54 protein-coding genes and 2 pseudogenes (2 of these 56 running past the window's edge) are annotated in these 56,320 nt (G+C 65.8%); 26 read left to right on the top strand and 30 right to left on the bottom strand.

Annotated features, from left to right (window positions below; all coding sequences use genetic code 11):
• The 4 genes from ugpC to P9228_RS27645 form a co-directional block, all read left to right on the top strand.
• A protein-coding gene (gene ugpC / locus P9228_RS27660; protein ID WP_278056633.1) for a sn-glycerol-3-phosphate ABC transporter ATP-binding protein UgpC crosses the window boundary here: on the top strand, positions 1-155 show its 3' end. It extends 925 nt beyond the left edge of the window; only the last 155 of its 1,080 coding nucleotides appear in the window; its start codon lies off the left edge, out of view; its stop codon occupies positions 153-155.
• Between the two features lie 36 nt (positions 156-191).
• Positions 192-1,517: an ABC transporter substrate-binding protein gene (locus tag P9228_RS27655; RefSeq protein WP_095801402.1), complete on the top strand. Its 1,326-nt coding sequence runs from the start codon at positions 192-194 to the stop codon at positions 1,515-1,517.
• 107 nt (positions 1,518-1,624) lie between these two features.
• The gene (locus tag P9228_RS27650) at positions 1,625-2,563 is read left to right on the top strand and encodes a sugar ABC transporter permease (protein WP_095801403.1); all 939 of its coding nucleotides are present in this window, start codon (positions 1,625-1,627) and stop codon (positions 2,561-2,563) included.
• 1 nt (position 2,564) lies between these two features.
• Positions 2,565-3,458, top strand: a complete 894-nt coding sequence (locus tag P9228_RS27645) for a carbohydrate ABC transporter permease (protein ID WP_067001185.1) — start codon at positions 2,565-2,567, stop codon at positions 3,456-3,458.
• A gap of 32 nt (positions 3,459-3,490) precedes the next feature.
• Here P9228_RS27645 and P9228_RS27640 read toward each other — a convergent pair whose 3' ends face one another.
• Positions 3,491-3,910: a VOC family protein gene (locus P9228_RS27640; RefSeq protein ID WP_095824539.1), complete on the bottom strand. Its 420-nt coding sequence runs from the start codon at positions 3,908-3,910 to the stop codon at positions 3,491-3,493.
• Positions 3,911-4,236: 326 nt separating this feature from the next.
• Here P9228_RS27640 and P9228_RS27635 point away from each other — a divergent pair, with 326 nt between their 5' ends.
• Together P9228_RS27635 and P9228_RS27630 are read left to right on the top strand one after the other, a co-directional pair.
• Entirely contained in the window at positions 4,237-5,448 is a 1,212-nt protein-coding gene (locus P9228_RS27635; protein WP_278056628.1) for an MFS transporter, read from the top strand.
• A gap of 267 nt (positions 5,449-5,715) precedes the next feature.
• Entirely contained in the window at positions 5,716-6,351 is a 636-nt protein-coding gene (locus P9228_RS27630) for an ankyrin repeat domain-containing protein (protein WP_278056626.1), read from the top strand.
• A 42-nt stretch (positions 6,352-6,393) separates the two neighbouring features.
• Here P9228_RS27630 and P9228_RS27625 read toward each other — a convergent pair whose 3' ends face one another.
• The gene (locus tag P9228_RS27625) at positions 6,394-8,703 is read right to left on the bottom strand and encodes a cation:proton antiporter (RefSeq protein ID WP_278056625.1); all 2,310 of its coding nucleotides are present in this window, start codon (positions 8,701-8,703) and stop codon (positions 6,394-6,396) included.
• A gap of 391 nt (positions 8,704-9,094) precedes the next feature.
• On the opposite strand from P9228_RS27625, the gene P9228_RS27620 reads away from it, so the two are divergent.
• Entirely contained in the window at positions 9,095-9,283 is a 189-nt protein-coding gene (locus P9228_RS27620; protein ID WP_067322650.1) for a hypothetical protein, read from the top strand.
• Between the two features lie 33 nt (positions 9,284-9,316).
• Here the strand turns inward: P9228_RS27620 and P9228_RS27615 are convergent, their stop codons facing one another.
• Positions 9,317-10,210: a LysR substrate-binding domain-containing protein gene (locus P9228_RS27615; protein ID WP_164747298.1), complete on the bottom strand. Its 894-nt coding sequence runs from the start codon at positions 10,208-10,210 to the stop codon at positions 9,317-9,319.
• 109 nt (positions 10,211-10,319) lie between these two features.
• Here P9228_RS27615 and P9228_RS27610 point away from each other — a divergent pair, with 109 nt between their 5' ends.
• The 4 genes from P9228_RS27610 to P9228_RS27595 all read left to right on the top strand — a co-directional run bounded on the left by P9228_RS27610 (position 10,320) and on the right by P9228_RS27595 (position 14,268).
• On the top strand, positions 10,320-11,843 hold the full coding sequence (locus tag P9228_RS27610; RefSeq protein WP_278056624.1) for a sulfatase-like hydrolase/transferase: 1,524 nt from the start codon (positions 10,320-10,322) through the stop codon (positions 11,841-11,843).
• Between the two features lie 17 nt (positions 11,844-11,860).
• Positions 11,861-13,282: an ABC transporter substrate-binding protein gene (locus P9228_RS27605; RefSeq protein ID WP_278056622.1), complete on the top strand. Its 1,422-nt coding sequence runs from the start codon at positions 11,861-11,863 to the stop codon at positions 13,280-13,282.
• Complete coding sequence (locus P9228_RS27600) at positions 13,279-13,425, top strand: hypothetical protein (RefSeq protein WP_278056621.1); 147 nt, start codon at positions 13,279-13,281, stop codon at positions 13,423-13,425. Before P9228_RS27605 ends, P9228_RS27600 begins: the two co-directional genes overlap by 4 nt.
• 111 nt (positions 13,426-13,536) lie before the next feature.
• Positions 13,537-14,268: a DUF2270 domain-containing protein gene (locus tag P9228_RS27595; RefSeq protein ID WP_082980653.1), complete on the top strand. Its 732-nt coding sequence runs from the start codon at positions 13,537-13,539 to the stop codon at positions 14,266-14,268.
• Positions 14,269-14,319: 51 nt separating this feature from the next.
• Here the strand turns inward: P9228_RS27595 and P9228_RS27590 are convergent, their stop codons facing one another.
• From P9228_RS27590 to P9228_RS27580, 3 genes are all read right to left on the bottom strand, one after another.
• Positions 14,320-15,699, bottom strand: a complete 1,380-nt coding sequence (locus tag P9228_RS27590) for an amidase family protein (protein ID WP_278056619.1) — start codon at positions 15,697-15,699, stop codon at positions 14,320-14,322.
• A gap of 126 nt (positions 15,700-15,825) precedes the next feature.
• Positions 15,826-16,428, bottom strand: coding sequence for a sulfotransferase family protein (locus tag P9228_RS27585; protein WP_095801413.1), 603 nt, complete (start codon positions 16,426-16,428; stop codon positions 15,826-15,828).
• A gap of 46 nt (positions 16,429-16,474) precedes the next feature.
• Positions 16,475-17,371, bottom strand: coding sequence for a VOC family protein (locus tag P9228_RS27580; protein WP_278056617.1), 897 nt, complete (start codon positions 17,369-17,371; stop codon positions 16,475-16,477).
• A 130-nt stretch (positions 17,372-17,501) separates the two neighbouring features.
• Between P9228_RS27580 and P9228_RS27575 the strand changes: the two genes are divergently transcribed.
• Positions 17,502-17,801, top strand: a complete 300-nt coding sequence (locus P9228_RS27575; RefSeq protein WP_067322438.1) for a hypothetical protein — start codon at positions 17,502-17,504, stop codon at positions 17,799-17,801.
• A gap of 189 nt (positions 17,802-17,990) precedes the next feature.
• Here the strand turns inward: P9228_RS27575 and P9228_RS27570 are convergent, their stop codons facing one another.
• The 6 genes from P9228_RS27570 to ampC all read right to left on the bottom strand — a co-directional run bounded on the left by P9228_RS27570 (position 17,991) and on the right by ampC (position 24,249).
• Positions 17,991-18,305: a MocE family 2Fe-2S type ferredoxin gene (locus P9228_RS27570; RefSeq protein ID WP_067322435.1), complete on the bottom strand. Its 315-nt coding sequence runs from the start codon at positions 18,303-18,305 to the stop codon at positions 17,991-17,993.
• An 84-nt stretch (positions 18,306-18,389) separates the two neighbouring features.
• On the bottom strand, positions 18,390-19,352 hold the full coding sequence (locus P9228_RS27565; RefSeq protein WP_278056615.1) for a substrate-binding domain-containing protein: 963 nt from the start codon (positions 19,350-19,352) through the stop codon (positions 18,390-18,392).
• Positions 19,353-19,466: 114 nt separating this feature from the next.
• Positions 19,467-20,474, bottom strand: coding sequence for a sterol desaturase family protein (locus P9228_RS27560; RefSeq protein ID WP_067322428.1), 1,008 nt, complete (start codon positions 20,472-20,474; stop codon positions 19,467-19,469).
• Positions 20,475-20,482: 8 nt separating this feature from the next.
• Complete coding sequence (locus P9228_RS27555; RefSeq protein WP_067322425.1) at positions 20,483-21,274, bottom strand: 3-methyl-2-oxobutanoate hydroxymethyltransferase; 792 nt, start codon at positions 21,272-21,274, stop codon at positions 20,483-20,485.
• 279 nt (positions 21,275-21,553) lie between these two features.
• A complete protein-coding gene (locus P9228_RS27550; protein WP_278056640.1) occupies positions 21,554-22,558 on the bottom strand; it encodes a LacI family DNA-binding transcriptional regulator in 1,005 nt (334 codons plus the stop codon).
• A 530-nt stretch (positions 22,559-23,088) separates the two neighbouring features.
• On the bottom strand, positions 23,089-24,249 hold the full coding sequence (gene ampC, locus P9228_RS27545; protein WP_278056613.1) for a class C beta-lactamase: 1,161 nt from the start codon (positions 24,247-24,249) through the stop codon (positions 23,089-23,091).
• A gap of 102 nt (positions 24,250-24,351) precedes the next feature.
• Between ampC and P9228_RS27540 the strand changes: the two genes are divergently transcribed.
• Entirely contained in the window at positions 24,352-25,176 is an 825-nt protein-coding gene (locus tag P9228_RS27540; protein ID WP_278056612.1) for a LysR family transcriptional regulator, read from the top strand.
• 7 nt (positions 25,177-25,183) lie between these two features.
• On the opposite strand, the gene P9228_RS27535 is transcribed toward P9228_RS27540, so the two are convergent.
• The gene (locus P9228_RS27535) at positions 25,184-25,810 is read right to left on the bottom strand and encodes a TetR/AcrR family transcriptional regulator (protein WP_095824675.1); all 627 of its coding nucleotides are present in this window, start codon (positions 25,808-25,810) and stop codon (positions 25,184-25,186) included.
• Between the two features lie 460 nt (positions 25,811-26,270).
• On the opposite strand from P9228_RS27535, the gene P9228_RS27530 reads away from it, so the two are divergent.
• The 3 genes and pseudogenes from P9228_RS27530 to P9228_RS27520 all read left to right on the top strand — a co-directional run bounded on the left by P9228_RS27530 (position 26,271) and on the right by P9228_RS27520 (position 30,004).
• Positions 26,271-26,738 (top strand): (2Fe-2S)-binding protein, encoded by a 468-nt coding sequence (locus tag P9228_RS27530; RefSeq protein WP_245322377.1) that lies wholly within the window; start codon positions 26,271-26,273, stop codon positions 26,736-26,738.
• Positions 26,735-27,577: pseudogene (locus P9228_RS27525) on the top strand (xanthine dehydrogenase family protein subunit M); the annotation flags it as partial. The gene P9228_RS27530 and the pseudogene P9228_RS27525, both read left to right, overlap by 4 nt.
• 138 nt (positions 27,578-27,715) lie before the next feature.
• A complete protein-coding gene (locus tag P9228_RS27520; protein WP_278056639.1) occupies positions 27,716-30,004 on the top strand; it encodes a xanthine dehydrogenase family protein molybdopterin-binding subunit in 2,289 nt (762 codons plus the stop codon).
• A 33-nt stretch (positions 30,005-30,037) separates the two neighbouring features.
• Here the strand turns inward: P9228_RS27520 and P9228_RS27515 are convergent, their stop codons facing one another.
• Together P9228_RS27515 and P9228_RS27510 are read right to left on the bottom strand one after the other, a co-directional pair.
• Complete coding sequence (locus tag P9228_RS27515) at positions 30,038-30,802, bottom strand: slipin family protein (protein ID WP_095801424.1); 765 nt, start codon at positions 30,800-30,802, stop codon at positions 30,038-30,040.
• The gene (locus P9228_RS27510; RefSeq protein WP_095824557.1) at positions 30,799-32,181 is read right to left on the bottom strand and encodes a nodulation protein NfeD; all 1,383 of its coding nucleotides are present in this window, start codon (positions 32,179-32,181) and stop codon (positions 30,799-30,801) included. Before P9228_RS27510 ends, P9228_RS27515 begins: the two co-directional genes overlap by 4 nt.
• Positions 32,182-32,366: 185 nt before the next feature.
• Between P9228_RS27510 and P9228_RS27505 the strand changes: the two genes are divergently transcribed.
• The 5 genes from P9228_RS27505 (at position 32,367) to P9228_RS27485 (ending at position 36,621) form a co-directional block, all read left to right on the top strand.
• Positions 32,367-32,603 carry a DUF1127 domain-containing protein gene (locus tag P9228_RS27505; protein ID WP_164746786.1) on the top strand — a complete coding sequence of 79 codons (237 nt, stop codon included), beginning with the start codon at positions 32,367-32,369 and terminating at the stop codon, positions 32,601-32,603.
• 261 nt (positions 32,604-32,864) lie between these two features.
• Entirely contained in the window at positions 32,865-33,443 is a 579-nt protein-coding gene (locus tag P9228_RS27500) for an OsmC family protein (protein ID WP_095801426.1), read from the top strand.
• Between the two features lie 167 nt (positions 33,444-33,610).
• Entirely contained in the window at positions 33,611-34,837 is a 1,227-nt protein-coding gene (locus tag P9228_RS27495) for an NAD(P)/FAD-dependent oxidoreductase (protein ID WP_278056607.1), read from the top strand.
• Positions 34,838-34,861: 24 nt separating this feature from the next.
• A complete protein-coding gene (locus P9228_RS27490) occupies positions 34,862-36,157 on the top strand; it encodes an NAD(P)/FAD-dependent oxidoreductase (protein WP_278056605.1) in 1,296 nt (431 codons plus the stop codon).
• Positions 36,154-36,621 carry a MaoC family dehydratase gene (locus tag P9228_RS27485; RefSeq protein ID WP_278056604.1) on the top strand — a complete coding sequence of 156 codons (468 nt, stop codon included), beginning with the start codon at positions 36,154-36,156 and terminating at the stop codon, positions 36,619-36,621. The genes P9228_RS27490 and P9228_RS27485 overlap by 4 nt, the downstream gene beginning before the upstream one ends.
• 52 nt (positions 36,622-36,673) lie before the next feature.
• On the opposite strand, the gene P9228_RS27480 is transcribed toward P9228_RS27485, so the two are convergent.
• Both P9228_RS27480 and P9228_RS27475 read right to left on the bottom strand, forming a co-directional pair.
• Positions 36,674-36,985, bottom strand: coding sequence for a hypothetical protein (locus P9228_RS27480; RefSeq protein WP_066999469.1), 312 nt, complete (start codon positions 36,983-36,985; stop codon positions 36,674-36,676).
• Positions 36,986-37,088: 103 nt separating this feature from the next.
• Entirely contained in the window at positions 37,089-37,280 is a 192-nt protein-coding gene (locus tag P9228_RS27475; RefSeq protein WP_067322383.1) for a hypothetical protein, read from the bottom strand.
• Positions 37,281-37,572: 292 nt separating this feature from the next.
• Here P9228_RS27475 and P9228_RS27470 point away from each other — a divergent pair, with 292 nt between their 5' ends.
• Positions 37,573-37,974 carry a low affinity iron permease family protein gene (locus P9228_RS27470; protein ID WP_278056602.1) on the top strand — a complete coding sequence of 134 codons (402 nt, stop codon included), beginning with the start codon at positions 37,573-37,575 and terminating at the stop codon, positions 37,972-37,974.
• A 95-nt stretch (positions 37,975-38,069) separates the two neighbouring features.
• On the opposite strand, the gene P9228_RS27465 is transcribed toward P9228_RS27470, so the two are convergent.
• Entirely contained in the window at positions 38,070-39,647 is a 1,578-nt protein-coding gene (locus P9228_RS27465) for an alpha/beta hydrolase (RefSeq protein ID WP_278056601.1), read from the bottom strand.
• Between the two features lie 310 nt (positions 39,648-39,957).
• A complete protein-coding gene (locus P9228_RS27460) occupies positions 39,958-41,391 on the bottom strand; it encodes an MFS transporter (protein WP_278056600.1) in 1,434 nt (477 codons plus the stop codon).
• A 134-nt stretch (positions 41,392-41,525) separates the two neighbouring features.
• On the opposite strand from P9228_RS27460, the gene P9228_RS27455 reads away from it, so the two are divergent.
• Positions 41,526-42,419 (top strand): LysR family transcriptional regulator, encoded by an 894-nt coding sequence (locus P9228_RS27455; protein ID WP_278056599.1) that lies wholly within the window; start codon positions 41,526-41,528, stop codon positions 42,417-42,419.
• 821 nt (positions 42,420-43,240) lie between these two features.
• Here P9228_RS27455 and P9228_RS27450 read toward each other — a convergent pair.
• From P9228_RS27450 to P9228_RS27425, 6 genes are all read right to left on the bottom strand, one after another.
• On the bottom strand, positions 43,241-43,378 hold the full coding sequence (locus P9228_RS27450) for a hypothetical protein (RefSeq protein WP_179293624.1): 138 nt from the start codon (positions 43,376-43,378) through the stop codon (positions 43,241-43,243).
• A 308-nt stretch (positions 43,379-43,686) separates the two neighbouring features.
• The gene (locus tag P9228_RS27445) at positions 43,687-43,779 is read right to left on the bottom strand and encodes a hypothetical protein (protein ID WP_082953785.1); all 93 of its coding nucleotides are present in this window, start codon (positions 43,777-43,779) and stop codon (positions 43,687-43,689) included.
• Between the two features lie 102 nt (positions 43,780-43,881).
• Positions 43,882-43,974 (bottom strand): hypothetical protein, encoded by a 93-nt coding sequence (locus P9228_RS27440; protein ID WP_082953784.1) that lies wholly within the window; start codon positions 43,972-43,974, stop codon positions 43,882-43,884.
• 157 nt (positions 43,975-44,131) lie between these two features.
• On the bottom strand, positions 44,132-45,064 hold the full coding sequence (locus tag P9228_RS27435; RefSeq protein WP_278056597.1) for a hypothetical protein: 933 nt from the start codon (positions 45,062-45,064) through the stop codon (positions 44,132-44,134).
• Between the two features lie 401 nt (positions 45,065-45,465).
• A complete protein-coding gene (locus P9228_RS27430) occupies positions 45,466-47,541 on the bottom strand; it encodes an AI-2E family transporter (RefSeq protein ID WP_278056595.1) in 2,076 nt (691 codons plus the stop codon).
• Between the two features lie 178 nt (positions 47,542-47,719).
• Positions 47,720-48,262, bottom strand: a complete 543-nt coding sequence (locus tag P9228_RS27425; protein WP_066999535.1) for a hypothetical protein — start codon at positions 48,260-48,262, stop codon at positions 47,720-47,722.
• A gap of 361 nt (positions 48,263-48,623) precedes the next feature.
• Between P9228_RS27425 and P9228_RS27420 the strand changes: the two genes are divergently transcribed.
• The gene (locus P9228_RS27420; RefSeq protein WP_278056594.1) at positions 48,624-50,636 is read left to right on the top strand and encodes an acyltransferase family protein; all 2,013 of its coding nucleotides are present in this window, start codon (positions 48,624-48,626) and stop codon (positions 50,634-50,636) included.
• 256 nt (positions 50,637-50,892) lie between these two features.
• Here P9228_RS27420 and P9228_RS27415 read toward each other — a convergent pair.
• Positions 50,893-51,245 (bottom strand): annotated as a pseudogene (locus P9228_RS27415) (cupin domain-containing protein).
• 284 nt (positions 51,246-51,529) lie between these two features.
• Between P9228_RS27415 and P9228_RS27410 the strand changes: the two are divergent.
• Positions 51,530-51,847 (top strand): hypothetical protein, encoded by a 318-nt coding sequence (locus P9228_RS27410; protein ID WP_066999538.1) that lies wholly within the window; start codon positions 51,530-51,532, stop codon positions 51,845-51,847.
• 119 nt (positions 51,848-51,966) lie between these two features.
• Entirely contained in the window at positions 51,967-53,235 is a 1,269-nt protein-coding gene (locus P9228_RS27405) for a DUF763 domain-containing protein (RefSeq protein ID WP_278056592.1), read from the top strand.
• 882 nt (positions 53,236-54,117) lie between these two features.
• On the opposite strand, the gene P9228_RS27400 is transcribed toward P9228_RS27405, so the two are convergent.
• The 4 genes from P9228_RS27400 to P9228_RS27385 all read right to left on the bottom strand — a co-directional run.
• Positions 54,118-54,717, bottom strand: coding sequence for a DUF6456 domain-containing protein (locus tag P9228_RS27400; RefSeq protein ID WP_278056590.1), 600 nt, complete (start codon positions 54,715-54,717; stop codon positions 54,118-54,120).
• Positions 54,718-54,846: 129 nt separating this feature from the next.
• Complete coding sequence (locus P9228_RS27395) at positions 54,847-55,644, bottom strand: GcrA cell cycle regulator (protein ID WP_278056589.1); 798 nt, start codon at positions 55,642-55,644, stop codon at positions 54,847-54,849.
• 103 nt (positions 55,645-55,747) lie between these two features.
• Positions 55,748-56,059, bottom strand: coding sequence for a hypothetical protein (locus P9228_RS27390; protein WP_278056587.1), 312 nt, complete (start codon positions 56,057-56,059; stop codon positions 55,748-55,750).
• Positions 56,056-56,320, bottom strand: the 3' portion of a protein-coding gene (locus P9228_RS27385; RefSeq protein ID WP_278056585.1) for a hypothetical protein. The gene runs 119 nt beyond the window's last position; 265 of the gene's 384 nt are visible here — the last part of the coding sequence; the start codon falls outside the window, past its right edge — the gene reads right to left on this strand; it ends in the stop codon at positions 56,056-56,058. The genes P9228_RS27390 and P9228_RS27385 overlap by 4 nt, the downstream gene beginning before the upstream one ends.

Here is a 56,320-nt window from a genome sequence, read left to right as displayed (position 1 = left end):
TCATCGGCCGGACGGCGGGCGGAGAGGATATCGTCGCCAATTTCCGCGAACGCCATTCCTTCGCGCCGGGAGAAACCATCCGGCTGTCGGTCGAACCCGGACCCATTCATCTGTTTCACGGCAAAACGGGCCAGCGGATCGAAGCGGCGCCATAGACCACGCAACGAGGAAACCCACAGGAGGAGACGAGCATGAAGTTCACCAGACGCGACGTGATCCGCACGACCGCCGGCGCGGCCGCCGGAGCCTTGGGCAGCCGCTTCGTCGGCTCGAGCGCCTTCGCCCAGGAGGGCCTCACCTACAAGCCGGAGGAAGGCGCCAAGCTCCGGCTGCTGCGCTGGTCGCCTTTCGTGCAGGGCGACGAGGACCAATGGCTGAAGAATACCAAGCGGTTCACCGAGGCGACGGGCGTGGAGGTGCGCGTCGACAAGGAGAGCTGGGAAGACATCCGGCCCAAGGCGGCCGTCGCCGCCAATGTCGGCTCCGGTCCCGACCTGATGTTCGTCTGGTTCGACGACCCGCACCAATATCCCGACAAGCTGCTCGACGTGACCGAACTCGGCGACCATCTCGGCAAGAAATATGGCGGCTGGCACGACGGCCCGAAGCAGTATGCGACGCGCGAGGGCAAGTTCCTCGGCCTGCCGCTCGCCACCATCGGCAACGCCATCGTCTATCGCGAAAGCTGGGTGAAGGAGGCCGGCTTCTCGGAATTCCCGAAGGACACGGCGGGTTTCCTCGAGCTGTGCAAGGCGCTCAAGGCAAAGGGCCATCCCGCCGGGTTCACCCATGGCCACGGCGTCGGCGACGGCAACAACTATGCGCATTGGCTGCTATGGAGCCATGGCGGCCAAATGGTCGACGAAGCCGGCAAGGTGACGATCAACAGCCCCGAGACGCTGAAGGCGATCCAGTATGCGCAGGAGCTCTACAAGACCTTCATCCCCGGCACGGAAAGCTGGCTCGACGTCAACAACAACCGCGCCTTCCTGGCCGGCGAAATAAGCGTGATCGCCAACGGCATCTCGGCCTACAACACCGCCAAGGTCAACAAGGACAATGACCCGAAGCTGGCCGAGATAGCCAAGGACATCCGCACCACCAATCTGCCGATCGGTCCGGTCGGGAAATCGGTCGAGCTGTTCCAGGTGACCACGGCCGTCATCTTCAACTACACGCCCTACCCCAACGCGGCCAAAGCCTATCTGCAGTTCATGTTCGAGGACCCGCAGATGTCGGACTGGATCACGTCGTCGGCCGGCTATTGCTGCCAGACGCTGAAGGCTTTCGACAACAATCCGGTGTGGAAGGCCGACCCGAACAATGCCGCTTACGCGAAAGCCTCGGCGACGCTGCGACCCAACGGCTATGCCGGGCCGCTCGGCTATGCCTCGGCCGCGACCATGGCCGATTATGTGCTGGTCGACATGTTCGCCAAGGCGGTGACGGGACAGGCGACGCCGCAAGAGGCGATGGAAGAGGCCGAAAAGCGCGCCAACCGCTATTATCGCGTCTGATCCTGCCGGGCACCTGAAGCAAGGGTGGCCGCGTCGGGATCTTCCGGGGCACGGAAGGACCACGCGGCCACCACCACTCCACCGCATGTTGCGAGGAATCCGCGCCCATGGCCGTGTCATCCGTTGCCGTTCAGCGGCGTCCGTCGATGCTTTCGCGACTTGCCGAGAGCCGGAACACTCTTGGTCTCGGCTTCATGCTGCCGGCGGCGGCGCTGCTCCTGGTCTTTCTCACCTATCCGCTGGGACTCGGCGTCTGGCTTGGCTTCACCGACACACGCATCGGCCGGCCCGGCATCTATATCGGTGTCGAGAACTATGAATATCTCTGGAGCGACAGCGTGTTCTGGCTGTCGGTCTTCAACACCGTGCTCTACACGGTCAGCGCTTCGATCCTGAAATTCGTGCTCGGCCTCTGGCTGGCTCTCATCCTCAACGAGAAGCTGCCCTTCAAGTCGTTCTTCCGCGCGGTGGTGCTGCTGCCCTGGGTGGTGCCTACGGTGCTGTCGGCCATCGCCTTCTGGTGGATCTACGATTCGCAGTTCTCGATCCTGTCCTGGGCGCTGCAGCAGATGGGGCTGATCGACCACCGCATCAACTTCCTTGGCGATCCGACCAACGCGCGCGCTTCCGTCATCGCGGCCAATGTCTGGCGCGGCATCCCGTTCGTCGCCATCACGCTGCTTGCCGGCCTGCAGACCATCCCGCAGTCGCTCTATGAAGCCGCCACGCTGGACGGCGCCAGCCGCTGGCAGTTGTTTCGCCATGTGACGCTGCCGCTTTTGACGCCCATCATCGCCATCACCATGACCTTCTCGGTGCTCTTCACCTTCACCGATTTCCAGCTGATCTATGTGCTGACCCGCGGCGGGCCGGTGAACGCCACCCACCTGATGGCGACCTTGTCCTTCCAGCGCGGCATTGCCGGCGGCCAGCTCGGCGAAGGCGCGGCAATCGCGGTCGCCATGATCCCCTTCCTGCTGGCGGCGATCCTGTTCAGCTATTTCGGCCTGCAACGGCGCAGGTGGCAGCAAGGCGGCGGAGACTGATATGGCCGCGATCAGAGAAGTCGAGCGCCTGGACACCGACGAAGGCGGCATGGGCTACCTGCAGAGCCTGCCGCGCCGGGTGGTCACGGTCTATCTGCCGCTGCTGGTGTTTCTCATCGTGCTGCTGTTTCCATTCTATTGGATGACGATCACGGCGGTTAAGCCCAATGTCGAGATGACCGATTATGTGAACTACAATCCGTTCTGGGTCGTGCATCCGACGCTGGAGCACATACGCTATTTGCTCCTGGAAACCTCCTACCCCGGCTGGCTGCTCAACACGGTGATCATATCGACGGCGGCCACCTTCCTGTCGCTGGCGGCTGCGGTGCTCGCCGCCTACGCGATCGAGCGGCTGCGGTTCTCCGGCGCCCGCCAAGTCGGCCTTGCCGTCTTCCTCGCCTATCTGGTGCCGCCCTCGATCCTGTTCATCCCGCTGTCGGTGATGGTGTTCAACCTCGGTCTCTACGACACGCCCTTCGCGCTGATCCTCACCTACCCGACCTTCCTGATCCCGTTCTGCACCTGGCTGTTGATGGGCTACTTCCGTTCGATCCCCTTCGAATTGGAGGAATGCGCGCTTATCGACGGCGCCACCCGCTGGCAGATCCTGACCAAGATCGTGCTGCCGCTGTCGGTGCCGGGCCTGATCTCTGCCGGCATCTTCGCCTTCACGCTCTCCTGGAACGAATTCATCTACGCGCTGACCTTCATCCAGTCGTCGGAGAAGAAGACGGTTCCGGTCGGCGTGCTCACCGAGCTCGTCCGCTCGGACGTCTATGAATGGGGAGCGCTGATGGCAGGCGCGCTGATCGGCTCGCTGCCGGTGGTGGTGCTTTATTCGTTCTTCGTCGAGCACTACGTCTCATCGATGACGGGCGCGGTAAAGGAATAGCGTCCGCATGCATAACGGCGCCCGCCGCCGCGCTAAAAACTGATCTCCACGGCCGCCCCGCTGCGCTTCGCCTCGCCATGAAACACCGCCTCGATGTTGCTGCCGTCGGGGTCGAGCAGGAAGGCGGCATAGTAGCCGGGGTGGTAGGGGCGCTCGCCCGGCGCGCCGTTGTCCTTGCCGCCGGCGGCAAGGCCCGCCTGGTAGAAGGCGTCGACCATGGCGCGGTCCTTGGCCTGGAAGGCGAGATGGTGACGGCCGGTGAGCACGCCCTGGGCCGCGCGGCTATCGGCGCTGGAAACGAACAGTTCGTCCGCCCAGAAATAATCCTCGGCCTCGCCGCCGATCGGGACGCCCAGCACCTCGAGCACCGCGCCGTAGAAACGCCGGCTCGCCTTGACGTCGCGCACCACCAGATGAAGGTGGTCGATGAGCCGGCCGCGATAGAGTTGCATGGCGTGTTGCCTCCTCCCGATTGCTGCGGCTCAATCTAGAAGGGCCTGGTACATGGTCAATGTGGGTGCGGAAGACTGCTGACAGTTAAAGACGGTCGGCGCGAGGCACCGCCTCTGTCCTATCGGACAGTCCCGCAGGACAGAGGGGGTGTGAAGGAACGCCAGCATAAGGCGATCGGCCAACATCCCCCAAAAATCCGGATAAAAAATGCAACCAGATTGTAGGATCGGTGTCCGCAGCGGCGTCCTTCGGACGCAAGCGGCGCGATGGACCTGGAAAAACCGTGCCGCATCAAACAGGATGCCTTAGGGCACGGGAGAAAATCATGAATCCTTCCTATCGTTGGGTCATCGTCGCGGCCGGCGCGCTGATGACCTGTGTGGCGCTCGGCGCGATGTTCTCGCTGGCGATCTTTCTCGAGCCGATGTCGATCGACACCGGCTGGTCGCGCGCCGGCATTTCCAGCGCCATGACGCTGAATTTTCTGGTGATGGGCGTCGGCGGCTTCGCCTGGGGCGCGATCTATGACCGCGTCGGTGCCCGCCCCGTCGTGCTTGCCGGCGCGGTGCTGCTCGGGCTGGCGCTGGTGGTGGCGAGCCGAGCCAGCTCGCTGCTGATCTTCCAGCTCAGCTACGGCGTGATCGTCGGGCTGGCGGCCAGCGCGTTCTTCGCGCCTATGATCGCGCTCACCACCGCCTGGTTCGACACCAACCGCAGCCTTGCCGTGTCGCTGGTTTCGGCCGGCATGGGAGTGGCGCCGATGAGCATCTCGCCCTTCGCGCGCTGGCTGATCTCGGCCTATGACTGGCGAACCGCCATGTTCGACATCGGCGTCATGGCCTGGGTGCTCCTGCTGCCCGCCGTCTTCCTGGTACGCCAGCCGCAGGTGGCCGGCGCGGCGGCCGACAGCGGCATGCCGGCGCGTGCCGCCGACGACCCCGGCATGAGCGTCGGCCAGGCGCTGCGCTCGCCGCAGTTCCTGGTGCTGGGCATGACCTTCTTCGCCTGCTGCGCGGCGCATTCGGGGCCGATCTTCCACATGGTCAGCTATGCGATGGCCTGCGGCGTTGCGCCGATGGCTGCCGTCTCGATCTATAGCGTCGAGGGCCTTGCCGGCCTTGGCGGACGCCTGCTCTACGGCGTGCTCGGCGACCGGCTGGGGGTCAAGCCGGTGCTGATCACCGGCCTTGCCATCCAGGCCGCCGTGATCGCCGCCTATCTCGCGGTCGGCCGGCTCGAGCAGTTCTACGTGCTGGCCGTCATCTTCGGCGCCACCTACGGCGGCGTCATGCCGCTCTATGCGGTGCTGGCACGCGAATATTTCGGGCCGCGCATCATCGGCACGGTGTTCGGCGCCGCCACCATGCTCTCCAGCCTCGGCATGTCGTTCGGCCCGCTCGCCGGCGGCATGATCTACGACGCCTATGCCAGCTATTCCTGGCTGTTCATCGGCTCGGCGCTGGTCGGCCTGGGCGCCGCCGGCATCGCGATCGCCTTCCCGCCGCAGCCGAGCCGGCAGCGGCTGCAGATGGCATAGCGAGATGAATCTCCCTCCTCGAGGGGGAGATGCCGCCGAAGGCGACAGAGGGTCGCGGCGCATCAAGCGCCGACGCCCCTCTCCGTCGCATGGGGCGCCGGCGATCCATGCTCGGACCTGCCCTGCCGGCATCTCCCCTCGAGTTGCCCGCACCGCCGACGCGAAATCCATTGCCCGACGACGGCGAGTGTGAAACTCTCCGCGAGAGAAAGACGCTGCATCTGAATGCCGGCCGGGCCGGCGCCATCCGCGGTCGGGGATATTGCAGTGGACACAGGCCTGGAAGCCGCAGAAGCAAGGAATTGGTCCCGCCTGCTGGTCGCGGCCGAGAGCGGCGATGCCGAAGCCTCGCGCGCGGAGCTCGCGGCGGGCGCGGATATCAACCAGACCGATGAAGACGGCTGGTCAAGCCTGCATCTTGCGTCGCATAACGGCCGCACCGCCGTGGTCGAAACCTTGATCGGCCACCCGGCGGTCGACGTGAACTGCAGAAACAAATGGAAGAGCACGCCATTGAGCCTGGCTGCGGCCAGGGGTCACCTCGCCTGTATCCGGGCGCTGATGAAGCATCCGCAGATCGATATCGACGCCCGCGCCGACTATTACGGCAGGACGCCGCTCATCGAAGCCGCAAGGAACGGGCATCTCGCTATCGTCAAGCTGCTGGTCGAGCATGGCGCCGACGTCAATCTCGCCGACAAGACGGGACGCAACAGCGCGCTCATCGAGGCGATCAAGGGACGCCACTTCGAAGTCGCGCAATATCTGCTGGAATCCCGCAAGGTGAACTTCCTCAACAAGGACATGCGGCTCAATGCGCTGATCTGGGCCGGCAGCACGCGCAACGCCGAGCTCATCGGCAAGCTGGACGCCGCGATCCATCGCTTTTTCGAAGGCAAGTGAAGCGCGCCCTCAGCTGTTGGAACCGTCAGGCCGAAGCTGCCCTCAGCCCGTGCCCGTTCCCGAACGCAGCGCCTCCCTGCCCTCGTCGTCGCGGCGCAGCCGCGCGTCGGAGATCAGCATCACCGGGCATGGGCAGCGCTGCAGCACGCCGCTCGTCGTCTCGCCGAAGATGAGCTCCTCGCCGGGCCGCCGCGCCACGCCCATGACGATCAGCGCCACGTTCCTGCCCGCCTGACGGGCAATGGCATCGGCGGCGGCGGCCCTCGAGCGGATGGCAGTCTCGATCTCGACGCCATAACGGTCGGCAAGCGCGACAATGTCCTTCAGCACAGCCTCCCTGCGGCGATGCGAGACGGTGTCGCGCGGTTCGTCGCGACCCGGACGCGCGACATAGAGGACCTTGACCGGCGCGCCGGTGACGGAGGCGACGGCAAGCGCGAGTTCCGCGCCGCGGCGCGCATTCGCCGTGCCGTTGACCGGCACCAGGATCCTGCCGGATCCCGGCCCAAGGCGCGGCATCTGCCGGCCGGCGCCGGCCGGCTTCAGCACCAGGCAGAGCGGGCCCTCGAAGGCGCCCGCGACCTCGTTCAGCCGGCGCGAGAAGCCGCCCTTCGCCGTCACCGCTCGGCCGAGGCCGATGAGCAGCATGCCGTAGCCCTTGCGCGCCTCCTTGGCGACCGCCTCGGCGGAGAGCGGAGCGTCATGCAGGCGGCGTGTGAGGGGGACTTCGTGCGCAGGCTCCTCGTCGGCTTCCTTCGCCGCCTCGCGGCCCTGCTCAGCGCCCTTCTCGATCTCGTCCAGATGCGCCGCCTCGACGGGGTCGGCTTCGCTTTCGCCGCTTGTACGGAGCACGGTCGTCGGCTTGCCGGCTCCGATGACACCGGCGAGGTAGGCGGCGAAGCGGCCGACGACGCCCTCGTCGACCACCACCAGCAGCCGCTCCAGATTGGTGATGAAGCCGCGCTGGTCGACCTCCTCGCGCTCCAGCCTTTTCTTTTCCGCCTCCCCCATCGGCAGCCGCCCCAGCGCCCAGCGCAGCGTCGGCGGCATGGCCAAGGTGGTGATGACGGCCATGGTGACGATCATGGTGAAAAGCGTGTGCGAGATCACGCCGATCGACAGACCGATCGAGGCGACGATGACCTCGGTCGAGCCTCGCGCATTCATGCCGCAGCCGACGGCAATGCCCTCGCTGCGGCTCATGCCCGCGACCTCCGCGCCGATGAAGGCGCCGCCGAACTTGCCGAGGCTGGCGATCGCCACCAGCGCCACGGTGAGCAGTGCAAGCTCGGGATCGACGAGCACTGTCAGGTCGGCTGAGAGACCGGCGACGCCGAAGAAGACCGGCATGAAGAGTGCCGTGATCACGCCGCGCAATTGCCCCTCGATGTGACGCGACAGGATCGGCGACTCGCCGACCAATATGCCGGCGACGAAGGCACCAAGCACCGTATGCACGCCGATCAAGTCGGTAACCAGCGCCATGCCGCCCATGATGGCGAGGATGACGGTGACCACTGCGTATTCCGAGCGGAAGGTGTCGTTGGTCCAGCGGATGGCATCGAAGACGATGCGGCGGCCGAGCGTGAAGGAAAAGGCCATGAAGGCGGCGACGCCGGCGAGCGTGAAGGCGAGGCTGGCGAGCTCGATGCGGCCATGCGTGGCGATGCCGATGGTGATGGCGATGATCACCCAGCCGATCGTGTCCTCGATGATGGCCGAGGAGACGATGATCTGGCCGAGGTCGCGGCGCATGAAGTTCATCTCGCGCACCACCATGGCGACGATCTTGACCGAAGAGATCGAAAGCGCGGTGCCCAGAAACAGGCCGGAGACGATGCGCTCGCTGCCGGTGGCAAGCAGCGAGGCCGGCATGAACTGCGCGGCCACGAAGCCGAGCGCGAAAGGCACGGCGACGCCGGTGGCGGAGATGGAAAAGCAGGCGCGGCCGACGCGGCGCACCAGCCTCAGGTCCGTCTCCATGCCGGTCAGCAGCAGAAGCATCAGCACGCCGAACTGGGCGATGGCGTTGATCATCGACTTCTGCGCGGCATCGCCGGCAAAGACCAGCCGCTCGGCCGCGGGCCATAGCCAGCCGAGCAGCGAGGGCCCGAGCAGGATGCCGCCGATCAGCTGTCCCATCACCGCCGGCTGGCCGAGGCGCTCCAGCAATTCGCCGATGCCTCGGCCGACGACGAGCAGCAAGATGACTTCGAGAACGAAGATGCCTTCGCTCGACATGCCGGTTTTTTCGGCGGCGAAGGCGGCGGCCGGCATCGATGCAAGCGCCGCCGCGGCAAGCGCGAGAGAAACCGGCCGGCGCCGGTTGGGCATGAAGGACAATTGCCGCACCCCTCGATTATCCTCGCCACAACGGTTTCGCACATGCATCGGTTGCACGGCGGTGGAACTGCCACTCTCTCCCGTTGTGGGGGCGATGTCCGGCAGGACGGGGGGGGCGCCGTGGAGGACCAACGTCGATTCAACCTATCTCCAAAGCAGGCCACTTTTAACCGTGATGGAGGTGCCTGCAAGGGCTGGGATGCCGGCGGGACAGCGCCTCCTCTACCCTGCCGGACATCTCCTTCACAACGCGAGAGAGTGGCAACTCCGGCGCCGGCCGCCTCTCTCAAGCAGCTTCGACGTCGCGTACAATTCGATTCAAATGCTGCCGCCCATCTTTGCTTGTCGGTAAAGCGACTCACGCATGGTCGCTGCACGGCGGGGCAATAAGGAGAAGCTAATGAAAAGCGACTTTGCCGCCGCCCACCTGCACCTCGACAGGGCCTGCCATTATCTGCGCGGCGACGACGAGACCAGCCGCACGGCGCTTGCGGCGCTCGACCTTGTGATCGAGGCGGTCGCGACCGCCCTCTATGCCCGGCCCGAGGCCGAAGTGGTGCCGTTTCCGATATCAGCCGCTCAGCGATAGGAAGCATCCATGACCGGCGGCCGGCAATGATGATTAACGGCCGATCAGATCGGTCATCGCCTCGATGACCTTGCCGGCCGCCGCCCCCGTCGCCGACCGATCATTGACGATGATCGAGATGCGAAACGGAATGTCGAACTCGATTGGCCTGAGTGCCAGTCCGAACTCGGAATAGAAGCCCGCAGTGAACGGATCGACCACAGCCAGCGAGCGGCCGCCCCTGACCAGCGCGCAAGCCAAGAATGACTGGAAGATGTCGGCGACGGTGTTGGCCGCGGTCACTTCGAGCAGCCTCGCGCCGTCGCGGCTGCGGCGGAAATAGAGCTCGCCCAGCGACACGAACGGATAGCGGGAAAAATCCTCCAACCGGACGCGCTCGCTCTCGGCAAGCGGATGCCTCTGGTCCATGACACAAACGCTATTGCGCTCGAAAGTGGCGACGCATTTGGCATCCAGGAAGGAAACGCCCGCGTCCACCAGGCCGACGTCGGTCAGGCGCGAGGCGACGGAGGAGACGATCTCCGTCGAGCTCCGCACCGCGATGGTGGTCCTGGCCTCTGGAAAGCGCGTCCGAAGCCGCTGGATCGCTTCCGGCACGATGTTGAAGGACATCGCCGCCAGCGTGCCGATGCGCACGACGCCGCGCTTCAGTTCCCTGATCTCCTGCGCCGCCATGATCAGATTGCGCGCGCCATGAAACGTCTTGCCGACCTCGCCGTAGAACAGCAGGCCCTGCTCGGTCGGAACCAGCCGACCGTGCGATCGATCGAACAGGCTGAGGCCGGTGTCGATCTCCAGCTCCTGCAGCAGCCGGCTGACGCTCGGCTGCGAGACGTTGAGCGCGATCGCAGCGCCCGACACGGAGCCGGCCACCATCGTTGCCTCGAAGGCCTCCAGTTGACGAACGCTGAGCCCGGAAAAACGCATCTCTTCCTCCCGGTATAGGATTAGCACATACCGGACCAAAATCTTGATCTTTGATTTCGCTGCGTTTCGGGCCCTAGCTGCAAGCTTGGCAGAAACGGACGGAGCCGTCGTGAAGCGAGCCAATGTCATCTTCATCTGTGCCGACCAGATGCGCTACGACGCGCTCTCGGTCACCGGCAACCGCGTCGCCCATACCGCAAACATCGACCGCATCGCCGCGCGCGGCGCAACCTTCCATCGGCATTTCACGCCTAACCAGATTTGCTCGCCAAGCCGAGCGACCATGGCAACAGGGCTCTATCCACGCCATCACGGATTGTGGCGCAACGGCGTGGCGCTCGACGATCGGCTCCCTAATCTGTGGCAGGCGCTGTCGCTTGCCGGATACGCCACAAAAGGCGTCGGAAAGCTGCACTTTCAGCCACTGCTCGCGCCCGTCGAACGCGGCATGCCGGAATCGCTTGCCTATTGGGAAAGGCCGGGCTGCGAGGACTGGCACGGTCCCTATTTCGGCTTCGATGCCGTCGACCTCGTCATGGGCGAAGCCAACGAAGCCACTCGCGCCGGCCACTACGCCGCCTGGCTCAAGCGCAACCACCCCGAAGTGGTGGACCTCTACGAGCCCGACGCCAGTCCCGACAGCCGGGCGCAGGATCTGAACGAAGTCTGGAAAAGCGCGGTGCCGCCCGAGTTGCACTACACCAGTTGGATCGCGGATCGGGCGATCGACTTCATCGAGCGCCAGGGCAAGCAGGCAGAGCCGTTCGGCTTGTTCGTCTCGTTTCCGGACCCGCACCACCCCTTCGCCCCGCCCCTGCCCTATTGCGACCTATTCCGACCGGAGCTGATGCCCACGCCGACCATCCGGGCGGGCGAGCTGGAGCGGATGCCGGCCTATCTCGGCGAAGGCGACGATCCGACCAAAGTGCCCTACATCGCCTCCGGCGAGCAGCCGCGCGAGCAGGGCTTCCTCCTGCGCACCGACGATATCTCCGACGAAACGCTGGCCATCGCAATCGCCCACACGCATGGCATGATCCAGATGATCGACGATGCCGTCGGGCGGCTGCTCGTCGCACTGGACGACGTTGGCGTGCTCGACGACAGCTTCGTGCTGTTTACCGCCGATCATGGCGAGTTGCTCGGCGACCACGGGCTGCTGCGCAAGGGGCCACCGCCCTACCGACAACTGCTGCAGGTCCCGCTGGTTCTTAGCGGTCCAGGCATCCGCGCCGGAACAAGCCTCGATGCGCTGACCAGCCACCTCGACCTGTTCGCGACCATCGCATCGCTGCTCGGCCTGCCGGCGCCCGCGACCGACGGCACCGATCTCAAGCCGCTGATCGACGGCCGGGTCGCCGACGTCCGCGACTTCCTTCTCGGTGAATATCATCCGCGACGTGACCCCTGCCTCTACAACCAGTCGATCATCTCCAAGGAGTGGCGGTTCACCCGCTATCCCAACCAGCCGGCCTGGGGGGAGTTGTTCGATCTTCGCGAAGACCCCTGGGAGCACTGGAACCTGTTTCCCGAGCGAGCACTCGGCGCGCAGGCGCGCGCGCTGAGCGCGGTTCTCGACCGGCGCCTGCCGCCACAGCCGCTGATGGTCAACGAAGTCCTTGGCGCCTATTGAACCAATGGGAGAATGACATGAACGACAGAAGCGTCTTCTCTAGCCTGGACAGCATGAACCGCCGCAGCTTCATCAAGACGGCCGCTGCGGCTGCCTTCGCCACGGCGGCGTTTCCACATAGCGGCCTTGCCGAGGCGCCGCGCAAAGGCGGCGCGCTGCGCCTTGGCCTCAACGGCGGCAGCTCCGCCGACACGCTGGACCCGACGCAGCTGATCGGCACTTTTTCCATCAACGTGTCGCGCCAGGTCTACAACACGCTGGTGGAGATCGGCGATGACGGCAAGCCGGCGCCGGAGCTCGCGGCAAGCTGGGACGCCAGCGACGGCAACATGCGCTGGATCCTCAATCTCAGGCCGGGCGTGCAGTTTCACAACGGCAAGACGTTCGACGCCGACGACGTCAAATACTCGCTGGGCCTGCATATCGGCGACAAGACCAAGTCGAAGGCCAAAGGGCTGGTCGCCGACGTCGCGGAAGTGCGGGCCATCTCGCCGACGCAAGTCGAGATCCTGCTCAAATCGCCAAATCCCGACATGGATTATGTGCTGTCGGATCTGCATTTCGCCATGGTGCCCGCAGGCTTCGCCGACTGGTCGAAAGCGATCGGCACCGGTCCGTTCAAGCTCACCGCCTTCCAGCCCGGCGTGCACGCCACCGCCGCCCGCAACGAGACCTACTGGCGCAGCGATCGCGGCCATGTCGACACGGTCGAGACGGTCGTGATCAACGACGCCGCGGCACGCGTCTCGGCTCTTCAAGGCGGCTCGGTGCACATCGTCAACGGCATCGACTACAAGATCGCACCGCTGCTCAAGAAGGACCCCCGCGCCTATCTGCTGGTCACCGAAGGCAAGCAGCATTTCTCGCTGCCGATGGACGCCACGAAGGAGCCGTTCAACAGCCCCGATGTCGTGCTGGCGCTGAAGCACGCGCTCGACCGTGAGCAGATGGTGAAGCTGCTGATGGCCGGCTTCGGACGGGTCGGCAACGACCATCCGATCGCTGCCAGCGATCCGAGCTTCAATCCTAACATCGCGCAGCGCGCCTACGATCCGGACAAGGCCCGTTTTCACCTCAAGAAAGCCGGCAAGAGCGATCTTACCCTCAAGCTGCACGCCGCCCCCGTGGCGTTCGAGCAGGCGGTCAACACGGCCGAGCTTTTCGCGCAATCGGCCAAGCCCGCCGGCATCACCATCAATGTCAAGCGCGAGCCCGATGACGGCTACTGGAGCGACGTGTGGCTGAAGAAGCCATGGGTGGCTTCCTTCTGGGCCGGGCGGCCATCGGCGAGCATGATGTTTTCCTCCGTCTACGCCTCGGGCGCGCCGTGGAACGAAACGCATTGGAAGAACGACAGCTTCGACAGACGGCTGACGGAGTCGCGCTCATTGGCCGATCCGGCGAACGCCGCGACGTCTATTTCGAGCTGCAGCAGATGATCCATGACGAGTGCCCGACCATCATCCCGGCCTTCGCCAGTTGGATCGACGCGGCGCGCCTGGAGGTGAAGGGATTCGTTCCCAACCCCAACTTCCTGCTCAGCGATCATCGCGTGGCCGAACGGGTCTGGCTGAGCGCATAAGAGCTTCCGCCGGAGAGCGTCAGCAGGAACATTTCTGCCGGCCCCACATTGTGCTATATGGGGTGTGGCCGGCTCAACGGCCGGCCACGGCGGGAGGCACGTGGCAAGGGGATGTCGCAGGTCCAGACCGTAAAGCCAGCCGAAGCAGCGGCGCCGCCTAGAGGCTCCGATGCGTTCGCGCTGAAGCTCACTTCCTCCGAATTCGCAACCACCATGTCGCATTTCCACCGTGCGGAAATCGGGCGCATGGCGGGCTGGCGCGACCGGCTCGACCGCACCAGCAATTGGGCGATCACCGTGGTGGCGGCGATGCTGTCCGTATCGCTGTCGACGCCCTCGGCGCATCACGGCGTGCTGCTCTTCGCCATGCTGCTCATCACGCTGCTTCTATGGATCGAAGCGCGGCGCTACCGGTTCTTCGACGTCTATCGGGCGCGGGTGCGTCAGTTCGAGCGCTATTACTTCGCGCAGATTTTTTCGCCGCAGCCGGACTTCGCCTCCAACTGGCTGGCCATCCTCGGCGAAGGCCTGCGCTCGCCGCGCTTCCTCATCTCGCAGCGCGCGGCACTGGTCCGGAGGCTGCGCCGAAACTACGTCTTCATGTATACGATCTTGATGCTTGCCTGGGTCTTGAAGATCACCACGCCCAGCCTGCAGCGCGAAGGCTCGCCGATCGGCTTCAGCGCCTCGCTGCTCGACACCTTTCGCGTGGCGACGCTCGGTCCCATCCCCGGCGTCGTGGTGGTCTGCGGCGTCGTCGTATTCTATCTCGCGATGCTTGCCGCCGCCTTCCTGATGCGCGCCGACGACGGCGAACTGTCGTTCGGCGACGTGCATGTTTGAGCCTGGGGCGGCGGCCCTTGGTCTTTCAGGCAGCCCGCCGTTTCCACGCGCTCACAATCCCGGTGGCCTGACGAAACCGTCGGTGAGACGCGCCAGCGCTTTCGCCACGGCCAGCAGCTTCATGTCCGAATGGCGGCGGCCGACCAGCTGGGCGCCGATCGGCAGCCCCTCCCGGTCGACACCGATTGGAATGACGGCGGCCGGATGCCCGGTCAGGTTGAAGCGGCAGGCGTGGCTGAGCCCGCTCCAGTAGGGCGTCTCGATGCCGTCGACGGGGATCGGCGCACCCATTTCGCGGTGGCGGAAGGCCGTGCACATCATCGCCGGACAGACTAGCACGTCCCACCCGTCGAAGAACCGCTCCCAGGCAGCGATGAATTCGTCGCGCTGGTTGAGCGCCTCGAGATAGGCGGCCAGCGAGGGCGAGGTTTCGCGCGGCTGCCGGAAGACCTGCGAATACCAGGTGATGAGATCGGAAAACAGCGCCCGCTCGGCCGCGAAATCGTGCTGCGGCAATGCCTGCCCTACCCGCGCGCCGCCGACCTCGATGGCGCCCGCGAAGCCTGCGATCGCGTCGGCGATGTCGAGCGCGGTCGGCACTCCGGGAAATTCGGGCGCGAAGGCAACCCTGAGCGTCCCAAGCGGCGGCTCCGGCGCCTCGTCCGTCGCCACCGGCGGCACTTCGGTGTCGAGACCGTCGGCCCCGGCGATGATGCGGTGGGCCAGGATGAGATCGTCGACGTCGCGGGCCAAAGGCCCGATGTCGAACAGCAGGCGGAAGCTGCGCGGCAGGTCGGGCGGATCGGCGTAGCTGCCGGTGATCGGCACCGTCGCCTGCGTCGGCTTGAAGCCAAAAACGCCGCACAGATGCGCCGGCATCCGGATCGAGCCGCCGGCATCGCTGCCGATCTCGAGCGGCACCAGCCCGGCGGCGACCGCGGCCGCCGCGCCGCCGCTGGAGCCGCCGGGTGTGCGGGTAACGTCCCACGGATTGACGGTTCGGCCGAAGATCGGATTGTCGGTCTGCAGGTCGCGCAGCCTGGGCGGCACGTTGGTCTTGCCGATGATGAGGGCGCCGGCCTTGCGCAGCCGCGCGGCAATCGTGCTGTCCGTCGCCGGCACATGATCGGCAAAGGCTTCCAAACCGACGGTGGTGCGCATGCCGGCGGTGGCATGGCCGTCCTTCAGCGTGATCGGCACACCGTTGAGCGGACCGACGGCCTCGCCGCGCGCGACCGCCATATCCGCGGCCTGCGCTCCGGCGCGGGCCGCCTCCTCGTCGAGGGTGACGATGGCGTTGAGCAGCGGGTTGACGACAGCGATGCGGGCAAGCTGCGCCTCCATCGCCTCGACAGCGCCGACCTTCTCCTCGCGGATCGCCGCCGCCAGTTGCGAGGCGGTCAGGAAGGTGGTGTCCAAATGGCTCGTCATGGTGGTGTTCCTTCCTGCGGAACGGAAATAGGGAAGTAGGGAAGTAGGGAGGTAGGGAAGATCAGACTTCGTGAACTCCGCACATCGGATGCCAGTACCTTTTTCCCCTATTCCCCTCCCTTCCCTTCAATTCAACGAAAGCGCCGTCCGGAACTCCTTCGTGGTGTTGCGATTGGGATAGGGCTCGTCCGGCACCGGAACGCCGAGATGGGCGCAGAGCGGCGCCCAGCCGTCGCCCAGCTTGTGAACTAGCAGGCGCTCGGCCGGCACCGTCTTCAGCACCGCTTCGATATTGGCCTCATAGACGGCAATCGCATGCGCGCGGTCCTGCGGGCGGCCGCCGAAAACCTGCTTCGTGACAAGGGCGACGCCCAACGACTCCTGATCCTGGCTGTCAATGACGGCCGGCAGGATGGTTTTTGCGAAACTCTCCCACCAGCTTTCCGGCGAGCGCCAGGTGAGGATGACGCGCGCTTGCGGAAAGACTTCGATCAGCTCGCGCCAGTAATGCACCGAGGGCCAGTCGACGCAGGATTTATAACCGGCAAACAGCCGATTCCAATCCGGCGCGGCGCCTTGGGCGAGCGCTCGCCAGAGCCGCTTCTGCTCCGCATGCGCCATGACCTCCGACATGTGATGGCACGGGCCGAAGCCGAGCATGGTCAGCGCCTCGCGCATCGAATCCGTGCCGGTGCGGCCGAAGCCGGTTCCTATCACCCTGATGGTCATTCTCCCCTTCTCCCACTTGTCTTCCCCATCGTCCGCTGCGGCGCGATCAATCTTCCCGAAGCACGAACCGCAGCCTATTGCCTTCCGGATCCGCGGTTTCCACGGCACCGCCGATCTTTTTCGGCGGCAGGTTGGCGGCATCGAGCCTGCGTTCCAGCGCAGCCAGCTCCTCGACCGATGCAAGCTCAACCGTGAAATGGTCGAGTCCGCCGGCACCCGGCGGCGGCTCGCGCAGCTCGTCACGCGCCCAGATATTGAAGGCGACCATATGCGGCCGGCTCCCGGTACCGCAGTCGAACATGCCGAAACTTCTCGACTGGATGTGCGGGCGGAAGCCGAGCACGCCGACATAGAATTCCATCAGTTCTTCCGGCGCCCGGGCGCGCATATGGATGTGGCCGATGAAGGCGTCGTGGGCCATTGCGGGTTCAACGTGGCCCGAATTGCCGAGGTCGCGCAGCAGGCCCGGGAGATCGAGCGGCTCGAGCCCGGAATGCGCGCTGCCGTCAGTGCCGATCAGCGCCACGCGGCCATCGGCCGACACCTCGCGGCGCAGAAAGCGTTCCGGCGTGTCGAAGCAGATCTCGATGCCGTTGCCGGACGGGTCGGAAACGTAGAGCGATTCCGAAACCAGGTGGTCCTGGGCGCTGTTGCGCAGGCCGGACGCCTTAAGCCGGGCGGCGGTGTGGGCGAGGTCGCGGCGGCTCGTCACATGGATGGCGACATGGAAGAGATCGCGCGATTTCTGCGGCAGGGCGATCTGCGCTCCGGCGTGGAGCACGATAAGCTTCCGCCCGCCGGCGCCGAGCTCCGCCGTGGCGGCATCCTCGCCGAGGACCGCCAATCCGAGCGTGTCGCGCCAGACGATCAAGGCAGCCGGGATGTCGGTCACCCTGAGATGGACCGGCCCGAGACGGGTGGCTTGAGGCAACCCTTCGTCCATGGTCGTCCGTCCGATTGCGGTCGGCGAACATATTAGCTGTGAACGATATTTCTGTCTCGCGCCAAGTTCGGGTTGACCCCTCCCCGGCGGGCGGCGACTATTGCCACGAAGCTTCTTGGGAGGAGACCACATGGACGAGACCGACCACTGGCGCAACATGGCGAGCGCGCCGCGGGACGGCAGTCGCATCCTGGTGACGGTGCGCTCGTCCGAACAGGGACCGGCCGAGGTCGACATGGCCTACTGGTCGCGCGCCGACCAGTTCGGCGAGGAAGGCTGGCGGGCGTCGGATTCATCGCCCGGACGCGTCGTCGAGTATGCCGAGCCGGAGCTCAGATGCTGGATGCCGCTGCCCACGGCGGGGCGAGGTTCGTTGCCGAGCCCCTGGGAAGGCGAGGACGTGCCGCTGGTGGATGGCGAGGGGATTTAGCGCCTCTTTCCTTCTCCCCTTGTGGGAGAAGGTGTCGCCGAAGGCGACGGATGAGGGGTGCTGGACGGAGTGAGGCGCTGGGGAATGTCGCTGCGCTGTCGTCGTGGCCGCCAAGCTGGAACACCCCTCATCCGTCTCGGCGCTGCGCGCCGATCCACCTTCTCCCACAAGGGGAGAAGGGGGAGCTTTTCAGCCCACCGCCACCATCACCGCTCCCGCCTCGACCTTCGCCGGATAGGTCCTGAGATTGATGCATGGCGGCAGGCGCTTGGCGGCTCCGGTGCGGTAGTCGAAGGCGCCGGCGTGCTTTGGGCATTCGACCTCGTAGTCCATGACCAGGCCGTCGGCGATGTGCACCGCCTCATGCGTGCAAAGCCCGTCGGTGCAGAAGACCTCGTCGTCGGGCGAGCGAAAGACGGCATAGGTCTTGCCGCCATGGTCGAAGCGGCGGGCGCCTTCCTGTTCGATGTCGTCGAGCCCGCAGGCCCTGATCCAACCGGTCATTTTTCTTCCCTTCAGATCTGTCTTGCCTTCAGATCGAGGCGAACCCATCGGGGCGGCGAAGCCGGCCGCCCCGATGATCCGGGTCTAGTTCTTGTTCAGGTATTCCGCCGCGTTGGCGGGCGTCACCAGTTCGAACGGCACATAGACGACGCGGTCGACCTTCTCGCCTTTGGCAAGCGCGAGCGCCGCATCGACACCGCCGCCGCCCTGGCCCTTGGCGTTCTGGAACACCGTGACCGAGAGCTCGCCGGCCTTCATCGCCTGGAGCCCGTCCTGCGTGGCATCGATGCCGCCGACCACCACGTTCTTCAGGTCGACGCCGTTGGCCTTGAGCGCCAGGATGGCGCCGATGGCGGATTCGTCGTTGTTGGCTATGACGGCGTCGGGCGCCGGGCCGGCGGTCAGCCAGTTGGTCATCAGGTTCTGCGCATTGTCGCGCGACCATTCGGACGACTGCTTGTCGGTGACCTTGATGAAATTGCACATGTCGGTCGAAAAGATCTGCTCGACATCCTTGGTGCGCTGGAGCGCCGCCTGATGCACCAAGCTGCCCATGATGATGTAGGCGGTAGCGCCGGCCGACTTGCCCTTGGCGCGCAGCATCTTGCAGACCTCGAAGGCTTCCAGCGTGCCGGACTCGACCTCGTTCGAGCCGACATAGACCTGTTTCTCCGGCAGGTTCTTCATGTCCGATGGCTCGAGGTTGACGAAGACCAGCGGAATGCCGGCCTTGGCGGCTTCCTCGCTGATGGTCTTCGAGGCATTGGTGTCGACCAGCGTGACGATGATGGCGTCGACGCCGCTGGCGATGAAATTCTTGACCTGGTCCAGCTGTTTGGCGACGTCGTTCTGGGCGTCCTCGACCTGGATCTCGGCGCCCTTCTCTTTGGCGCGCGCCTGCATGCCATGCATCAGCAGCGTCTGGAAATTGTTGTCGAAGTTGACGATCGAGACGCCGAGCTTGGCGGCGAAGGCGCCGGTCGAGACAGTCGCGAACGCGGTCGCCATCAAAGCGGCGAGCGCCGTCGAGATGAGAAGCTTCTTCACGGGTTTCCTCCCTCTGGATTTGGAGTGCCGGCTCACTCCTGTCTTGTTCGCCGGCCCTTTCGGGATCGTTGAAGCGGGCGGCTCAGGCCGGCCACGTGGCTTTCTCTGCAGCTGTCATTTCGCGGCGGCGTTGGCGCGCGCCTTCTTCTTCTCGTAGCGGGCCTGCATGCGCGCCTCGCCGTCCTTGCTGCCGTCATGGAAAGTGCCGAACCAGCGGTCGAACGGGATCAGGCCGTCGCCGTAGTTCACCTCGAAATATTTGTGGTGCAGGTAGTGGATATAGGCGTGGCTATCGACCGATCTGTCCTCGGTCAGTTCCACCTTGTCGAAGCCGACATGGCCCGGGATCGCTCCGAAGCCGGCATAGTGGAGCTGGTAGAGCGCCAGCAGCGGGTTGGACGGAATGATCAGGTGCCAGAAGGCGACGCCGAGATAGCCGAGCTGCTCCACCGGATGCATCGACAGCGACGACCAGGGCGACGGGTTGACCGAATTGTGGTGCACCGAATGCACCCATTTGTAGAGCGGCCCCAAATGGATCGTCCGGTGCAGCAGGAAGAAATGCGTCTCGTGGATGATCGGCACCACCAGCGCCAGGCAGAACAGGTAGACGGGATTCTCCGCGAAGGTCAGCCACGGCACGTAGCCGTTGGCGTAGGCGTAGAGGATTGCCACCTCGATCGCCGTCCAGATCGGCATGCCGGTGCCGAAGGTGCGCAGCATGTTGTCGATGTTCTGGTTCTCGAAGAAGAAGGCTTTGCTCTTCTGCTCCGAGGGCCATTTGCCGTTGTATTTGAAGCGGTTGCCCTGGGCTCTCAAAATGTAGAGTCGAAGCTCGAAAGCGCCGAAGAAGACAAGCAGCGCCGCGCAGTTGACGATGAAAAGGCGCAGGATCCAGCCGATGGCGAGCGTCTTCATCGTCTCGACGTCCGGCAGCACGTAGCGCCACCACACCACTGCCGAGAGGGCGAAGAGCAGGTTGTAAGGCAGGAAATAATGCGGCAGCCACTTCAGCAACGCCAGCGGTCGCGGCGGAAACGCAAAGAGCGGCGCGGTGCCGGCCGGTTCGTTCGGGGCCCAATCGCCCCTCTTGTTGCGCGTGCCGTATTGCAGGTCGTCCATGGCTGGTCTCACAGCGATTGAGAGAGCGTGAGGAAGCGGTCGTAGGCGGCATCGTCCATGTCCACCTGGTGCTTCGCTTCCGGGTAGCTGCCTTCGGCGACGTCGCGGCCGAAGGCGCGGAAGGCACTGATGCGCTTTTCCTGCAGCTCGGCCTCCAGCGTGACGAAGTCGGCATAGCGCTTGGCATGGCGCGGATAGTGGCCGGTGTGGGTGCCCAGCACATCGCAGGAGAACAGATACTGCGTGTCGCAGGCAGTGCCGCAGCCCATGCCCATGGTGATCAGCGGCGTCGAGCGGGTGATGTGGTCGGCGAGCCTGACCGGCACCACCTCGACCTCGATGCAGGCCGCACCCGCATTCTCCAGGTCCTTGGCCGCGCGCAGCACCTTGAAGGCCTCTTCCGCCGTGCGGCCGACGGCTCGGAAATTCGTCCAGGTGGCGCGGTTCGGCACCAGGCCGACATGGCCGGTGACGGGAATGCCTTCCGCGGCCATCGCCTCGATGAAGCGCGGCGAGTGCGATGAATAGACCGCGTCGGCGCCGCGCTTCATCATGGCGAAGCCCAGCCGCACCGCTTCCTCGGGCGACGCGACCGCGCCATGCGGCATGCCGACGGAGAGGAACGCGTGAGGCGCCGCTTGGCGGATCGATTCCAGATTGTGGTCGGGCTCGCAGGAGAGGATGACGATGTCGCAGGCGACCGCGGCCGCCGCCTCGGCCGGCGTGTCCACATGCAGCTGCAGCCATTTCCTGCTGCCCTTGGCGCTTTGCAGGTCGTAGGCCGTCAAGCGTCTTGCCACCGATGATCCTCCCGTTCGCGGGCGGACGATCAGGCTTGTGAAAGGTCCCCCTCACCCGGATTGGCAGCCGACTTGCGAAGCGCAATTCGGGGCCATCCGACCTCTCCCCAGGGAGAGAGGAGCCAGGCTGCGTCGGTGCCGGCCCTCTTCTCCGCTCGGGAGAAGGTGGCCGCGCAGCGGCCGGATGAGGGGGAGAATTCGCACATGCTCGTCTCCCGTTCGCGGTCGAGTTAGCACCGCGATGCCGGCCAAGGCTCGCGCAACCTTGATCAAATCAGATCAAAGGTTCTCGGCAGTGAAGGTGATGAAGCGGATCGGCGGGTTATCGACCGGCAGGTCGTGCAGGTTGAGCGCCGCCAGCACCAGGTCGATGGCGCGGCGCGCCTGCGCCTCCGGCGCCTGGTCGAGCACGACGTCCATCGTGCCGTCATGCAGGCCGCGCGTGCTGCGCTCGGTCAGTTCATGGCCGACGAAGAAGACGTCGCGACCGCGTGGGTGCCGGCGCAGCACTTCGTTCAGCGCCGTGTTGGCGCCACCGGCATTGTACAGGCCGGCAAGGTCGGACCAGCGCACAAACGCCTCATGCAACTGCTCGGCATTGCGGTCGCCGTTGTCGAAACCGAACAGGGTGGCGATGGGTTCGAAATCCCGCCCCTCGTCGATCAGATAGTCGAAGAAGCCCCGTACGCGGTCGCGGTGGACGCGATAGATCTGGCTGTGACAGATCGCGACCACCTTGCCCGGCCGCCGCTGCATCTTCGCCATCAGCAGCCCCGCCATGCGGCCGGCGGCGTAATTGTCGATGCCGACGTAGGTGCTCTTGGTGCCGGAGATCTGGGTGACGATCTGCACCGTCGGGATGTTTTCCGCCTCCAGCTTCGCCACCGCCGCGCTCACCAGCGGATGGTCGGGGACGGCGAGGATGAGGGCGGCGCGCCGCATCTCCGGTTCGAGGATGCGCTTGGCGATCGCCGCCGGATTGGCCTCGTCGAGAAAGGTGCGGTGGACGGCGATCGAGCGGTCGAGCGTCGCCGCGATGCGTTCGAAGGCGCGGGAGAGGCGCGCGAAGAAGGTGGCGTCGGGCCTGACCAGGATCACCTCGATGCGGATGACGCCGCGATGCGCTTCGGGCAGTCGGCGCGGATAGTCGAGCGAGCGCGCCGCCGCCACCACCTTCTCGACCGTCTCGGGGCGCACCCCGCCCCTGCCGTTCAAAACGCGCTCCACCGTCGCCGTGCCGACCCCGGCGCGGCGGGCAATTTCGAGGAAGGTGGGCTTTGGAATGGGCGGGCTCCTGGGGGTGCTGAGGCACGGAGCCTAGCGGTTCTCCGGCAACAGGAGAAGGCGAGACGCCGAAGCCGCTAATCTCCCCCTTGCGGGGGAGATGGCCGGCAGGCCAGAGGGGGGTGCGAAGGAACGCTACCGTTGGCCGGATCGGTTCACCGACAGGATGAATGTGGGACTGCCAAGAATTGACAGGCTGGCGGGACAGCACCCCCCTCTGCCCTGCCGGGCATCGCCCCCGCAAGGGGGGAGATTGGCAGTTTCAACGCCTCAAAACATAAACGCCGCCGTCGCCGGGTTTGACCCCGTTCGGCCGTCGGCGCCGCCCAGGCCGCACTATCCTGCGAACGTCTCGACGATGATGCGGGCCATACGCACGATCGGCAAGGATGCGAATGCGCCGGCAAGCGCTGAACGCCGGGTGATCGAGGTCATCTGTTTCTCCATTTTGGGCAGGTTTTTTGGGGCGCAGGCGGAGCGCCGGTGAAAAGTGCATTGGCCCAGGAGCGCCGAAGCGATCGCACGCGCGGCTAGTCGGTGAGCCGCGACAGCACCTGGTACGCTGCCCTGACTCGCGCCTCATTCGGGTAAGCCTTGTTCGCCAGCATGACGATGCCGATCTTCCTCGACGGGACATAGGCGACATAGGCGCCGAAGCCGTTTGTCGAGCCGGTCTTGTTGAGCACCACGTCGGCGCGTGGCGCCATCGGCGGCTCGATCGCAGTTGCAGGGATCGGCTGCAGCATACTGGGCGCATTCCCGGCGACGATCTTCGCCAGGTCGACCGGATAGGGATACTGCTCCCAGATCAGATCCTGGATGAGTTCGCCCGCACGGAAATAGCCGGTGTGGGTGGCTTCGAGCGCGCGTGCGACATCGTCCGGCACCTTGCCGACGCCCATGTTGGCCTCGATGAAGCGGATCATGTCGACTGCGTTCGACTTGATCCCGTAGGCCTTTTCGGCGAGCAATGCCGGGGTGACGCGGACAGGCTTGTCGTTGCGGTTGTAGCCCCAGGCGTAGGATTTCGTCTGTGCGGCCGGGACGTTGACGTAAGTTCGGCGCAAGCCGAGTTCCGGCAGCAGCCATTTTTCCATCAGCGCCGGGAAGCTCGCGCCCATCGCCTTGGCGGTGGCCATCCCGAGCAGGCCGATGCTCGGGTTGGCGTAGGTGCGGGTGGTGGCGGCCGCGAATTGCGGCTTCCATTGGCGATAATAGGCGATGAGCTGTTTTTGCGTCTTCACCGTATCGGGCAGCTGCAGCGGGAAACCGCCGGCCGTGTGCGTGGCGAGGTCGAGCAGCCTGACATCGCCCAGCGCGCTGCCTTGAAGCTCGGGCATGTGCTTGCCGACCTTGTCGCCAAGCGCCAGCTTGCCCTCGACCTCGGCATAGGCCGCGAGCGTCGCGGTGAAGGTTTTGCTGATCGAGCCGAGCTCGAACAATGTATCGCGCGTGACGGCGGCCCGGGTGTCCTTTTCGGCCACGCCATAGTCGATGAAGAAGCGCTCGCCGTTCACGGACACGGCGACGGCCATCCCCGGAATGCCGTACTGCGCGATCACCGGCTTCACCGCCTCATCGACGAGCTGCCTTATCTTGGCGTCCTGATCGGCGGCGCGAGCGCCCGACAGACTGCCCGGGGCGCAGGCGAGGACGACGGCAGCGATGGTGAAGCGAAGCCGGCTGCACATGATCTGCTCCCTCTGGATCGGACGATTGCGGGTTTATGACCCCTTCGAACCGGCTACAAACGATGATAAATCGCAACAGCTATAAGATAATCTTGGGCATCGATGGTTCGACCTTACCTGCCGCTCAATGCATTGCGGGCCTTCGAGGCGTCGGCCAGGCATCTCAGCTTCACACGTGCCGGCATCGAACTGGCGGTGACGCAGGCCGCCGTTAGCCAGCAGGTTCGATCGCTCGAACAGCGGCTCGGCGTGCAGCTGTTTCGCAGGTTGCCTCGCGGCCTCAAGATCACGGCGGAAGGCGAGGCTCTGCTGCCGATCGTCGGCGACGCCTTCGACCGCCTGGCGCGATCGCTGGAGCGGGTTCCGAGACTGGAAGACTTCCGGCGCACCCATCCGTTCGTCGAGCTGCGCCTGTCCACCAACAACAACCGCGTCGACCTGGCGGCCGAGGGATTGGATTTTTCGATCCGCTTCGGCAACGGCGCCTGGAATGGACTTGATGCGACGGAACTTTTCGAAGCACCTCTGACGCCGCTTTGCACGCCGGAACTGGCGGCGACGCTTCACGCGCCGCAGGACCTCGGCGCGCTTACCTTGCTGCGCAGTTACCGTCAGGACGAATGGAGCCGCTGGTTCGAGGCCGCCGGCATGGAAGCGCCTGCGAACTTCGCGAGCGCGATCGTCTTCGATTCTTCACTGGCGATGATGGAAGCCGCCGAACAAGGGGCAGGCGTTGCGCTGGCTCCGGCGCTGATGTTTTCGCGACAACTGAGCAAGGGGTCGATAAGGCGCCCTTTCCAGGCCTCCATATCGCTCGGCAGCTATTGGCTGACCAAGTTGAAGTCCAGGGAACCGACCGCCGCGATGTCGGCCTTTGCGGACTGGATCACCAGCTTGGAACCGGACAGACGAAGCGCGCCCAGCTAGCGGTGCTTCAGCCGGCTTTCGCCGCCTCCGATGCCCCGAACCTCAGCCCATCCATCAAGAGCTTCACCAGCCGCCCCGAGCGGTCCCGCCAGTCGGGCGTGTTGGGGGCGGAGTAGATGCCGCCCAGCGCATGCAGCACGTCCGACGCATCGACGTCGGCGCGGATCTTCCCCGCAGCTGCGGCCTGTTCGACCAGCCCCTTCAGCGCGCCGGATACGCGGCCTGAGGTATCGGAGAACAGCGTCGAGTTGGTGGTGAGCAACAGCCGCAGGCTTGTCGCCAGACCGCGCTTGGTGGCGATATAGTCGACGAAGCGCTGCATCCAGAGTTCCAGCGCCACATCGGCCGGATGAGCGCCGGCAAGTTCCTCGGCCGCATGGCAGAGCGCTTCCACCTCGCGGCGGTAGACCACCTCGACCAGATGCTCGCGCGTCGGGAAATGCCGGTAGAGCGTGCCGATGCCGACTCCTGCCCGCTTGGCGATCTCCTCCAGCGAGGCATCGACACCCTCGGCGGCAAACGCCTGCGTCGCCGCCTCGACAAGCTTGTCGCGGTTGCGCTGCGCATCGGCGCGCAGCGGCTTTGGCGCCGGCGTTTCAGGCTTTTCGGCAGGCTCCGAGGGCTGTTCAGTCAGTTTTTTCTCCACTGTCGCAATATGGGGCTTGAACCCATCCGGGTCAGCCCCCACGTAAATAAACGGAGGCGCCTCCGTTTTAGTGGAGTTGTCTTATCATATAATCAGGGGAAGCGATATGTCACGGGGTAAGCGCCTAATCTTCCCCCTCGAGGGGGAGATGTCGCCGAAGGCGACAGAAGGGGTCGCCGCGCGTGAAACGCCTTGCTGGCGCGCGACGCGCGAGGGCGTTGGCGCTCTACGTGAGACGACCCCCTCTGCCCTGCCGGGCATCTCCCCCGCAAGGGGGGAGATTAGCTGCTTCGACGCCTTGCCCCTCTCCTCCCAAGCCCCATTTCCCTCCCCCTAGCGTCCAGCAATCGGAGCCCGACGCCTCATGACCAGCCAGACAATCATCGATCCTCCCGAAGACGGCCATTTCAGGAACGGCCAGGCCAGCAATGGCGCAAGCCCCACCACCTTGTCCATCCACCTCACCATCAACGGCCGTGACCACGCGCTCGATATCGAGCCGCGGGTTACCCTGCTCGACGCGTTGCGCGAGCGGCTCCACCTCACCGGCACCAAGAAGGGCTGCGACCAGGGCCAGTGCGGCGCCTGCACCGTTCATGTCGACGGTGAGCGGGTGCTGGCCTGCCTGACGCTCGCCGCCCAGGTCGAGGGACGCTCGATCACGACAATAGAAGGGCTCGCCGACGAAGACGGCACGCTGCACGCCGTGCAGGCCGCCTTCCTCGAACAGGACGCCTTCCAGTGCGGCTATTGCACGCCCGGACAGATCATGTCGGCGGTGGCCTGCATCCGCGAGGGCCATGCCGGCTCCGACGAGGAGATCCGCGAATACATGGCCGGCAATCTGTGCCGCTGCGGCGCCTATCCGCACATCGTCGCCGCCGTCCGCCAGGCAGCTAGGGAGCTCCGCTCATGAGAGACTTTTCCTATCTTCGCGCCGACAGCGTCGAGGCCGCGCGCAACGCGGCCGCCCTTCCCGGCGCCATGCTGCTTGCCGGCGGCACGACGCTCATCGATCTCGCCAAATGCGGCGTCGCCGAACCGGCCACCGTCATCGACATCAGCCATATCGAAGGGCTCAACGCCATTGATGTAACCGCCGACCGCGCCGTCATCGGCGCGCTGGCCAAGATGAGCCATGTCGCCGACAACGCAGAGGTGAAAAGCCACTTCCCAGCGGTTTCGGAAGCGTTGTGGCAGGCGGCCTCGGCGCAGCTCCGCAACATGGCGACCATCGGCGGCAACCTGATGCAGCGCACGCGCTGTCCCTATTTCCGCGATCCGCAGAACTTCCCGGCCTGCAACAAGCGCGAGCCGGGCAGCGGCTGCTCGGCGATCGGCGGCGTCACGCGCGGCCATGCGGTGCTCGGCACCAGCGAAGCCTGCATCGCCACCTATCCGGGCGATCTTGCCATCGCGCTTGTCGCCTTCGACGCCGAGGTCGATCTTGGCGAGCGGAAGCTGAAGGTCGAGGACTTTTTCCTCGCCCCTGGCGCCACGGCCGAACGCGAGCACGACATCCGCCCCGGCGAACTGATCACGGCCATCGAGATCCCGGGCTCGGCCGCGGCCCGGCGGTCGACCTATCTCAAGGTCCGCGACCGCCAGTCCTATGAGTTCGCGGCGGCGAGCGCTGCCGTCGGACTGGAGCTCGAGGGCGACGGCCGCACCATACGCGACATCCGCGTCGCGGTCGGCGGCGTCGCGACGAAACCGTGGCGGGCGCGCGCCGTCGAAGAGGCGCTGAAGGGCAAGCCGCTCGACGAAGCGTCCGTTCGCAAGGCGAGCGAGCTCGTCATGGAGGGCGCCGTCGACCACGGCGCCAACCACTACAAGATCGCATTGGCGCCCCGCGTGATCGCGGCGCGCCATCCTGAAATTGGGAGAAACGGCATGACCGTTCATGACATGAAACACGCAGGCTCCGACAGCGCGCGCCTCGAAGCGGTGGGCGGGCGCCTGTCGCGCGTCGACGGCCCGGCCAAGATCACCGGCGCCGCGCGTTACGCGTTCGAACAGCACCTCGAAGGCCTGACCCATGCGGTACTGGTCGGCGCGACGATTGCCGCCGGCAAGGTCACCGGCATCGACACGCGCGCGGCGGAAACCGCGCCAGGCGTGCTCGCGGTGCTGACGCCCGACACCATCATGGACCTGAATTCGGCATCGGACTGGTTCGGCAGACAGCCGTCCGAAGAAACCTATTGCCCGCTCGTCCGCGAGGTCACCTTTTCCGGCCAGCACATTGCTGCCGTCGTGGCCGAGACCTTCGAGCAGGCCGTCGCCGCCGCGGCGCTGGTCAAGGTCAGCTATGACGAGACGCCGGCAGTCGTCGACCTGAGCGACGGCAGCGACGGTATTCCGGTCGACGCCATGACCAAGGAATGGGGCGACGCCGAAGCCGCCTTCGCCGAGGCACCGGTGCGCGTCTGCGCCGCCTACAACACGCCGCGCGAGTTCCAGGCGGCGATGGAGCCGCACGGGCTGATCGCGCGCTGGGAGGGCGACCAGCTCACCATCTGGGAACCGAGCCAGTGGCTCGACGGCATGGCGCGCACCTATGCCGAATGGTTCGGCGTGCCGTTCCAGAACGTGCGGCTGGTCTCGCCCTATATCGGCGGCGGCTTCGGCTCCAAGGCGCTGGCGCTCGCGCACAGCGCGGTGGCGGCGGCAGCGGCAAAGATGCTCGGACGCCCGGTGAAGCTGGTGCTCAACCGGCCGCAGAATTTCACCTCCTATGGCGGCCGCGCCGCGACGCGCCAGACGGTTGCGATCGGCGCCGACAAGGCGGGCCGCATACAGTCGATCGTGCATCGCGGCGTCAACGAGACGGCGGTCCACGGCATGTGGGTCGAGCCGCTCGGCTCCGTCACCTCGATTATGTATGCGACGCCTAATTTCTCCTCGAAACAGAATGTGGTCAGGGTGAACACGGTGGTGCCGGGGGCGAAGCGCGCGCCGGGCGAGAACCCGAGCGCCTTCGGTATCGAATGCGCCATCGACGAGCTCGCCCATGAGCTCGGTATCGACCCGCTGGAGATGCGGCTGATCAATTATGCCGAGCAGGATCCCCACGCGAAGAAGGCGTGGTCGACAAGGCAGTTGCGGGAGGCCTTTGCCGCCGGCGCGGAAGCCTTCGGCTGGGCTAAGCGTTCGCGCGAGCCGCGCTCGATGCGTGACGGCCACCAGCTCATCGGCTGGGGCGTCGCGGCCGGCACCTATCCGGTTCGGCGCGCCTATGGCGAGGCCGTGGTGAAGCTCCTGGCCGACGGCTCGGTCGAGGTCGAGAGCTCCTCCATCGACATGGGCCAGGGCACCTACACGATCCTGGCGCAGACCGCGGCCGAGACGCTTGGCGTGCCGGTGGAGAAGGTGTCGGTGAGGCTGGGGGATTCCCATTTCGCCCGCGCCGGCGTCACCGGCGGCTCGCGGCTTGCCGGGGTCATGACCGGCGCCGTCTACAAGGCGGCGGGCCAGGCGCTGGACGAGCTGATCGGGCTGGCGCTCTCCGATCCGCGCTCGCCCTTCCATGGGCTGCAAGCGAACACGCTGCAAGTGAAGGGTGGCCGCATCGCCTCGCCGCGCGGTGACGGCCCGGAGTTCTCGATCGCCGAGCTGATGCGCGCCCTCGGTCGCGAAAAGATCGAGGCCAAGGGCGACACTGTCCCGGCCAGCTTCACGCCGGAGCAGCGCTACAACAACTACACTACCATCGCCATGGCGCTGCCACACACCGAGGGCGATTATTCCCGCCACTCCTGGTGCGCGCATTTCGTCGAGGTGCGCGTCGACGAGGATTTTGGAACGGTGCGCGTGTCGCGCGTCGTGTCGGCGCTCGATTCCGGCCGGCTCTACAACCCCAAGCTGGCGGAGAGCCAGTGGAAGGGCGGCATCATCATGGGTATCGGCCAGGCGCTGCTGGAAGAAGGCATCGTCGACCGCCGCCATGGCCGGATCGTCAACGGCAATCTCGCCGACTACATGCTGCCGACCAATGCCGACATCCCGGATATCCAGACGATCTCGGTCGGCATCCCCGACCCGCATTCCTCGGCGCTGGGCGGCAAGGGCGTCGGCGAGCTCGGCATCGTCGGCGTCGCGCCGGCGATTGCCAACGCGGTGTTCCACGCGACGGGGAAGCGGGTGCGGGACCTGCCGATTACACTGGAGAAGTTGATTTAGCGCCGGCCTTGTCTCCCCCCTCGAGGGGGGAGATCACTTGCCCTGGCTCTGGCCCTTCAAAAACTGGCTGAGCAGATCCATCGGCAGCGGGAAGACCACGGTCGATGAGCGCTCGCCGGCGATGTCGTGCAGGGCCTCGAAATAGCGCAGCTGCATGGCCTGCGGTTCGGCCGCCAGCATGCGGCCGGCCTCGACCAGCTTGGCCGCCGCCTGCTGCTCGCCGTCGGCGTTGATGACCTTGGCGCGCCGCAGCCGCTCGGCCTCTGCCTGCTTGGCGATGGCCCGGACCATGCTCTCATTCAGGTCGACATGCTTGATCTCGACATTGGAGACCTTGATGCCCCAGGCGTCGGTGCGCTGGTCGAGGATGTCCTGGATGTCGCTGTTGAGCTTGTCGCGCTCGGCCAGCATCTCGTCCAACTCGTGCTTGCCGAGCACCGAGCGCAGCGTGGTCTGCGCCAGCTGGTTGGTGGCGGTCATGAAATCCTCGACCTGGATGATCGCCCGCTCGGCGTCGACGATGCGGAAATAGAGCACCGCGTTGACCTTGACCGAGACATTGTCGCGCGAGATGACGTCCTGCGGCGGCACGTCCTGCACCACAACGCGCAGGTCCACGCGCACCATCTGCTGGATGAAGGGAACGAGCAGGATGAGGCCGGGCCCCTTGACCCCGGTGAAGCGGCCGAGCGTGAAGACCACGCCGCGCTCATATTCCCTCAGGATGCGGATCGCCGCCGACAGGAACATGATCACCAGCAGCGCGAGGATCAGATAGGCGACATAGCCGAGCGTCATTGTTTTGCTCCGTCGTTTCCCGCTCCGTTGTGACCGGCACCACGCCTCCGCACCGTCAGCACGAGATCGCTGACGGCGGTCACCTCAGCACGATCTCCAGGCGCGATCGGCTCCTCGGCCTTGGCGCGCCAGCGCTCGCCGAGCGCCAGCACATGACCTTCTCCGCCTTCCCAGTCGAGAACGTCCACGGAAAGACCGTGCATGGCCCCGCCGCCGACGCGCGGCGGATTGCGGCGCGCCGCCCAGAGGTAGCTGCCGGCCAGCAGCGCGAGGCCCAGCGTCAGCGCCGCGGCGGGGCCGATGACCGCCCACGATATGGCGAAGCCCGGCCCCTCGACCTTGAGCAGCATGGCCGCGCCGAGCAGGAACGCGGCCGCGCCGCCGACACCCAGCACCACTGTCGGGCTGAATGCCTCGACGATGAGGAAGGCGACGCCGAGCAGCATCAGGGCGAGACCGGTATAGTTGATCGGCAAGAGATCGAGCGCGTAGAGGCCGAGTACGAGGCAGATGGCGCCAATGACGCCAGGCGCCACCGCACCTGGGCTCGTGACCTCGAAGACGATGCCGTAGAAGCCGATCAGCATCAGGAGGACGGCAACGTTCGGATCGGTGATGACCGCGAGAAGCCGGATGAACCAGCCGGGATCCAGGACCTCGACGGCCAGGCCCTTCGTCGCCAGCACCTCTTTCTTGCCGGCCACGTCGACGGTGCGGCCGTCGGCGAGCTGCAGCAGCTCCGCCGTGTCACGGGCGACGAAGTCGATGACATGTTGCTGCAGCGCCGCACCTGCCGAGAGGCTCGCCGCCTCGCGAACCGCCTTCTCGCCCCAGTCGCCATTGCGCCCGCGCAGTTCGGCGAGGGAGCGGATTAGCGCCACCGCGTCGTTGGTCGCCTTGGCCGTCATCGGGTCCCCGGCTGGCTTCCCGGTGTCCTTGTCGTCCTTCTCACCGCCGGGAAGCGAGGGCAGCCCGCCGATCTCGACCGGAGTCGCGGCGCCCAGATTGGTGCCGGGCGCCATCGCCGCGACATGGGTCGAGTAAAGGATATAGGTTCCGGCGCTCGCCGCATGACCGCCGGCGGGCGCGACATAGCCGATGACGGGAACGGGGGACGCCAGGATATCGGCGATCATCTCGCGCATCGAGGTGACGAGGCCGCCGGGCGTGTCGAGCTGAAGGATGAGAGCCCCGGCGTTGCGCTCGGCCGCGGTCTTGAGCGCTTCCTTGAGCTGGCGCGAACTCGCCGGACCGATGGCGCCGTCAATCGCGATGCTCAAGGCCATCCTCTCCCCCGCCGTTTCGGCCGAGGAGAAGGGGAAAACCGCCGCGGCGGCCATGAAAGCCGCTGCCAGAAGGGCCACCCGCGCGAGTTTCACGCCTCAAAGCTCCTTGCGATTCAATATGGGGTTGTGCCGGGGCAAGTCCAATGAGGGCAGCGGAGCGGCCCTCCTCACGATTCCACGGCAATTTCGACGTCGCCTCCAACGCTGGCTCCCTCGCCCGTACGTCATTGTCCCCATCGACGGCGCGAATGAACGCGCTCGCAACAATGGAGACGAGAATGACGACGATGGATCGTTTGCAGTACGAAACCGACCGCACAGGCTTCAACCTGTTCGGCTCTGCCCGCCGCGGTTTGCGGCTGGCCTATCACGCCATGCGGATGCGCAGCGATCGCGCCGCGCTGCGCGCCATGCCGGACTATTTGCTCAAGGACATGGGCATCAGCCGCTCGCAGATCGAGCACTACACGTCCACGCGCGCCGCGCTCGCCGCAGCCGGCAGGACGGATGCCTGAAGCGGATGAACGACTGCATCGGCGGCCGGCCGGAAGGCTGGTGAAAACCCCGGCTCGCCGGGGTTTTCGCGTTCCGGCGCGAAGCACTGCCGGCATTGGAACCGGTCGCGGGCTGCCCGCCCAAATGAAACGGGCGATGCAATTTCCACGGTGGGCGTATCAGAAATTCCACGCTGCCATCCACTCTCGTTCAAACGCATCGGCGTCAGAAAGGAAGCCGTCACGGCAACCAAGCCGCAAAGCAACCTTCGGAGTAGTGACATGCAACCTAACACCAAACCTGCCCGCGTTCCGCTCAACGGCGTCGACACACCGAACCTCCTGGCGACCATCAATTTCGTCGCCGGTCAGCCGGAGCTGGCGAAGTTCCAGTTCCGCGCCCACAACGAATGGATCGAAGGCACCCACAGCAAGAGCGTCATGCATGGCTTCCATGGTGCCGGCCAGGAGCAGAAGCACGAGAAGCCCTTCTATGCCGACAGCGACCATCCGGCGATCCTGTGCGGCGCCGACAACGCCCCGACCCCTGTCGAGTGGCTGCTGCATGGGCTGGCGAGCTGCCTGATGGCGGGGCTCGCCAACATCGCCGCCGCGCGCGGCATCAAGCTCACCAGCGTGAAGTGCTCGGTCGACGGCGACATCGACCTGCGCGGCATCCTCGGCATCTCGGACGAGGTACGCAACGGCTTCCAGAACATCCAGGTGTCGTTCGAGGTCGAGGGCGACGCGCCGGCCGAGAAGCTTGAGCAGCTGGTCGAGCAGGCCCGCGCACGCTCGGCCGTGTTCGACGTGCTGACCAACGGCGTGCCGGTCACGGTCGGCATCAAGACCATCCAGTGACCTAAAGCGCGTCGTCCTGAAAACGGTTCAGGCGACGCGCCTTAGTTCTTTGTTTTGACGCATGTCGTTGTCCCAGAACCGCTGCACACTTCTGGGCGAAATGCGTTAGCTGAAGCGACGGTTCGGAGAAATCCGGACCGTCTCTCCCAGGGCCTCGGAACAGAGCCATGAAACATGCTGACGTCGTCATCATCGGCGGCGGGCAGGCCGGGCTTGCGCTCAGCCATTGCCTTGGCCGCGCCGGAATCGACCATGTCGTGCTGGAGCGCGGCCGCATCGGCGAGCGCTGGCGCACGCAGAGCTGGCGATCGCTGAGGCTGTTGACGCCGAACTGGCTGAACGGCCTGCCCGGCTCGCCCTATGACGGCCCGGACCCCGACGGCTTCAGGACAAAGGACGTGTTCGTCCATGATCTCGAAACCTATGCAAGCCGCTGGCAGGTGCCGGTGGAATGCGGCGTCGAGGTCACCTCCTGCAGGCGGATCGGCGGCAGCTTCGCGCTTTCCACCAGCGCCGGCGACTGGTCGGCCAGGGTCGTAGTGGTGGCGACGGGGCATTGCGACCGGCCGATGATGCCCTTTGTGTCCGAGACCAGAGGCGGACCGCTGAATATCCACGCTTCGCAGTATCGCTCTCCCGGCGAGCTGCCGCCCGGCGGGGTGCTGATCGTCGGCGCCTCATCTTCCGGCGTGCAGATCGCCGACGAGCTCGCGCGCGCCGGCCGGCGTGTGATGCTGTCCGTCGGCAAGCATACGCGCCTGCCGAGACTGTGGCGCGGCAAGGACATCTTCTTCTGGCTCTGTCAGATGGGCGTGATGGCCCAGCCGCTCGACGGACTTGCCAATCCGGAGAGCGCCAGGCGGCAGCCCTCGCTGCAGCTCGTCGGACGACCGGACAAGGCCGATGTCGACCTTGCCACGCTGCAGGCGCTCGGCGTCGAGCTCACCGGCCGCGTGCGCGGCATAGCCAACCGCGAGATCGCCTTTGCCGACGATCTTGCCGCGCAGATCGCGGCGGCGGACGCGAAGCAGGGGCGGCTGCTTGCCGAGATCGACCGCTTCGCCGGCGCCGCGCGGCCCGGCCGGCGCGAGCCGGTGGCGACGCCCTCTGCGCGCCGCCAGCGGCTTTCGCTGTCGGAGGGGGCGACCGGCACGGTGATCTGGGCGACGGGCTATGCCCCCTCGTTCGACTGGCTGGAGCCGTCGGCGGTTGGGCCGGATGGCGAGCTGGCGCACCGCGACGGGATCACCAGCGTTCCCGGCCTCTACGCGCTCGGCTTCCGCTTCCTGCGCAAGCGCGATTCCAACTTCATCGGCGGCGCCGGCGTCGACGCGCAAGCGATCGCCGCCGAGGTCTCTAGCTATCTCGACCGCAAGGGTTGCCAAGCCGCCTGAGAGGCCGCCGTGAGGACACCGAAGATGCCGACGACCGCGATTTCCCTTCCGCCAACGCCCAAGAGCGCCCACTATGACGCCATCATCGTCGGCGCGCGCTGCGCCGGGGCCTCGACGGCGCTGCTGCTTGCCCGCGCCGGCCTGACGGTGCTGACGATCGAGCGCCGGCCCTACGGCTCAGACACGCTGTCGACGCACGCGCTGATGCGGCCCGCCGTGCTGCAGCTGTCGCGCTGGGGCCTGCTCAAACCGCTGCTCAGGGCCGGCACGCCGCTGATCGAGACAACGACGTTCCACTATGGCGAGGAGGAGATCACGATTCCGCTCAATGCCGGGCCCGATCTTCCCGGGCTGATCGCGCCTAGGCGCACCGTGCTAGACCGCATGCTCGTCGATGCCGCGCGCAAGGCCGGCGCCGAGTTCCTGCACGAGATGGCGGTCGGCGACCTCTTTGCCGACACGCGCGGACGCGTGCGAGGCGTCGAGATCCGCGGCGCCGGCCGCGCGGCCTTACGTTTAAGCGCCGACATCGTGATCGGCGCCGACGGCATCGGCTCCACGGTGGCGAAATGCTGCGACGCGCAAGTGCTCAGAAGGGGCACGGTCTCGGCAGCCCATGTTTATGGCTACGCGCCGGTCGAACCCGGCGCCGGCTATCACTGGTATTTCCGCGACGGCATCGCCGGCTCCCTCATTCCGACCAATGGCGGGCTGGCCTGCATCGTCGCTTCGGTGCCGACCAAGCTGTTCGACGAGCGCTTCCGCCTTGATCATTTCCGCGCCCGGATGGAGGTGCTGGAGGCGCTTTCGCCCGCACTGGCCGAACAGGCGAGCCGGGCGCCCGACGATGCCCGCCTGCAGGCGTTCCGCGGCGTGCCAGGCTACATCCGCCACGCCCACGGCCCAGGCTGGGCGCTGGTCGGCGATGCCGGCTTCTTCCGCGACCCGCTCACCTCGCATGGCATTGCCGACGCGCTGCGCGACGCCGAGAGCCTGGCGCGGGCGATCCTGGACGGATCGGAAGCAGCCTTCGCGACCTGGCAGCAGGAGCGCGATCTCTTCGCCCATCAGATCCTCGACACCACTGACGCCATTGCCGGTTTCGACTGGTCGCTGGCCGATATCGGCGAGCGGCACCGCCGCTTCAGCGCGGTTATGAAGGCCGAGGTCCGGGCGCTCGCCGCACAGCCGATGCCGGTCCGCCGCGCCGTGCCCGCCATGAGCGAGCTGGCGACTTATCGAGCGCCGGCAAACAAGGACGAACCGCAGGCAATGGCGGGCTCGAGCCTCTATCGCAACCGAACGGGAGTAAGACCATGACCGTACATTTGATGAAGGACGGGTGGATCGGCGTCATCAAGGGGCGGCCGCAGGTCGGCGCCGTCGCCGAGCGTTCGCGGCGCACGCAACCGCAGGATATCGACGCCTTCGCGGAGATGACCGGCGACCGCAATCCGCTGCATTACGACAAGGCGTTGGCCGAGGCCTCGGTGTTCGGCAAGCTCATCGTGCAGGGCGGCGTCACCTCCGGCATCCTGAACGCGGTGGTCGCGGAGGACCTTCCCGGGCCCGGCTCGGTGTTCCTCGAAGTCTCCTGGAAATTCGTCAAGGCGGTCGGTGTCGGCGAACTGATCACCGCCCGCGTCGAGGTCAAGGACGTGCGCGCCGACAAGCCGATCACGAAATTGGAGACCTCGGTGCGCAACGAGGCCGGCGAGCTTTGTCTCACCGGCACCGCGACGGTGTTCACCGTGCCGCTCGCCGGGGGCGAGGCGGACAAATGACCGCCGGCGACGGTCGGCCCGGCTGTGGGTTCCGGAGCCGGGCCGATAGCGGTCAATAGTCGGTGTCGCTTTCGACGGTGACTGGACGACGGTGGTAGCGGTGATGGCGCTCGACTGAGTTCGTGACGACGACGGCGTCCGAGCGGTGATGGCGATGCCAGGCGCGGCGGCCGTTGTCATAGAATGCGACGGTGCCGTGATGGCGATGATGAAGGCGGTGGCCTTCCTCATTGATGACGATGGCGGGACGGTGATGGTAATGGTGCCTGTGATGCGTCGTGATGACCACATCGGCCTCGGCGGCGGATGCGACGGCGGGTGCCGCGACGCAAAGCGCCAACGCTGCGAGAAGCACTGTTTTCATTGCAATATTCCTGGTTGGTGGAGCGTCCCTTCGCCGGATAAACCCCTGCCGGGCTGTTTGGTTCCGGCCTGGATCGGGCTGCCCGGCAGCAACGCAGCGAAGGTCATTTCGGGCGTTCGCGCCGCAGCGCAACATATCTGAGGTAAGTGCCCGCCGCGGCGTCGCAGGCGCGTCGCGACGGTCCGTTCGCGATCAACATGGCCTTGGCAAGCTTGTCGGAGAGCCCGTATTTGCTGGCGAAGGACGCTGTTTCATAGGGCTGGTCTTCCAGATCGTCCGCGAGTCCGTCGGTCATATATCGCCTCCCGATGCAATGGCGCGTCAGAAATGCGGAAGCATGACTTAGGTTGCGGCGGTCGATCCTCTTCTTTGCTTTCCGGACTTCAGTCCGACGGCGCTTCGGACGGTTGGCCGATGAGTGGAACGAACGCTCTTGGTCGCCGTTTGCCGGCAAGCAATTCGCCGATGGGAGGATAAATGGAAGACCCTACCAACAGTGTCCTGGAGGCTCGCTGGCTGCTTGCCGTGCCGGCCTCGATGGTCCTCACCGTGCTGATAGCCGGGTTCCTGCTTTCATAGCGTCGCCCATGAATCGGCTCCTCTTCATCGTCGCCGATTTTCTGTCTAGGCCGCCCGGCTTCTATGCGATGGTTATCGCGATGGTTGCGTGCACCTTGCTCGTACCCTTCGGACTTACCAACACGGTGACCTATGCCCTGTCGGCAGCGGCCATCATCATCACCGGGATCGTGCTTATCCAGGGGTACCGGGACACGGCGGCCATCCACGCCAAACTCGACGAGATCGTGATCGCGCTGCGGCAGACACGCAATGACGTGGTTGGGCTCGAGCATGCGGACACGCAAGAGATCAAGTCGAAGCTGGTCGAGCTGGAGCGCGAAGCGGAAGCCGGCTCGGCCGAGGCGGCATCGCAGAACGTGACGAATGAGGCCGGTGCCGCAGCGGGCGGGGGGCGTTGGGGTAGCTGAAGCACCGGCCGAAGGGGGCGGAATGGGCACCGCCGCCACCCAAAGATAATCTTCCCACGCCAAGATTAAATTACGCGATCGCGGTAGGAGATTTCCTACGACCCTGCCGTACCGGCGACAAAGGCCCGGACGTGGGCGACGAACTCGTCGAAGGCCGGCTCGCCCTCAAGCAGGATGTGGTTTTGGCTTTCCAGCTCGAGGAAGCTGGCGCCGGGAATGCCTGCCGCCATGGTGCGGCCGGACTCGACCGGGGCAACATTGTCTTCCCGCGCGTGCAGCACCAGGGTCGGCACTCGCACTTTTTCGAGCAGCTCGCTGACATCGATCACGGAAAAGGCGGTCTGCAGGCGCCAGGCGTCGTCCGGCAAAACCGTGCGCCGCATCAGATCGTCCATCCAGGCGAAATGTTCGTGCGTGGCGCCGGGGATGAACATGGAGCAGAAGGCTTGGCGGAACATCGGGTTCGACTTGCCCCAGCTCTCGCGCATCAGCGTCGATACGGCCTCGCGCGTGGCGATCTCGCCGGGGTCGCCGCGCGCCCGCCAGCCTTTGACGTAGCCGCCGTAGAGGATCATGCCCGAGACTTTCTCGGGGTGGCGTATGGCATAGGCGATCGAAACCGCGCAGCTCTGCGACAGACCAAGAAGCGTGAAGCGATCGAGCCCCGCGGCCTCGACGACGCATTCGAGATCCGACACCATCGTGTCGAACGAGACGTCGGCCACGTGGCGTTGCGACAGGCCATTGCAGCGCTCGTCGTAGCGCACCAACTGGTTCCGGCGTGACAGTTCCCTCATCCAGTGCCGCCAGATCGGGCTGTCCCAGTCGAAGGTCAGATGCGACATCCAATGCGCGGCGCGCAGGATGGGCGGGCCGCTGCCGGTCTTGGCAAAAGCAAGCCTTGTGCCGTCGCGAGCCCGGCAGAAATGGACGGCGCGGCCGGGATCCTGCGCGGGCGTCGGGCGGTTGGCAAGCTGAGTGGAAGGTGATTGCATCTGGGCCACGTCCGTGGCGCCGCGTTGCGCGGAGCGTCCCGTCGGCTGGGCGGCTGCCGCCCTCACCTTCTCTTCCAGCGCCGCGATCTCTTCCGCCAGGCCGATATCCTCCGGCAGCAGCCGGCGCAGGCGCCTGGCAAGCGGCAGCACACGCCTCGGCTCGCCGGCCAGGCGCTCGATCAGCTCGCGCAACATGCCGAGCTCGGCGATCTCGACCTCGCTGGCGACGCCCGCGCGCCAGGCCTCGTATTCGAAGCAGCGTTCAAGCGAAAGATCGGCAAGGAAATCGCCGCGGATCGAACCGGCCGCGGCCTCCAGCTCTTCCGTGGACGCCATGGAAAGATCGGCCTTCACCAGCGGCAGCAGCCGGGCATAGTCCGTGCCAAGTTTCAGCGAGACAGTGTTGCGGTCGGCGACCAGAGCGGATTCGTCGTCGCCGAGCACCTGGCGGATCTTGGACAGGCTCCAGCGCAAGGCGCCGCGCGGATCGTCGGGAATGTCCCAGAAGATTTCGCAGAGCCGCTCGCGCTGATGCGCCTTGCCGGTGACGGCGAGATAGGCAAGCAAGGCTCTCGTCTTGCGCGACGGAGGCAGGTCGAGCAGCGCGCCGTCGCGGACCACCTGGAAATCGCCGAGCACGCACAGGTCCAGCAGCCCCTTATGCGGAGCGTCGGTCATCCGGCCGGGCACCCTTCCACTGCCATCTGGCTCCTCGTCGATGCGGCGGGAGAAGACCGCAACGGAATATCAAAATCGGCTAATTTACGGAAGCCGATACGGCAAGACGGGCGCGGGGAATGTGCAATGGGTTACATTGGCGGCGATGCGTACTCTCCCTTCGAGGGGAGCTGTCGCCGAAGGTGACAGAGGGGGCGCTTCGCGTGAAGCGCCAGCGCTCCCCCCGACATCAGACGGCGTTGGCAATCCAAGTGAGACGACCCCCCTCTGTCCTGCCGGACATCTCCCCCGCAAGGGGGGAGATTGGATGTCACCGACGCTTTCGCAAACCTCCAACCAACGCAATTGCCACCGCCAGGGCGACCAAACCCGCCGCCACTGCGAACGTAAAACCCATCCCGCCGGCGACTGCTTCCGGTGCCGCGGCGCCGACCTCGCCAGTGCCCACCGTGAACGCAAACACCGCGCCCATCACCGCCGTGCCGGTGATCAGACCGAGATTGCGCGACAGGCTGAGCATGCCCGAGACAACGCCGCGCTCGTTCTTATCGACATTGGCCATGACGGCGGTGTTGTTCGCCGCCTGGAAGAGCTGATAGCCGGGCGTCAGCAGCATGATCGCCGCCGCGTAGCCGGCGACGCCGAACAGCGCCGGCAGCAGAGCAAGCGCGACGCAGCCGATGGTCATCAGCACCAGCCCGGCAACGACCATGGCGGACGCGCCCAGGCGATCGACGAAGCGGCCGGCAGTCACGCCGCACAGCGCCGAGACGACCGGGCCGATCGACAGCACGGCGCCGACCTGCGCTTCGCCCAGGCCCAGCGCGCGCGACAGGAAAAAGGGCCCGACGACAAGCGTCGCCATCATCACGGTGGAGACCAGCCCGTTCATGGCAAGGCTCGGCGCCAGCACCGGATCGCTGAACAGCGCTGCTTTGACCAGAGGCGACGCCACTCTTCGCTGCGCATAGAGGAACAGCGCGGCGCCGAGAACGGCAATGCCGAGCAACGCGATGTTCGTGCCGCCGAAATGGCCGCGTCCTGCCGTCATCGCCAGCGCATAGGCGGCGAGCGTCAAGGCAAGCAGCAACGTGCCCAGAATATCGAAGGGCGGGCCACCGCCCTGCGCCTCACTGCGGAGGATCGTCGCGGTTTGATCGCCCGGCAGGAAGCGCCGGGCGAGGATCATCGCCACGACGCCCAGCCCGGCAGTAACGAGGAAGATCGCGCGCCAGCCGAGGTAAGCGATCAGCACGCCGCCAAGCGACGGCCCAAGCGCCGTGCCGATCGCCGACATGGTGCCGAGCAGGCCCATGGCGCTGCCGGTGCGCTCTTTCGGCATCGTCGTGCCGACCAAGGCCATGGTCAGCGCCATCATCACCGCGGCGCCGAGGCCTTGGGCGGCTCGGGCGGCGACCAGCAGCGGCAGCGACGGCGCAAGCGCGGCCGCCAGCGACGCCACGCTGAACAGGCCAAGACCGGCGACCAGCAGCAGCCGGCGGCCGACGAGATCGCCGAGACGCCCGACGCTGACGATGAGCGCGGTGACGGCAAGCAGATAGGCTAGCACCACCCATTGCACCGCCTGGAAGGATGCTGCGAAGGCGGTGCTCAGCGTCGGCAGCGCGACATTGGCGATGCTGGTGCTGAGCGAGGACAAAAGCATCGCCAGCGACAGGCTGGCCAGCGCGCCGCTTGCCGAGCGCCTTGCGGGAGCGGCGCGTGGATCTGCGATATCGGCCATGGTTCTTCTCCGGCTCGGGTGGAACTTGCCGGGACAATAGGTGCCTCGCCAATATGGCGGAATGCGCAGCATTTGCACTCGAATAGTGCATGAAACGCCCTGTCACTTCATCGAGGACGTGCTAAGATCGCGCCATGTCCCGACCCGATCTCAACCTGCTCGTCACGCTGGACGTGCTCATCGCCGAAGGCAGTGTCGCGAAAGCCGCGCGGCGGCTGAAGCTCAGCCCGTCGGCAATGAGCCGCGCGCTCGCAAGACTGCGCGAGGTGACCGACGATCCGCTTCTGGTCCGCGCCGGGCGCGGCCTGGTGCCGACGCCGCGCGCCATCGAGCTCGGGACGGATGTCGGCCGGCTGGTGAAGGAGGCGGAGGCTGTGCTGCGCCCCGCCGAACGCCTTGATCTGAAGCGGCTTACGCGCAGTTTCACGCTGCGCAACAGCGATGGTTTTGTGGAAAATTTCGGCCCTTCCCTTCTCGCGCGCGTCGCGGAGGAAGCGCCGGGCGTGCGGCTGCGCTTCGTGCCGAAGCCCGACAAGGACAGCGCGCCGATGCGCGAAGGCAGTGTCGATCTCGAGACCGGCGTTATCGGCGGCTCGACCGGCCCCGAGGTGCGGGCGCAGGCGCTGTTCCGCGACCGTTTCGTCGGCGTGGTGCGCAGCGGCCATCCGCTGTGCGACGGCAAGATCACCGCCGCCCGCTTCGCCGCCGGCCGGCATATATTGATCTCGCGCCGCGGGCTGGATCGCGGGCCTATCGACGACGCGCTGGAACTCGCCGGGCTGACGCGGACAATCGCCACCGTGGTCGGCGGCTTTGCGGAAGCGCTGGCGCTGGCGCGCGGCTCCGATCTCATCGCCACGGTGCCCGAGCGCTATACCGGCAAGCTGCGCGAAGGCCTGCTCACCTTCGCATTGCCGGTGAAGCTCGCCGGGCTCACAATCTCGCTGCTATGGCACCCGCGCCTCGACGCCGACCCCGCGCATCGGTGGCTGCGGGGCCTGGTGAGGGAGGTGTGCGGAGGGCGGTGAGATAGCCGATCTCCTTTCGCGGCGACCGGCAAGCAGGCAGGCGAGGCGCGAAGGAACGCCGCGCCGACAGACCAGATTTTGGCCCCAACAAAGTGTGGAGACAGGTTCCTTGGCGACGCCGGGACGGAGCGGGGGGACGCCCAACAAGAACCCCCGCTCCGTCGCTGCGCGAGCACCTCTGCCCGATCTGCCGGCCAGGACCTGCGCCGGGACACTTCGAGCAACCGATCGCCCACCCTCATCGGATGGCGAATTTTAGCATCCCTGCATGTGCGCATCATGAAGCGGTTCACAGAGCGGCAGCGTTCCTCTCCCCAGCCTTTGAGGGGCGACGAAACCGCTAGCGCGACGGGTAATTCACTGCCGTTTGCCCGCCAATGCTGCGTTGCCGAAATGCGCCCAAAAAAAGTCAGGTTGACAACCGGACCTCAAAACGCCTCAACCAGTGAAAAACCAGCCTATTCAAACGTGTAGGCGGCAACATTCGTGTCGCTTGCCGCAACGGCCGAAAAGCCCGGAAATCCGCCATTTCGGAGCCTGCCGGCGCGGCAACCGCGGAAATGCGGCAGCCCGATTTCGGCATTGCACAACGGAAAAAAACGCTGTTCCGGAGGCGCCGCCGCCGACGTTGACAGCCAGCCGGGCCAATGGCAATCCGCAGTGACTGGTCACGCCATGACCGTTGCTGTTGGGGACGGACGGGGTTTCAGCAGCTTGGCGGCGGCGCCGGACGGGCGGGCACTTGCGTAGTGTACCGCCCGCTCCTGGCCGGCAGCGGCGCGAGGTTTCGCGTACGAGGCTCAGAAAGGGTGCCCAGACCGCTACTGACGAACCGTTGCCAGCTTTTCAAGCGTCGGCTCGCTATAGGCCTTCTTGATCGCAATTCCCTCCTGAAGACGCTTCGCGTGGGCGAGCGCCGCCGGGGAGCGACCATCAAGCTTGCGGCCGGAAGCGTTCACCAGGCGCTCCGTACGACGCAACAGGTCGTAAGAGCGGATCAGCGCCCTTCTGCTCTCCTCAATCAGTTGGTCCTGGAAATCTGCGGCCGCGTGCCCGCGCGGGCAAGTGGGGATTCTTGTTCTCGAGCATGCCGCTCTCCCTGTTCAGACGGGAGCGCGGATCAACGTCTCTCAGTCGCCAATGGTGTCCGGTGGGTGGTTACCAGCGATACGGCAGGGTACGCCGATTGGTGCGCCGTGGCAAAGCCAATAGTTTCGACCGATCTCGGACCGCCGCAAAGGAGTGCCGCAGGGCGGCCTGGCTCGCCTCAGAAGGTAAAGCCGGACGACGGCGCGGCGGCGGTCGCGGCCGACAGCCTGCCGCGCTTTTGCAGCCGCGGCTTTTCGTAAGTCTTCTTCATCGTCCATTCCTGGGCGGGTCAACGACCTGCGCAGGTGAACGCGATGCGGCCGCCCTGTCAAGCTTAGCCCGGGAATGTTTGCCCTGCTGGCTGTTGCTTAGGTCAGCGCGGCGGGAGCGGGGCCGACGACCCGGCAACGACGCTCGACAGCTTCTGGCGCTTCACCAGCACCGGTTTCTCATAGATCTTCTTCATGGATATGCCCCTTGCCCAATTTGCCGCCTCAAGACCCAAGGGAAGTGCCGTTTTGTCAAAAAACGTTTTCGTGAGATGCGTGCAAAGCGAGCCGGCTGCAACCGAATACGGGCAGGCTGTGGTCAGCCGGCAACATCGAGCCTGCTGAGGTTCGTTCCTAGCCCGCGTGCTGCAGCCAATGGCGGTCGAACACGTCGAGGATGGCGCGGTACTCGGACGGCGGGATTTGGTTGACGCCGCCGTCGCTGCCGGCACTGAGGAACTGGCCGAGCTGCCGGTCGACCGCTTCCGGGTGCTCCATGACGATGCCGAGGCTCGCGAGATCGGCGGCGATCGAGGTGCCCGGCGGCAGGTACCCGCCCCATTGCTCGGCGGCTGGCGCATCGCGCAGGCGCACCAGCAGGATTCTTGTCAGCGAGGGCTGCGCCTCCGGGCCGATGATGGCGGTGCCGACCATATAGCCGCCGAGCACGCTCACCGGCTGCGTCTGCGGGAACAGGCAAAGGAAGAACTGCGCTTCGCCGCCCACCTCCTTCAGATGTAGGTAGAGGCTGCGCTTTGCCGGCGTGACCGGCCCGCCGAGCTGCAACTGCCCGGTCGGCAATGTCTCGCGATATGTGGCGGTGAACGCATGCGCGCCGGGTCCGGCCTCGATCGACAGGCGGCCCCTGATGAGTTGGCCGCGATAGTAAGGCGACCAGGCGCGCGAATAGCAGGCATAGGTCCCGGCAAGCGCCAGCCCGGTGCCCTTGTCGTCATGCCCGGGCGAGGCCTCGACCTGCGCGTGGGCGCGGCGTTCGAGCTCCGTCGCGTCGATGCCGTGCCGGGCCGCGATCGCGGCCGTGAAGCTCGGCAGATCGCTCTCGGCGATCCAGGCGCCGGGTCGCTCGAGGCGCAGCACTTTCGCCCAGTCTTCGTAGACGCTGTGCTCGCGAGGCTGGGCGCGGCCTTGCAGCCATTTGTCGGCGCGGCCGATATCGAAAGCCGTCTTCGGATTGACCGCTCGGAACGCCGCCGCCAGATCCTTGCGGCTGGCGGTTCCCAGCACGACCGAAGTCAGTCGTAACTTCTGCGCGATGTTCAGTGCCATCCGGCTGCACCTGTTCCGTCCCGACAGAATCGGGATTGGCCTCTTGTTCGAGCGAAGATCATGCTTTCACGGCCGCCGCAAGCTCACTGGGCAGTGCAACCGAGGAGCAAGCAAGCCGTCCCGCCGGCTCCGCAGCAGCGCCGCAAGACGATCCAGGCCAAGCCATCCGCCTGCACTGGACCTGCATTTCTAGCGCGCTCCGAAGGATCCGGGCTTCTGCCCGGATCGGCGAGGCAGAACAGAAACGGCCGGACAAGGGCCGAACCAGACAGCCACCCGGCCAGCCTGAGGGCTGGGGCGTGGCGCCGCCGGCGGGGCCGGCGCCTGCCCGCGCGGATCGCAAAGCCGCGCGGTTCGCGCGGGCCTTCGGGCCGGTCAATTGAGGGGGAAAGTCGCCTCCCTCATCCAGCCGCCTGCAGCTCCTTCTTGCGGGCCGGCCGGCGGCGTGGCCGGCGTTGCGGCGCAAGCTTCAGCATCACCGGCGGCTCGCTCGACAGGGCGCCCGTCACGGCGCTGACCATGCCATGGGCGACGAAATCGGCGTTAAGCCCGGCGGCAAGTTCGGCCGCGGCCTTGGCGTCGCTGTTGCCGATTTCCGACCAGGACACGATGCCGACCCTGAGACGCGGTTTCAGCCGCTTCAGCCGCCGCACCATGAAGCGCGCGTGCTTGGTGGAGTCGCGGTTGAGGAAACCGATCACCACCGTATCGACGCCGCTCAGGTCGAGGCGGCGGATCCCGGCAGGTTCGAGGTCAATGAAACTCGCTCTCGACACTTCGGCGCCCTGCACCTCCAGCACCTGCGCCAGCATAGCGGCGGCGGCGTCGTCGAGCTCGCCCCGCCCGCCGGCGCAAAGCACGGAGAAGCCCACGCCATCCGGAAGATCGACCTCCTCGGATAGAGGCTCCTTGCCGTCGCCGGCCTTCCGATCGTTCGCCTTGCCTTCAGCAGCCTTGCCCGCGGTGATCTTGGCTGAGGCTGCCTTGCCCGGCGAGGCCTCGGCCGAGGCAGTGGCTGCCTGCTGGTCCTCTTCCTCCTCGGCTTCCGCCTCCTCCGCTTCCTCCTGGGCGCTGGCGTCCAGATTGGCGACGAGCGTCAGCGCGCTCGCCGCTACCTGTTTGCGCTGTTCGTCATCCATGACGCCGCGCATGCGGTCCTGCTCGCCAAGCAGCAGCGCCGGAATCGCCACCTGGTCGTAGAACTCGAACAGGTATTTTTCTTCGAGCATCTCCTCGGCGTGGTCGGTCGCCTCGTCCGGATCGGCGGCAAGCAGCCGCTGATAGAGACGCGCATGAGGCTCGAGCACCGGCTCGTTGCCGAACAGCACGTCGAGGAACTCGAACTGCGGCACGTGGCGGCCGAGGACGACGAGGCAGACGGTGAGCGGCGTCGACAGCACCAGGCCGATCGGCCCCCAGAGCCAGGTCCAGAAGATCGCCGCGACGATGATGGCGAGCGGCGAGAGGCCGGTGCGCGAGCCATAGAGCCATGGCTCGATGACGTTGCCGGTGATCAGCTCCATGGCGATGAACAGTGCCCCGGTCCACAGAAGCAGCGACCAGCCGGGCGCCACCGCCAGCGCCAGGAACAGCGGCAGCAGCGCGCCGATGATCGGCCCGATATAGGGAACGAAGCGCAGGGCGAGCGCCAGCATGCCCCAAAGCAGCGCATTGGGTATGCCCAGCACCCACAGGCCGATGGTGATCGGGATGGCGTAGATAACGTTGACCACCAGCTGCATCAACAGATACTGGCCGACCCGCTTGCCGGCGTCCTGCAGCGCCTGGGTGGTGCGGTGGAGATCGCCATAGCCGACGAGACGGATGAAGCGGTCGCGCAGATCCTCCCGCTCCATCAGCATGAAGATGACGACGACGACCACAAGGCCGGCCGAGCCGAGCGGGCTGAGCAGCGGCTCTATGACCTTTTGCAATACTTCGAGCGGCCTTTCCTGCGCGACGATCTCGACCGGGATCGGATCGCGCTTCGGCGTCTGGGCGGCGGACGGCAGTTGCGGCTCCTGGCGCTCGAATTCCTGGCCGACGCGCTCGATCACGCCGCTCAAGCGCGAGATGATGCCGTTGCCCAGCCCGTTTTCCTTCAGCGCGCGGATCTTTGTCAGGATGTTGATCTGATAGACGGGGATGTTCTGGGCGAGGTCGCTGACCTGCGTGGCCACCACGAAGGAGAACAGCGCAAGCGCGGCAAAGGCGCCCAAAACGCTGGCAATCACGGCAGGCAGGCGCGGAATGCCGACGCGTTTCAACGCCGACACGAGCGGCGCGATGGCGAAAGTCAACAGCAGCGCGACTGCGATCGGCAGGAACACCTCGCGGCCGAAATAGAGCGCCGCAACCGACGCGACGACGGTTGCGACCGTCGGCAGCGCCGTGCGCGGATGGCTGCGCGAGGCAGCAAGCAGGCCCGCCAGCCCCGGTTCCGACTCGCACGTGCCGTTCTGACGATTATCCGCCACCGTGAGTCTCCACCCTGCCCGCCATGATTGGCTTTCGCCGGCGTGCAACGCGCGGATCGGAGGATGGTTGCGAGGCGCGATCAGTTGGAGCGAGGACGAAGCGGCTGATGCAAATCTCCCCTTGCGGACAAGGGGAGATTTGAAGCGCTCGCCGCCGCACCTGAAGGTCCGTGCCCGGCTATTTTACCGGGATCATGAGATGCGCGTAGGGCGTGCCCGGCCACATCACGTAAGGCTTGGACGTGTCGGGCTTGGCATCGGTCGGATAGCCTTTCATCATGTCCATCGCGTTGACGATCATCACATGCGGCCCCGTCTCGATCCAATTGTTGCCTGCCTCGGGCTTCGTCGCATAAGGATCGGTATTGCTGCCGTCGGTGCCGCCGGACAGCATATACATGAAGCCGACCTTGCCTTTGGGCGGTTCCTTCTTTTCCAGCCAGGCCATCGCCCATTCCATCGAGTTGGCATCGCCGCACATCGGATCCGGACCGGGCGAAGCCGGATTGTCCGGCATGCACCAGAAGCCGGTCTTGCCCTCGCGCAGGGTGCGCATATTCCCCTTTTCATCCATGGCGTAGACCGCAGCGCCACTCGCCACTGCGGCGGGGGCGGCGGACTCGGCGCTTTTGATCAGCGCAGCATCGTCGGCAGCTGCGCCCTGCATCGCAATCAAACTGCCCGCTGCCAACAGCGCAGCGACCGTCAGAAGCCGTTTCATGGCCGTTCTCCGGTTCGAGTTGATGTCTTTGTGCATGATGTCAGACGTCACGGCGTCCCAGAGCCGTTCGTCGGTGCACTGATCCTACCAGATTACCTGCAGGCGGACAATTTGCCTTTAGCATTCGCCAATGTCCTTCCATGCTCTCGAACGCCGGCGAAACCGGCGGCTGAGCTCCTTCGTCATCCTGAGCAAAACGACGCGCGCAGACCCTGGCGTGCCGAAGCGTCGGCTGCCGCCGGCGTTGCTGCCGCCTCCCTTTATGTTGCACTGCGTTAGATTTGTTGCATTGCGGTATGAGCCCATAGGCGCGAGGCTTTCCCAAGGCGGGATACGAACGACCGTTGCGAGGTTCGCCTTCGTGTCAGCACCATCGCCGGACTTCCGGCCCGACATTGAGGGGTTGCGGGCGCTCGCCGTGGCGGGCGTTGTCGCTTTCCACTTCGGCCTCACCGCCCTGCCCGGCGGCTTTGCCGGCGTGGACATCTTTTTCGTCATCTCCGGTTACCTCATCACCCGCCATCTGGTCAGCGAGATTTCGCTCACCGGCCGGCTCGACCTCCTTCGTTTTTATGCCCGACGCGCGCGGCGGCTGCTGCCGGTGGCGCTGTTCGTCATCGCCGCCACGCTTGCCGTCGGCACGCTGATCCTGTCGCCGGAGGAGCAGGCGCTCTATTCCAAGGGCGCGATGTTCGCGTCCGCCTACATGATCAATCTGTGGCTGATCCGCTGGTCGTTCGACTATTTCGCCAACGACGCCGCAAACAACCCGTTCATCCACTATTGGTCGCTGTCGGTGGAGGAGCAGTTTTACCTCGCCTGGCCGGCGCTGCTGATGCTGGCGGCCTGGCTGAGGCCCGGCAAGCGGACGATCATGCTTGTTATCGGCATTGCCGGCCTGGTCTCTTTCGCGGTCTGCGCCTGGCTGACCCCCATTTCGCAGCCCTGGGCCTTCTACTTCTCGCCGCTGCGCGCCTGGGAATTCGCCGCCGGCGGGCTGGCTTCGATGGCGCCGGCATGGCTGCTCCAGAACCGCCCGCGGCTCGGGACGGCGTTCAGCCTGTGCGGGCTGGTCCTCATTGCCTTCGCTTACCTCACCTTCAGCGAGGAGGCTCCCTTCCCCGGTTTTCTGGCGCTCGTGCCCGTGGCCGGTACTGTCCTTCTCTTGCTGGCGGGCGCGGCCGGCGTCGGGGACGGCATTCTTGCACGCAATTTCGAACGGAAAACCGCGGGGCTCTTTTCCTCGAATTGCGTGAATGCCGCCCTGGCGCTGCCGCCCTTGCAGTGGATCGGAAAGGTTTCCTACTCGCTCTATCTCTGGCACTGGCCGGTGATCGTCTATGCCGGCATGCTGGTCGAGGAGCTGACTTTTGCGCAACGCCTCGCCTGCCTCGGGCTGACGTTGGCGCTCTCTGCGCTGAGCTATCATTTCATCGAGAATCCAATCCGCCGCAATGGCTGGCTTATGGCCAATGCGGCGCGGGCGCTGGTGCCGGCCCTCCTCCTGACCGGCACCGGCGTCGCAGCCGCCTACGGCAACGCAACGCTTGCCATGCGCGCCGAGGACCCCGAGCAGCGCGCGATCGCGGCAAGTGCGGCCGAGCCGGCCACCGCGCGCGCCAAGGCCTGCGTCGAGGGCTACGACACGGTGACGCCGAAACCCTGCGTGTTCGGCAATGGCCAGCGCGTGATCGCGCTGTTCGGCGATTCGCACGCCGATCACTGGTCGACACCGCTGATCGAGGCAGGAAAGAAGAACGGCTACCGCGTCGAGACCTGGCTGAAGAGCTCGTGCCGGCCCTCACGGTTTTCCTACTTTGTCACGAAGCTCAACCGCGGCTACCGCGAATGCGACCAATGGCGCGAACAGGCGATCAAGGAGATCATCGCGGCCAGGCCTTCGCTGGTGGTGATCTCCGAACTGGCGCTGACCTCCTCGCGCAAGATGGCGGCGGGCAAGGGCGAGCCGGACACGCCGGACGCCGTATGGCGGGCCGGCCTGCGCTCGACACTGACCAGCTTGAGCAAGGCCGGGCTGAAGATCGCCTTCATCCGCGACGTGCCCTTCAACGACGAGAACATCGACACCTGCGTGTCGCGCGCGCTGTGGCGCGACAAGGCGCCATCGCTCTGCGACCAGAGCCGCGCCTATGCCGCCAACGACCAGATGGCGGCGGTCGAGCGCGAGATCGTCACCAGCGTGCCCAATGCCACCTACGTCGACCTCACCGACCGCTTCTGCAACGCCACAACCTGCCACGTCTTCATCGACGGCCAGCTCGCCTTCCGCGACCAGCACCATCTGGCGACGCCATTCGCGGAATCGCTGGAACCGGAGGTGGAAAGGCGCGTGATCTCGAAGGTGGGAAGGTAGGGCGCCGCCCCTGTCGTTCGTGATCCTAGGGCGGAGCAAGGAGCGAAGCGACGCGCGCAGACCCTAGGATCCATGCCGTGACGCTAAAGCGTTGCACCAGTGACAGAATTCTGCACCGTAGCGCTTCACGCCGAAGGTCACGGCATGGATCCTCGGGTCAAGCCCGAGGATTGCGACCGTGCGAGCGTCGGCGTTCCTTCACACCCCGTCTGTCCTGCCAGACATCCCCCGCAAGGGGGAGATCAGCAGCTTCTGCTCACTCCGCCACAACCACAAAATGCTTGGTCACCGGCTCGAGGATCTTCCAGGTGCCCTTGAAATCGGCTTCGACCACGAAGGCGTCGCCGGGCCGACCTCGACCGGCTCGCCGCCATCGGGCGTGATGAGGATGCGGCCGGCGATCATGTGGACGAATTCATAGTCGGCGTAGGTGGCGTGGTAGGTGCCGGGCGAAGCGCGCCAGGTGCCGGACATCACCTTGCCGTCCTCGCTGGTGTGCTGGACGGCGGTCTGCATGGTCGGCGATCCCTCGACCGCGATCCAGCCCGCAAGATCGCCGCCATCGCCATGCTCGACGGGGCCGAATTTCAGGATAGTGGGCTTGGTCATGGCAGGCTCCTGCGGTTGGGATTGGCTGGACGTGGCAATAGACGACGACGCCGAGCGCGCACGCGCTGCACGGCGACAGCAGGTGGCGATATGGCGACTCCGAAGATCGAAGACAGCGGGGCGAACAAAAGCGTGACCTTCCCCGCAAGGGCGAAGATCGTCAGCTTCGGCGCCGCTTCGCTCCTCGCCGGGCCCAGGATCGCCGCCCAACTTTCTCGGAACACCACCCGTCCCGAAACCGTTTGTGCCTCGAAGGGGCAACCATCGACCTCAAGGAGGCAGCGATGAAAAAGCTTCTGCTTGCTTCGATGATCGCCATCGCCTCGGCGTTTGCGATCGCGCCGGCGAGTGCCGGTAGCGTTCAGTTCGGCATCGGCGTCGGCCCCAGCTACGGCGATTACTATGGTGACTACTATGGCGGGTATTACCCTCACCGCTATTACCGACACGTCTACGATGACGACTACTACACTCCCTATCGCGAGCGTTATGTGGTGCGCTATCATAACCGGTATTATCGCGATCATTGCCGGATCAAGATCGTGAAGCACTGGCGCCACGGCCATCGCGTCATCGAAAAGATCCGCATCTGCCGGCGCTGACCGACCAGCGAGCGGACATCTCCCCTCGGCAAGGGGAGATGTCCGGCTGCGGCTGCGCCGCCTTGCAAATTCCCGCCAAAATGCCATCTAGAAGCCGACATTTATAGGGAAAGCAAAAAGTGACGCAGCGAAGCGGCAGCGCCGACCTGCCGCTGCATGGCGGGCGGGTCCCGAAATGGCTGGGCGATCGCATGACGAAGCTCGGCGCGGTGCTGTGCGAAGCCATCATCCATCATTATGGCCGCGACGAGTTTTTGCGGCGCCTCGCCCATCCCTTCTGGTTCCAGTCCTTCGGCGCCGTGATGGGCATGGACTGGCACTCCTCCGGCATCACCACGTCGGTCATCGGCGCGCTGAAGCGGGGGCTCAAGCCGATGGCCGGCGAGCTTGGCATCCATGTCTGCGGCGGGCGCGGCGCACATTCGCGCAAGACGCCGGGCGAGTTGCTGGCGATCGGCGACCATGTCGGCCTCGACGGCCAAGCTCTTGCCACTGCCAGCCGGCTGGTCGCCAAGGTGGACAGCGCCGCCGTGCAGGACGGCTACGACCTCTACCTGCACGGCTTCATCGTCAGCGATGACGGGCGCTGGGTGGTGGTGCAGCAGGGCATGAACGGCGACGCCCGCCAGGCGCGCCGCTACCACTGGTTGTCGGAGGGGCTGGAAAGCTACGTCGACCAGCCGCATGCGGCGATCGAGGGCGAACGCCAAGGCGAGATCGTCAACCTCACCGACCACCGCGCCGAGAAAGCCCGCGGGGGGCAGATCGCGCTTCTGAAGACCATGAGCCCGGAAAAGATCCTGAGCGAGCTTGCCGTGCTGGAGCCGCGAGCCGAAGCGCCCGAGCCGGCCGCGCAGCCGCTGCTGCCCAACCTCATCATGCCGGCGCATCACGACGTGCGCGAAAGCGACATCGTCATGCGCCGCCTGCACGGCAACATTGCCGCCGCGATCGAGAGCGGCCCGAAGGATTTTCCCGAACTGCTGCTGGTGCCCGGCGTCGGCCCGCGCACGGTGCGCGCGCTCGCCATGGTCTCCGAGGTGGTGCACGGCGCGCCCTGCCGCTTCTCCGACCCGGCGCGCTTCTCGCTCGCCCACGGCGGCAAGGACCGCCACCCCTTCCCCGTGCCGCTGAAGGTCTATGACGAGACGATCTCGGTGCTGAAATCGGCGGTCGGGAAGGCCAAGCTCGGCCGCGAGGAAGAGCTGCAGGCGCTCAAGCGGCTGGACGGGGAGTCACGCCGGATGGAGCGCTATGTGACGGGGCTGAGCCTGAAGGAGATCGTGGCGGGCGAGATGGACCAGTCGCATTTGCTGGGGGGACGGAGCGTGTTTGGGTGGGAACCACCACCTGACAGCGACCCGAAGCCGCTGAAGAAAGGCGCTTGAGACACGGCTGAAACGGCGTCACGCAAAGTGCGCAGATAACCGCATCGATCGGCGCTGCCCCTCATTGCCCTGCCGGGCATTTCTCCCCGTATAGTGACGGGGAGAAAGATGCTGTCACCGCCGCTTTCGCCAACCGCCAACGTCGCGGAATAGCTGCCAGCATCGCGGCCATCCCTTCTCCCCGCCACTATACGGGGAGAAGGTGCCGGCAGGCGGATGAGGGGCAGCGCCGAGGCCAGAAGTTTTTGCGCGGTCGTCTTTCAATACGCTCTTCGCAGTGAATCGTCGGAATGAATAACAATGTGAATTTGTCCTTCGGCACGTAGTTTAATCAGTGCTGGGATTGGGAGAGAGCCGCAGCCGCCTCCTGCTTCCAGCTTCAGCGGCCAGTTTCAGCCACTTCAAACTTTCGCCGGCGTCGGCTCTCACCCCGTCTGCCCCAGTGGCATAGGCTTTGCAACCATAAGCTGGTAGGGTGTTGCTGGATCGGCGCCTTCCTCGACAACCAGCAGGCCCCACGAGCCAAGCCGACGGAACCAGTAAATCGCATCCGCCTCTTCTAGACTGGATGGTCACTGCGAAGCGAGGTGGTCGTGGTCGGCTGGCCGGGTCATCTTCAATCCGGAGATCAGTGGATTAACGGTCATCGCCAGCTCGATTTCAGGTGCCCCCAGGCCGCCTTAAGCACAAACAGCAGTGTCATCAACATTGCGGTGTTGAGAACAGGATGGCGTTAAACACTGTCGCAATTACTGCAGCGACGGCCGATCATGAACATCATTGAACCGGAAACAAGTCTAATGAAACGCATTCAGTCACTCCAGTTGCATAGCCAGATAAGCAGCTTTCGATCCGGCGCAAGTTTGGCACATCGCTTTCCCCTCACCCCACCTTCCTCCCCATCATCATCCCGTAATGCACCGCCAACAAATCCAGCCCGACCTTCAGCAGCTTGACCACCACATCGCGGCCGTCGCCGGTGCGTTCGGCGATGGCCTTCACCGACTGGCCTTCGAGGCAGATTTTTCGGACCACCTCCGCCACCTCCCAGTGGGCGAGCGCGGCCGCAGCGTGGGCGTGCGCGCGGCCGGCTGAGAGCACGCGGTCGGGCACGCCGCCGCCGACGCGGCCGCCGTCGACGCGCTCGCTCCAGGATTGCGGCTGCAGGCCCTCGCGGGCGGAGCGCTCGAAATCGTCGCGAAAACGCTGGCCTGCCTCGCGTTGCTGGCGGGTGAGCGATGTGATGCCGGTGAGCGGATCGACATTGCGCAGGCGCACGATGCCGCCGGTCGAGGTGTAGCCGCCGTGCGACACCTGGTAGACGCGGCGCGCCTCGGCCGTGCCGGGGGTGAGGCGCTGGCGGCCGAAGGCGTCGGCCTTCAGCGCGAAATCATGGCCGATCTCGCGGCGGATGCGCACCTGCTCGGCCTCGCCCTTGGGGAGTTTCGGGGGTTGCGGTTTCTTGGCGGCTTTGCGGGGCATGAGGGTCCTTTGTGGTGGGTGGTGTGTTGGGTGGCAATTGGAAAGGCCGGCGGGACAGCACCCCCCTCTGGCCTGCCGGGCATCTCCCCCTCGAGGGCCCCTCGAGGGGGGAGATTTGCGCCTCGCCCATCACATCCCCCTCCCGCGATGGCCGTGAAACCGCGCATGATGATGCGCGCAGTAGGAGCGCGTGGCCGACGTCGGCAGGCCGCAGCAGAGCATGTCGGGACCGGGCCGCGCGCCGACGGGATCCTCGTCCGCCTCCTCGCGCAACGCGAGATCGACCGGCGCGCGGCAGCGCTTGAACAGGCAATCAAGGAAGCGCATCGCCGCGACATGCGGCTGGCGGCCGGGGTTTACCGGGGGCGGCGGCGCGGGGAGCTTGTAGAGCTGGACGTCGGATTTCTCGCGGGTGCCGGGGGAAAGCCAGGCGGGCGGCATGCTGGGCGCCGGTTTGCGGGCTTTGGATTTTTTGGGTTTCGGTGGAGTGCGGGCATCCGGCTCCGTGGATAGCTCAACAGCCGATAGGTTGGCGGGACAGCACCCCCCTCTGCCCTGCCGGGCATCTCCCCCGCAAGGGGGGAGATTGGCAGTTGCGGCGCCGGCGCCCTCAATCAGTTCGGCATGCCTGGAAAGCGCTGCCGGCTCGGAGAGCGTGACACCTCCAGCCGCCACCCTGCCCCGCCGGCCCGGCCGGTCCGGCCGTGCATGTTTCCGCGGCCTGCCGCCGGCGCGGCCACCCTTCGGGTTGGCGAAGCCGATGGCACGAAGGCCGGCGTTGCGGTGCACGATGCCGATAATGGCGTTGCGCGAGACCGGGCTGCCGCGCAGCGCGCTGAAGCGGCCGGCGATGCGGGAGGCCGATAGCCCCTCCTTCAGCCAGGCGGCGATCTCGTCGATTTCCTTTTCGGTGTAGGCGGCAGCCATGTCTCATTCCATTGCTTGCGAAGGGTTGCGAAGCGCTCGGCTTGAAGCCAAGCGCCAGGGTTCGGCCGCGGGGCCGTTGGTCAGGTCAGGGAAACGGTTGGGATCAGGCGGCGCCGGGCGCCGCACCAAGCAGGCGAAGAAGGGCCGCCTCGGCGGCGGCCCGGGTCAGGCCCGACACCGCCAGGTCCGCCTTGCGGTCGAACAGGATGACGGTGCCGTCCTCGGTGCGGATGCAGGAGACGAGCCGGCCCGAATTGGGGGCCGGAGCCGGGGGAGGAGCGGCTCCGGCCGTTCCGGTGAACCGGGGTGCGGGCGGTTCAGCCGGATCCGAGGCAGAAGCCCCGGAAAGCGTCCGGACCGGTGAGGAGGTCAGTCCGGACGATTGGAATTCGACAGGCGAGGCAAGCGCGTTCATGCCGCCTCCGCTTGCATGGCGGCCGCGGCGCGATGGCCCGCCAGCCATTCATAGCTGATGCCGGCTATGCCGCGCCTGCGGCTCGCGGCCACCACATGCGGCCAGTGCTGCGGCGCGATGCGTCCGCGACGGCGCATCTGGCGGGCGGCTTCATAGCCGCAGCCGACATCTGCGGCGAAGGCGCCGATGCTCTGCCAGGAATCAATTAGCCCCGATATGCTCGTGGGCAGCCCCGAGATGCTCGTTGGCAGCCCCGAGATG

Source organism: Mesorhizobium sp. WSM4898, assembly GCF_029625845.1.
Classification (GTDB): Bacteria; Pseudomonadota; Alphaproteobacteria; order Rhizobiales; family Rhizobiaceae; genus Mesorhizobium.
Note: the sequence above shows the minus strand (reverse complement) of the source record. Positions and strands in the feature narration are given on the sequence as shown.

What these genes read in the sequence shown, in the direction of transcription:
- P9228_RS27655 (WP_095801402.1), top strand. Translation starts at nt 192, where the DNA reads ATGAAGTTCACCAGACGCGACGTGATCCGCACGACCGCCGGCGCGGCC.
- P9228_RS27650 (WP_095801403.1), top strand. Translation starts at nt 1,625, where the DNA reads ATGGCCGTGTCATCCGTTGCCGTTCAGCGGCGTCCGTCGATGCTTTCG.
- P9228_RS27645 (WP_067001185.1), top strand. Translation starts at nt 2,565, where the DNA reads ATGGCCGCGATCAGAGAAGTCGAGCGCCTGGACACCGACGAAGGCGGC.
- P9228_RS27640 (WP_095824539.1), bottom strand. Translation starts at nt 3,910, where the DNA reads ATGCAACTCTATCGCGGCCGGCTCATCGACCACCTTCATCTGGTGGTG.
- P9228_RS27635 (WP_278056628.1), top strand. Translation starts at nt 4,237, where the DNA reads ATGAATCCTTCCTATCGTTGGGTCATCGTCGCGGCCGGCGCGCTGATG.
- P9228_RS27620 (WP_067322650.1), top strand. Translation starts at nt 9,095, where the DNA reads ATGAAAAGCGACTTTGCCGCCGCCCACCTGCACCTCGACAGGGCCTGC.
- P9228_RS27615 (WP_164747298.1), bottom strand. Translation starts at nt 10,210, where the DNA reads ATGCGTTTTTCCGGGCTCAGCGTTCGTCAACTGGAGGCCTTCGAGGCA.
- P9228_RS27605 (WP_278056622.1), top strand. Translation starts at nt 11,861, where the DNA reads ATGAACGACAGAAGCGTCTTCTCTAGCCTGGACAGCATGAACCGCCGC.
- P9228_RS27600 (WP_278056621.1), top strand. Translation starts at nt 13,279, where the DNA reads ATGATCCATGACGAGTGCCCGACCATCATCCCGGCCTTCGCCAGTTGG.
- P9228_RS27595 (WP_082980653.1), top strand. Translation starts at nt 13,537, where the DNA reads ATGTCGCAGGTCCAGACCGTAAAGCCAGCCGAAGCAGCGGCGCCGCCT.
- P9228_RS27590 (WP_278056619.1), bottom strand. Translation starts at nt 15,699, where the DNA reads ATGACGAGCCATTTGGACACCACCTTCCTGACCGCCTCGCAACTGGCG.
- P9228_RS27585 (WP_095801413.1), bottom strand. Translation starts at nt 16,428, where the DNA reads ATGACCATCAGGGTGATAGGAACCGGCTTCGGCCGCACCGGCACGGAT.
- P9228_RS27580 (WP_278056617.1), bottom strand. Translation starts at nt 17,371, where the DNA reads ATGGACGAAGGGTTGCCTCAAGCCACCCGTCTCGGGCCGGTCCATCTC.
- P9228_RS27575 (WP_067322438.1), top strand. Translation starts at nt 17,502, where the DNA reads ATGGACGAGACCGACCACTGGCGCAACATGGCGAGCGCGCCGCGGGAC.
- P9228_RS27570 (WP_067322435.1), bottom strand. Translation starts at nt 18,305, where the DNA reads ATGACCGGTTGGATCAGGGCCTGCGGGCTCGACGACATCGAACAGGAA.
- P9228_RS27560 (WP_067322428.1), bottom strand. Translation starts at nt 20,474, where the DNA reads ATGGACGACCTGCAATACGGCACGCGCAACAAGAGGGGCGATTGGGCC.
- ampC (WP_278056613.1), bottom strand. Translation starts at nt 24,249, where the DNA reads ATGTGCAGCCGGCTTCGCTTCACCATCGCTGCCGTCGTCCTCGCCTGC.
- P9228_RS27540 (WP_278056612.1), top strand. Translation starts at nt 24,352, where the DNA reads ATGGTTCGACCTTACCTGCCGCTCAATGCATTGCGGGCCTTCGAGGCG.
- P9228_RS27520 (WP_278056639.1), top strand. Translation starts at nt 27,716, where the DNA reads ATGACCGTTCATGACATGAAACACGCAGGCTCCGACAGCGCGCGCCTC.
- P9228_RS27515 (WP_095801424.1), bottom strand. Translation starts at nt 30,802, where the DNA reads ATGACGCTCGGCTATGTCGCCTATCTGATCCTCGCGCTGCTGGTGATC.
- P9228_RS27505 (WP_164746786.1), top strand. Translation starts at nt 32,367, where the DNA reads ATGACGACGATGGATCGTTTGCAGTACGAAACCGACCGCACAGGCTTC.
- P9228_RS27500 (WP_095801426.1), top strand. Translation starts at nt 32,865, where the DNA reads ATGCAACCTAACACCAAACCTGCCCGCGTTCCGCTCAACGGCGTCGAC.
- P9228_RS27495 (WP_278056607.1), top strand. Translation starts at nt 33,611, where the DNA reads ATGAAACATGCTGACGTCGTCATCATCGGCGGCGGGCAGGCCGGGCTT.
- P9228_RS27490 (WP_278056605.1), top strand. Translation starts at nt 34,862, where the DNA reads ATGCCGACGACCGCGATTTCCCTTCCGCCAACGCCCAAGAGCGCCCAC.
- P9228_RS27485 (WP_278056604.1), top strand. Translation starts at nt 36,154, where the DNA reads ATGACCGTACATTTGATGAAGGACGGGTGGATCGGCGTCATCAAGGGG.
- P9228_RS27480 (WP_066999469.1), bottom strand. Translation starts at nt 36,985, where the DNA reads ATGAAAACAGTGCTTCTCGCAGCGTTGGCGCTTTGCGTCGCGGCACCC.
- P9228_RS27475 (WP_067322383.1), bottom strand. Translation starts at nt 37,280, where the DNA reads ATGACCGACGGACTCGCGGACGATCTGGAAGACCAGCCCTATGAAACA.
- P9228_RS27470 (WP_278056602.1), top strand. Translation starts at nt 37,573, where the DNA reads ATGAATCGGCTCCTCTTCATCGTCGCCGATTTTCTGTCTAGGCCGCCC.
- P9228_RS27465 (WP_278056601.1), bottom strand. Translation starts at nt 39,647, where the DNA reads ATGACCGACGCTCCGCATAAGGGGCTGCTGGACCTGTGCGTGCTCGGC.
- P9228_RS27460 (WP_278056600.1), bottom strand. Translation starts at nt 41,391, where the DNA reads ATGGCCGATATCGCAGATCCACGCGCCGCTCCCGCAAGGCGCTCGGCA.
- P9228_RS27455 (WP_278056599.1), top strand. Translation starts at nt 41,526, where the DNA reads ATGTCCCGACCCGATCTCAACCTGCTCGTCACGCTGGACGTGCTCATC.
- P9228_RS27445 (WP_082953785.1), bottom strand. Translation starts at nt 43,779, where the DNA reads ATGAAGAAGACTTACGAAAAGCCGCGGCTGCAAAAGCGCGGCAGGCTG.
- P9228_RS27440 (WP_082953784.1), bottom strand. Translation starts at nt 43,974, where the DNA reads ATGAAGAAGATCTATGAGAAACCGGTGCTGGTGAAGCGCCAGAAGCTG.
- P9228_RS27435 (WP_278056597.1), bottom strand. Translation starts at nt 45,064, where the DNA reads ATGGCACTGAACATCGCGCAGAAGTTACGACTGACTTCGGTCGTGCTG.
- P9228_RS27425 (WP_066999535.1), bottom strand. Translation starts at nt 48,262, where the DNA reads ATGAAACGGCTTCTGACGGTCGCTGCGCTGTTGGCAGCGGGCAGTTTG.
- P9228_RS27410 (WP_066999538.1), top strand. Translation starts at nt 51,530, where the DNA reads ATGAAAAAGCTTCTGCTTGCTTCGATGATCGCCATCGCCTCGGCGTTT.
- P9228_RS27400 (WP_278056590.1), bottom strand. Translation starts at nt 54,717, where the DNA reads ATGCCCCGCAAAGCCGCCAAGAAACCGCAACCCCCGAAACTCCCCAAG.
- P9228_RS27395 (WP_278056589.1), bottom strand. Translation starts at nt 55,644, where the DNA reads ATGGCTGCCGCCTACACCGAAAAGGAAATCGACGAGATCGCCGCCTGG.
- P9228_RS27390 (WP_278056587.1), bottom strand. Translation starts at nt 56,059, where the DNA reads ATGAACGCGCTTGCCTCGCCTGTCGAATTCCAATCGTCCGGACTGACC.